The sequence below is a fragment of the Flavobacterium endoglycinae genome (assembly GCF_017352115.1).
Classification (GTDB): domain Bacteria; phylum Bacteroidota; class Bacteroidia; order Flavobacteriales; family Flavobacteriaceae; genus Flavobacterium; species Flavobacterium endoglycinae.
Genome location: NZ_CP071448.1, coordinates 1,153,428 through 1,211,098 on the forward strand (window position 1 = coordinate 1,153,428; position 57,671 = coordinate 1,211,098).

At 34.7% G+C, this 57,671-nt stretch carries 32 protein-coding genes (2 of these 32 cut by a window edge); 8 read left to right on the forward strand and 24 right to left on the reverse strand.

What is annotated here, in order from left to right; all coding sequences use genetic code 11:
• The 12 genes from J0383_RS05020 to J0383_RS05075 all read right to left on the reverse strand — a co-directional run.
• Positions 1–312, reverse strand: the 5' end (the start) of a protein-coding gene (locus tag J0383_RS05020; protein ID WP_207297348.1) for a glycoside hydrolase family 43 protein. Its footprint begins 1,047 nt before the window's first position; only the first 312 of its 1,359 coding nucleotides appear in the window; its start codon is at positions 310–312; its stop codon lies off the left edge, out of view.
• 73 nt (positions 313–385) lie between these two features.
• Positions 386–2,980: a xylan 1,4-beta-xylosidase gene (gene xyl3A, locus J0383_RS05025; protein WP_207297349.1), complete on the reverse strand. Its 2,595-nt coding sequence runs from the start codon at positions 2,978–2,980 to the stop codon at positions 386–388.
• 42 nt (positions 2,981–3,022) lie between these two features.
• Positions 3,023–4,600: a glycoside hydrolase family 43 protein gene (locus tag J0383_RS05030; protein ID WP_207297350.1), complete on the reverse strand. Its 1,578-nt coding sequence runs from the start codon at positions 4,598–4,600 to the stop codon at positions 3,023–3,025.
• 236 nt (positions 4,601–4,836) lie between these two features.
• On the reverse strand, positions 4,837–7,119 hold the full coding sequence (locus J0383_RS05035) for a glycoside hydrolase family 127 protein (protein ID WP_207297351.1): 2,283 nt from the start codon (positions 7,117–7,119) through the stop codon (positions 4,837–4,839).
• 69 nt (positions 7,120–7,188) lie between these two features.
• A complete protein-coding gene (locus tag J0383_RS05040; RefSeq protein WP_207297352.1) occupies positions 7,189–9,714 on the reverse strand; it encodes a glycosyl hydrolase 115 family protein in 2,526 nt (841 codons plus the stop codon).
• A 48-nt stretch (positions 9,715–9,762) separates the two neighbouring features.
• On the reverse strand, positions 9,763–12,480 hold the full coding sequence (locus tag J0383_RS05045) for an alpha/beta hydrolase-fold protein (RefSeq protein WP_207297353.1): 2,718 nt from the start codon (positions 12,478–12,480) through the stop codon (positions 9,763–9,765).
• A gap of 238 nt (positions 12,481–12,718) precedes the next feature.
• Positions 12,719–13,951, reverse strand: a complete 1,233-nt coding sequence (locus tag J0383_RS05050) for an SGNH/GDSL hydrolase family protein (RefSeq protein ID WP_207297354.1) — start codon at positions 13,949–13,951, stop codon at positions 12,719–12,721.
• A 74-nt stretch (positions 13,952–14,025) separates the two neighbouring features.
• Positions 14,026–15,753 carry a glycoside hydrolase family 43 protein gene (locus J0383_RS05055; RefSeq protein ID WP_207297355.1) on the reverse strand — a complete coding sequence of 576 codons (1,728 nt, stop codon included), beginning with the start codon at positions 15,751–15,753 and terminating at the stop codon, positions 14,026–14,028.
• Between the two features lie 141 nt (positions 15,754–15,894).
• On the reverse strand, positions 15,895–17,835 hold the full coding sequence (locus tag J0383_RS05060) for a RagB/SusD family nutrient uptake outer membrane protein (RefSeq protein ID WP_207297356.1): 1,941 nt from the start codon (positions 17,833–17,835) through the stop codon (positions 15,895–15,897).
• A gap of 12 nt (positions 17,836–17,847) precedes the next feature.
• Positions 17,848–20,937, reverse strand: a complete 3,090-nt coding sequence (locus J0383_RS05065) for a SusC/RagA family TonB-linked outer membrane protein (RefSeq protein WP_207297357.1) — start codon at positions 20,935–20,937, stop codon at positions 17,848–17,850.
• Positions 20,938–21,564: 627 nt separating this feature from the next.
• Positions 21,565–22,269, reverse strand: coding sequence for an NUDIX hydrolase (locus J0383_RS05070; RefSeq protein ID WP_207297358.1), 705 nt, complete (start codon positions 22,267–22,269; stop codon positions 21,565–21,567).
• Positions 22,270–22,534: 265 nt separating this feature from the next.
• Complete coding sequence (locus tag J0383_RS05075; protein ID WP_207297359.1) at positions 22,535–23,569, reverse strand: LacI family DNA-binding transcriptional regulator; 1,035 nt, start codon at positions 23,567–23,569, stop codon at positions 22,535–22,537.
• Positions 23,570–23,840: 271 nt separating this feature from the next.
• Here J0383_RS05075 and J0383_RS05080 point away from each other — a divergent pair, with 271 nt between their 5' ends.
• Entirely contained in the window at positions 23,841–26,465 is a 2,625-nt protein-coding gene (locus J0383_RS05080; protein WP_207297360.1) for a glycoside hydrolase family 3 protein, read from the forward strand.
• Between the two features lie 97 nt (positions 26,466–26,562).
• On the opposite strand, the gene J0383_RS05085 is transcribed toward J0383_RS05080, so the two are convergent.
• Complete coding sequence (locus tag J0383_RS05085; RefSeq protein WP_207297361.1) at positions 26,563–27,318, reverse strand: SDR family NAD(P)-dependent oxidoreductase; 756 nt, start codon at positions 27,316–27,318, stop codon at positions 26,563–26,565.
• Between the two features lie 107 nt (positions 27,319–27,425).
• Between J0383_RS05085 and J0383_RS05090 the strand changes: the two genes are divergently transcribed.
• Positions 27,426–27,782 (forward strand): winged helix-turn-helix transcriptional regulator, encoded by a 357-nt coding sequence (locus J0383_RS05090; protein WP_239023244.1) that lies wholly within the window; start codon positions 27,426–27,428, stop codon positions 27,780–27,782.
• On the opposite strand, the gene J0383_RS05095 is transcribed toward J0383_RS05090, so the two are convergent.
• Together J0383_RS05095 and J0383_RS05100 are read right to left on the reverse strand one after the other, a co-directional pair.
• Positions 27,783–28,412 (reverse strand): MgtC/SapB family protein, encoded by a 630-nt coding sequence (locus tag J0383_RS05095; protein ID WP_207297362.1) that lies wholly within the window; start codon positions 28,410–28,412, stop codon positions 27,783–27,785.
• Between the two features lie 98 nt (positions 28,413–28,510).
• Positions 28,511–28,885, reverse strand: coding sequence for a winged helix-turn-helix transcriptional regulator (locus J0383_RS05100; protein ID WP_207297363.1), 375 nt, complete (start codon positions 28,883–28,885; stop codon positions 28,511–28,513).
• 95 nt (positions 28,886–28,980) lie between these two features.
• On the opposite strand from J0383_RS05100, the gene J0383_RS05105 reads away from it, so the two are divergent.
• Both J0383_RS05105 and J0383_RS05110 read left to right on the forward strand, forming a co-directional pair.
• Positions 28,981–29,901 (forward strand): alpha/beta hydrolase, encoded by a 921-nt coding sequence (locus tag J0383_RS05105; protein ID WP_207297364.1) that lies wholly within the window; start codon positions 28,981–28,983, stop codon positions 29,899–29,901.
• Positions 29,898–31,064: an MFS transporter gene (locus J0383_RS05110; RefSeq protein ID WP_207297365.1), complete on the forward strand. Its 1,167-nt coding sequence runs from the start codon at positions 29,898–29,900 to the stop codon at positions 31,062–31,064. The genes J0383_RS05105 and J0383_RS05110 overlap by 4 nt, the downstream gene beginning before the upstream one ends.
• A gap of 82 nt (positions 31,065–31,146) precedes the next feature.
• On the opposite strand, the gene J0383_RS05115 is transcribed toward J0383_RS05110, so the two are convergent.
• The 9 genes from J0383_RS05115 to J0383_RS05155 all read right to left on the reverse strand — a co-directional run bounded on the left by J0383_RS05115 (position 31,147) and on the right by J0383_RS05155 (position 51,563).
• Positions 31,147–32,949 carry a glycoside hydrolase family 2 protein gene (locus J0383_RS05115; RefSeq protein ID WP_207297366.1) on the reverse strand — a complete coding sequence of 601 codons (1,803 nt, stop codon included), beginning with the start codon at positions 32,947–32,949 and terminating at the stop codon, positions 31,147–31,149.
• Positions 32,950–33,145: 196 nt separating this feature from the next.
• Positions 33,146–34,558 (reverse strand): hypothetical protein, encoded by a 1,413-nt coding sequence (locus tag J0383_RS05120; protein ID WP_207297367.1) that lies wholly within the window; start codon positions 34,556–34,558, stop codon positions 33,146–33,148.
• Between the two features lie 194 nt (positions 34,559–34,752).
• The gene (locus J0383_RS05125; RefSeq protein WP_207297368.1) at positions 34,753–35,652 is read right to left on the reverse strand and encodes a PKD domain-containing protein; all 900 of its coding nucleotides are present in this window, start codon (positions 35,650–35,652) and stop codon (positions 34,753–34,755) included.
• Between the two features lie 175 nt (positions 35,653–35,827).
• Positions 35,828–36,916, reverse strand: a complete 1,089-nt coding sequence (locus J0383_RS05130; protein WP_239023245.1) for an endo-1,4-beta-xylanase — start codon at positions 36,914–36,916, stop codon at positions 35,828–35,830.
• A 237-nt stretch (positions 36,917–37,153) separates the two neighbouring features.
• Complete coding sequence (locus J0383_RS05135) at positions 37,154–38,746, reverse strand: RagB/SusD family nutrient uptake outer membrane protein (protein ID WP_207297370.1); 1,593 nt, start codon at positions 38,744–38,746, stop codon at positions 37,154–37,156.
• Between the two features lie 43 nt (positions 38,747–38,789).
• Positions 38,790–41,816 (reverse strand): SusC/RagA family TonB-linked outer membrane protein, encoded by a 3,027-nt coding sequence (locus J0383_RS05140; RefSeq protein ID WP_207297371.1) that lies wholly within the window; start codon positions 41,814–41,816, stop codon positions 38,790–38,792.
• A 286-nt stretch (positions 41,817–42,102) separates the two neighbouring features.
• Positions 42,103–46,227: a two-component regulator propeller domain-containing protein gene (locus J0383_RS05145; RefSeq protein ID WP_207297372.1), complete on the reverse strand. Its 4,125-nt coding sequence runs from the start codon at positions 46,225–46,227 to the stop codon at positions 42,103–42,105.
• Between the two features lie 256 nt (positions 46,228–46,483).
• Positions 46,484–47,497: a hypothetical protein gene (locus J0383_RS05150; RefSeq protein ID WP_207297373.1), complete on the reverse strand. Its 1,014-nt coding sequence runs from the start codon at positions 47,495–47,497 to the stop codon at positions 46,484–46,486.
• Positions 47,478–51,563 (reverse strand): hypothetical protein, encoded by a 4,086-nt coding sequence (locus tag J0383_RS05155; RefSeq protein ID WP_207297374.1) that lies wholly within the window; start codon positions 51,561–51,563, stop codon positions 47,478–47,480. Before J0383_RS05155 ends, J0383_RS05150 begins: the two co-directional genes overlap by 20 nt.
• Before the next feature lie 65 nt (positions 51,564–51,628).
• Between J0383_RS05155 and J0383_RS05160 the strand changes: the two genes are divergently transcribed.
• From J0383_RS05160 to J0383_RS05175, 4 genes are all read left to right on the forward strand, one after another.
• The gene (locus tag J0383_RS05160) at positions 51,629–51,985 is read left to right on the forward strand and encodes a hypothetical protein (protein WP_207297375.1); all 357 of its coding nucleotides are present in this window, start codon (positions 51,629–51,631) and stop codon (positions 51,983–51,985) included.
• On the forward strand, positions 51,967–53,799 hold the full coding sequence (locus J0383_RS05165; protein WP_207297376.1) for a hypothetical protein: 1,833 nt from the start codon (positions 51,967–51,969) through the stop codon (positions 53,797–53,799). The genes J0383_RS05160 and J0383_RS05165 overlap by 19 nt, the downstream gene beginning before the upstream one ends.
• A 217-nt stretch (positions 53,800–54,016) precedes the next feature.
• Positions 54,017–55,768 (forward strand): hypothetical protein, encoded by a 1,752-nt coding sequence (locus tag J0383_RS05170; RefSeq protein WP_207297377.1) that lies wholly within the window; start codon positions 54,017–54,019, stop codon positions 55,766–55,768.
• A gap of 505 nt (positions 55,769–56,273) precedes the next feature.
• On the forward strand, positions 56,274–57,671 hold the start of the coding sequence (locus J0383_RS05175) for a hypothetical protein (protein WP_207297378.1). The gene runs 1,794 nt beyond the window's last position; the window shows 1,398 of its 3,192 coding nt (coding positions 1–1,398); it begins with the start codon at positions 56,274–56,276; the stop codon falls past the right edge of the window.

The following is a 57,671-nucleotide window of genomic DNA, read 5'->3' on the forward strand; positions in this document are numbered from 1 at the left end:
ATAAAACTTGCCTTTTCTTTCGATGCATTGGATTGCCCAAGCATTCATTTTAGCCCAGCTAAAATCTTTATAGGATAATATGGCACCGTGATCGGTCCAGTTGACCATATCTTCTGTGGTATACAATTTCCAATCGTTCATGGTAAACCATGTAGAGTTTTCTTCGTCGTGCGATGTATATAAATACAGTTTGTTATGGTACACCATTGGAGCTGGATCTGCAGTATAACTGGTCTGTACAATAGGGTTTTGAGCAAAACCAAATATAGGAATTATCAATACTGCTAAAAATCTTTTTTTTATGAAATACATTATCTGATTGTTATTTAATTTAGGTTAAAAAACAGTAACCAACCTGATTCAAAACCTCTTTGATTTACACTTTTTACTGCACGACAACTTTAAGCATTTTAAGGTCTTTTGATGCCGAACTAGTACCATAATACACTTCATATTCTCCAGAAGTTACTTTCAGTCCCATCGTTGCTGCATCATAAAATTCAAATGAAGAAGCAGGCAAGTCTATAACCACATTTTCCTTATTTCCTGCTTTTACAGCAACACGCTGAAAAGCTTTTAATGTTTTTAAAGGTCCATCGGTATCATTTGCTTTTTTAACATATACCTGAATAATCTCGGTTCCGTCGCGTTTACTCGCATTTTGCAACGGAATATGCAATTGAATGTTTTCATCTGCTTTTATTTTGCTTTTACTCAATTTTCCTGTACCCACGATAAATTTAGAATAGCTTAATCCGAAACCAAAAGGAAATAATACATCGGTAGTATATCTGTAAGTGCGTCCTTTCATCGAATAGTTTTCAAAATCGCCTAATATTTCCGAATTTTTATAAAAGGAAACCGGTAATTTTCCAGATGGGTTATAATCTCCAAAAAGTACATCGGCTACGGCTTGTCCTCCAGATTGTCCCGGATACCATGCTTGTAAAATAGCATCGCAGCTTGATGTTTCTGGCGTTAAAGCAATTGCAGAACCCGAACAGTTTACAAAAACTACTTTTTTTCCTGCTTCTTTTAATGCATTTAAACATTTTCTCTGTACGGCTGGCAATTCTATATTGGTTCTGTCTCCTCCTTTAAAACCAGGATAAGAAACCGGCATTTCTTCTCCTTCAAGCAAAGTAGAAAGTCCTCCAACAAACACCACAGTATCAATGCCTTTTAACTTTTGGATTAAAGAAGCAAAGTTGATGTCAAATTCTTTCCCAAAATCAAACTCCAGATTCGCTTGCCAGTTGTTTGACTGTGCAAAATCAATTTCAATTTTATAGGTTTTTCCAGCTTCTACCGAAAACGGAATATTGGCAGGAACTGTTCTCCAGTTTGTATATTTTGCAATAGATTTTCCATTAACCCACAATTCAAAAAATCCTGTTGCACCCGTTTTAAAAACAAGCGTATCTGTTGTTTTTGCGGTAAACTCCGTTTCGTATTTTGCAGAAAAGCCTTCCAATTTAACTCCAGAAGCAAATTCATGCTGTCCGGCTGTTGTCATTTTTATCGGATTGGTAATTTGAGTTGAAATAACGCTGTTTCCTTCTCTATTAGGATTGTTCCAATACGTGGCTTTCATTCCTTTTTTGCCTTCAAAAAAAATCTGATCAAAATAGCTTTGGTTGACTTTATCTTCTACCAGATCGCAGGCTTTATCATAAAAGATTTTATTCTGTCCTGTTTTGGATTCTATTCCTTCTTTGATTGTAATTGTTTTAACTGGCGTTCCATTATAATTTCCCCATAACATCGGTTCGTTGGCAGCATTTGGTCCGATTACTGCGATTTTTTTTGATGTTTTGGACAATGGAAGAATATTGTTTTTGTTTTGCAGCAATGTCATTGATTTCTGAGCCATTTCTAAAGCTAGCTGCTGATGCTCTTTACTATTAAGCACTGAGGCTGGAATCTGAGCCCATGGCACTATGGCATCGTCATCCATTTCTCCCAATTCAAAACGGCCTTCTAAGACGCGCTGCAAACTTTTGTTGATGTCTGCTTCTTTAATCAAATCTTTTTCAACAGCTTCGGGAAGATTTTTAAAAGGATAATTTTCCCAAACACATTCTACATCTGTTCCTGCTAAAACGGCTTTAGAAGCGGCATGCACCGCATCTGACGAAACTTTGTGCGTGGTATAAAAATCGGTTACGGCGCCACAGTCTGAAACGACCATATATTTATATCCCCACTCCTCTCTAAGAATGCGCTGCAATAATCGGGTATTGCTGCAGCAAGGCTCATCGTCCAGACGCTGATAGGCACACATTACTTCGCGCACGTCGGCTTCCTGTACCAATGCTTTGAACGCAGGCAGATAGGTTTCGTACAATTCACGCGGATTTACATTATTCAAATTCAATTCGTGTCTGCTCCATTCAGGACCAGAGTGCACGGCAAAATGTTTCGCACAAGCCAAAAGTTTGCGGTATTTGGCATCTGCAGGACCTTGCAATCCTTTTACAACCGACACTCCCATTCTGGAGGTCAGATAAGGATCTTCACCATAGGTTTCCTGTCCGCGTCCCCATCTTGGATCTCTAAAAATATTGACATTTGGCGTCCATACCGATAGACTTAAAAAACGTTTGTTTTCGTTTCCATCTTTAATCCATTGGTTGTATTTGGCTCTTGCTTCGTCAGAAACCGCATCAAAAATGCGATAGAGCAATTGGTCATCAAATGAGGCTGCCATTCCTATAGGTTCAGGAAAAACAGTCACATTATCATTGTTTGCATAACCGTGTAAGGCTTCGCTCCACCAATTAAATTTTTTAATGCCAAGTCTGGGAACAGCATCAGACTGATCGCACATTAGCGCTGCTTTTTCTTCGAGCGTTAATCTTGAAATTAAATCTTTTGCGCGATCAGAAGAACTTAGCGACGGATTCTTATACGGCAGCAGCTGCGCATTGACGCTACCTGCCGAAAACAAACTTATGACAAACCAATATCTTATTTTCATCGTTTTATACTTTTAAATGGTTTTGAAGCTTTTCTATCAAGATTAATTCGCTTCTGAAATTTTATCCTCCAAACGGAAATAATCAAAATCAGCAAAACCTCCTGCCGTTTTGGTAGCGTAATTAAACAAGCCAAATCGGTAACCCATAAAATGCGGAATGGTATAGGGCATCTTAATTGGTTTTCCTATAGCAATCCATTTTTTTCCGTCTAAACTGTAGTAGAATCTTCCTTGATCGGCTTGGTTTTTAAAATTGCATTCGGCTTTAAAATATATTTTGTTCTGATTTAATAAAACACTTTCTATTTCTTTCGGATTTCCTTTTTCGGCCTCTACCATGATTATTTTTTTTGCCCCTTGCTCCATTCTTACTCCAACCAAACCAAAATCTTTTTGCAGCAGCGAAAGACCGGCAAAATCTCCTTCTTTCAGATTAGAAAGCTCCAGCATAGTAGTTCCAAAACATACTGGACCAAAAGTTCTCTGAGTCAAAATGTTTTTTATCTGCGTAAAACTGCTGTCAATTCTAGATGTTTTTAGTCTCAAATAGCCTTTTCTTTCTTTAACCGACCAAGAGACATTATCTGGATTATGATTCCATTGCCAAACCAACGGCAGATCATTTTCTCCATTTTTACGTGTAAATTCATCAGAATTTACAATTCCTAGAATTAGGCTTTTATTGGCCGGAAGGTCTAGATATTGCGGCACTTTACCATTTTCTCCCAAGATTGGCCAGCCGTTTTCCCATTTTACAGGAACTAGATACGGAATACGCCCTACGCCTCCAGCATCTCTAAACAAATACGAAAACCATCTGCCATCTGGAGTATCGATAAGTCCGCCCTGCGCAACGCCCAAATCCTGCAGTCCGATCTTCCCTTCCCAAGGCCCTTCAATAGCATCTGCTCTGTGTATAATTACGGTACGCATGCCATTTTTGGGCCAGCAGATATTAAACAGATAATATTTTCCCTTAATTTTAAAAAGCTGCGATCCTTCTGCCGGAAGCATAATCTCGCTTTGCGCAGGCGCATTGGCATTTTCTATTAAAACTTTCTTGGTTTCTTCTTTTACTGCTGACAAATCCTCTTTTAATTCGACTATTTGAAGTTTTCCGCCTCCCCAAACCAGATAGACTTTGCTATTATCATCAAAAAAGAGAGAGTGATCGTGATAAGAATTGTTTAAAACAATCTTTTTCCAAGGACCTTTTTCAATATCTTTTGTAGAAAAAATATAGGTTTTGCCTGTTGTTCCCGAAAAAGTGCTCACATAATACATTCCGTTATGATAGCGCAGACTGCTCGCCCAAGAACCTCTTCCGTAATCATTTTTTCCGTTATCTAAATTCAGCCGGTCATCTTTGTCTTCTAAAGTTTGGTACGCATAATTAACCAGACGCCAATTGACTAAGTCGCTAGATTTCATAATCGGAACTCCGGGATTCATGTGCATGGTTGTACTGCTCATATAATATGCGTCCTCCACTCTGATTATCGATAAATCAGGAACATCTGCAAAAATAATAGGATTCTGAGCTTTATCTTTTTGAGCCTGACTTGTCAAGATAGTTAAGCCAATCGCCAGAACCGTATATATAAAATCTTTTGTTTTCATAGTTGTTTTTCGTTTTTCTAAAAAGTATCAGACGGAGATATTAAAATTTGATCTAATGCATAATTGTTTTTAACACATAGAAACATAGATTTTGTAAACTTTAAAAAAGGCGTTTCACTAATTTCAATTCACATAGCTATGTGTTAAAGCTTGCTTTTTTCTATAATCTCAAACAAAAGCAATAAAAAATCTATGTTTCTGTGTGTTAAATTTTATTCTTAATTACCACAGATATATTAATCCGTTACAATTCTAAGTTGAGCAAACTTTGGACTGGTTTTCCCTTCTTTTGCTACAATTTTAATGTTCAGCACTTCGCTATTTTCTATTTTTATTTTGATTGTTTTTTTATCAGAAGCGATTATTAGTGCTGGTTTTTCATTAATCAAAATCGTACTATTATTGCTGTTGAATTCATCCAAAACAATGATCTGCAAAAACTGGCCTTTTTTGTTTTTATTCAGCATTTGATACGAAATATAAGAACGGGTATTGCGCCAAAACTTTCCGTCCTCGTAACCCGAATTGCTTTTTTCTCCTTTATACAAATGATCTACTTCTGGCTGCTGCTCCCCACAATTTATTTTATCTATTGTTTTGGCTTCTAAAGCCATAGCTTCTTTTTCCTGCTGCTTCAGCAATTCCTGCTTTTCCTTATATTCTTCTTTAGAGTAGGTTTGAAAATACATTTGATAACGGGCATCGTGCACTTCAAAAAAAGGTTCTAATTCTAATGAATCCAAGCTATATCTTAAATTTCCTGTTTCTTTGAGTTTCGAGATATAATCTGCTTTTTCTCCAACCAATGCATAAGCTTCATCAAGCGGCATAAATTTTCCTTTCGCCACATGTCCCATTCGGCTGTCATCTGCATACAGACCATCTAATCCTTCTGTTGAAGTTTTGGCTGCCAGTACAATTGGCCCTTTTACAAATGCACTCCAATTAGATCCGTCTGGCAGATTTTCTAAATGCAGCGTTGTTTGAAATTTCATTGCTATTTTATCTCCCGATTTCCATTTTCTTAAAATCGCAACATATTCAGACGATTTAGAGGTTATTTTTTGTTCTTTTCCGTTAATGAATATTTCAAAACTTTCGGCCCATTTTGGGTAACGGATATTCAAAGCAAAGGTTTTTGCTTTTTTAAGTTTTAAAACTAATTCGGTCTGATTTTCATACGGAAATTTTGTATTTTGTTCTAGTTCTATCCCATTTTCTTCCCATTTTAAAACCGACGGAATAAAAAGATTTACAAAAAGATCATTTTTTGAATGGCTGTAAATCAATTCGCCATATTTGGTATGATTTTCAAGTCCAATTCCTACACAGCACCACATGCTGGTTTGAGGCTGCGAATACACGCGATAATGATTGGGACGAATAGGCGTAAAATAAACAAAACCTCCTTTTTCGGGATGTTGGCTCGAAAGGATATGATTGTAAAGTGTGCGCTCGTAAAAATCCAGATAATGCACATCGTTTTTATCGAGAAACAAAGCTTTGGCAAGGCGTTCCATATTGTACGAATTGCAGGTTTCTGGACCTTCATTTGATTTCACCATTCCGCTGAAATCGTTTGTCGGATTAAAATGTTCCGAAACGCTATTTCCGCCAAATGCAACGGTTCTTTTTTGGGTCACATTATCCCAAAAATATTCTACGGCATCCGACCATTGTTTATTATCCGAAAGAACCGCAATTTTCTCAAAGCCAACCACTTTAGGAATCTGCGTATTGGCATGCAAACCCGTCAGTTTATCTTCTTTTTGCAACAACGGATTTAAAAATGCTTTATGCGATAATTTCTCCGCCGTTCCAAGGTATTTTTTGTTTTTGGTAATGATATACAAATCGGCAAAAGATTCATTGATGCCACCATGTTCTGTTGCTAAAACTTTCTGGATTTGCTCATCTGAAAGCGGACGGATTAATTCTATAAACCAATCTCCTAGTTTGATTACGATCTCTTTGGCTTTCTCGCTTCCCGTATAGTGGTACGCATCAATAAGCCCTGCAAAAAGTTTGTGAATGTTATAGATTGGCACCCAAGTATTGTTCAATCCGAAACTGCTTCCGTCGATATCTCCTTTATGGATTCGATCCCAAAAAACTTTGCCTTGCGGAATGCCTCCAACGTAACCATTGCCATTTTTATCCTGACAGCGCGCCAGTTCTGAAAGCATATAATCTAACCTATTTTTAAGTTCTGCATTTCCTGTCGAGGCATACATCATGGATAAGGCCGAAAGATAATGGCCGCCAATATGGCCGTCCAATCCTATGCTTTCCCAATTTCCGTAACGATCTGCTTTCGGCGGAAGCCCTGATTCTAATAAATAGGACGCTAAAAGTTTATCTGGATCTAATGCTAAAATGTACTTAAGATCTACATCTTGTGCATTTTTAAATGGCCCCTCTTTTAGTCTTACTTCGGTTAAATCAAATAACTGCATTTGGGCTGATATTTTAGTTCCGATGAATAAGGCGAATAGGCAAAACAAAATTTTGTTTTTCATTACAGATTTAGTTTAAAGTTATAGAAGATACAAGATAAGATTTTCTCTTTTTCGTCAAATATGCAAAATTTATTGAGACACTCGTTCACTTTCTGGGGCTCCTAAATACGAAGGTTTTAAAGCTCCTGTATCGATTAGTATTTTTTGAAGCACAATTCCCGGATCTAAAACTCTGAAACGAAGCGTATGTTTTCCGGATTTCAGAATCGTATGTTTTGTTGTGGAATGAATCATGTGCTCTGCCTGCCATTTACCTAATTCTCCTTTATAATGTCCGTTAAAATTGACTAGCTGCGGTTTTTCGCCATCAAAAGATATTTCATATCGAAGTCCTTTGTTGCTGTTAAAATTAAGGGTTGGAGCTAGTAAAAGTTCAACATTGCATTCTCCCGATGAAGCAAAATTAATCTCGTATTCTACAAATATATTATCTTCTGCCGTAGGATAACCACTTTGCGGAAAGGTTGTAATGCCGCTCTGTGTTTTTCCAAAATCTGGAATTACTTCCCAATGTATTCTTTTAGAATTATTCATTTTAGAAAAATGTTCGGCATAAATAGAAACGTAACCGTCTTTTTCTACAAAAACTTTCGGAGATACTATTTCGCTATCCGATAAGTATTTTACCTCTGGAAGAATATTTTTAGGACCATCATGCCAAGCTTTGTATCCTATGCGCATTTGATCCATCATGTGAGGCCATTTGCCTCCTGAAATCTCATTATTGTATTTGTTTTGAAGAATCGAATCGCGTTCAAATTTAATTTTAACCTCATCTGCATAATAATTGGCAAGACTATTTTTTTGCTCTGCCAGTTTCTTATTTTTTGCTTGCGCGAAATACATTTCATAAAGATTGCAGCAGGCATCTATTGGATATAAAACCAGCTGAAAATAAGCGTCTTTATATTCGTCAGGAAGTTCGCTGTAAATTCTATAAGCATCCAATGCCAAGTTTTTATAATCGTTTACAACAGTTTCAAACTCATTGTAGTTTTCTAATGAGTAGGTTTTGCTGTCCAGCATTTCTGGAGTCACACGGCGATTGAATTTTGGATAGGTATTTAATAATCTGGCGATTTCTTTAGAATATTTGCTTCCAAACTGTTCTGCTGTCCAGTTTTCTGTGTATTGGAAAAGATTTTGAGAGTTGAATTTTTTAGGATTCCAAGCCATATCTAAAAAGAAGCTGATTGGAAATTCCATTGGTTTTAAATCGCCCACATTCACAATCCATACTTTGTCTACTCCGTTTTCATAGCTCAGGTTCATCTGTTCCCAAACTCTTTGTATTGGACTTATGTTAATCCATTTTGAATTTCTTGGCGCGCCAACATAATCAAAATGATAATACATTCCGTATCCGCCTTTGTGCAAAGGTTTAGAAAGATCTGGAAGTTTGCGGACATTTCCCCAGTTATCATCACAAAACAAAAGAATTACATCATCAGGAACGCGCATTCCCTGATCGTAATAATCTTGAACTTCTTTGTATAAAGCCCAAACTTGAGGTGTTTTACTGGCACTTTTACCCGTTTCTTTCTCAATAATTTTGCGCTGTTCTTTTACAATATTTTCCAACAGACTTATATTAGTACCTTCACTCATGGCTTCATCTCCATCGCCACGCATTGCAATGGTTACGAGTTTTTCCCAGTTTTTGCTTCGCTGAATACCTGTTTTCCAGAATTCGTCTAAAACCCTTTTGTTTTTGGAATAATCCCAAATATTTGGCAAATTATTTTTCTTGATGTAACGGCGCCAATCGGTTTGTGCCAAAGCCATTGGTTCATGATGAGAAGTTCCCATTACGATTCCCATTTCATTTGCAAGAGGTCCGCTGGCTGCATCATCATCATAAAACGCATTTCCCCACATGGCTGGCCAGATGTAATTGCCTTTCAGTCTCAGGATTAATTCAAAAACTTTTTCGTAAAATTTGCTGTTGAAACCGCCAAAAGTAGCTTTTGCCCAACCGCTTAAGGCTGGCGCTTCGTCATTAAGAAAAATGCCTCTGTACTTTACGGCAGGTTCTCCTTCTGTGTACGTTCCTTTAATGAAGTAAATGTTTTCTTTGTGTTTTACAGGCACATCAGCCCAATAATACCAAGGCGAAACGCCAATTTGTTTAGACAATTCATACACTCCGTAAATGGTTCCGCGTTTGTCGCTTCCTGCAATTACAAGCGCTTCGGCTACTCCTTTCAAAGGATTTTTAACCTCTTGTATGATGAATTTTTCATTCTTGCCTTTGAGTTCTTTTCCATCAATTTTTTTTTGTTTAATTAAATCATCAATAACCGAGTTAGATCCCATCATTCCAATAATAATGAGCGGTGACGAAACATTAGGATTTTGATTCAAAATATTGGGGCGCTGACCTGTAACTTTTTCAAAATCCAACTGAAGATTATTTACAGCACGCAAAACTCCCGCATCTAAATTTGAATTTACAAAAAAAGAAAGTGAAAGCGATTTTTCTTTCAGCACCATAACATTCTGGCTTTTATCTTCTGTTATAAAAGATTGAGCTTTAGACATCGTACTTACTAAAACAATAATAACTGTGCTTATAAATTTACGGTAGGTTTTCATGAATTGCTTTTTATCAATTTGTATATCAAATTTTTAAATCTGCTTTTTTTATTTGAAAAGTAACTGTGAGTACAGGAATAAATCATGTCTCCATACTGGCCAAGTGTGTCCGCCAGGATATTCACTGTAACTGTATTTAATGCCAAATTGATCGAATTTCTTCGTCATAATTTTACAGTTCTCGTAGGCTATATCTTCTTTTCCTCCCATCGAAATCCAGAAATTCTTTAGATTAGCATTAATAGTCTGTGCATTGTTTTTCATAAAATCATATTGAGGATCTGATAATTTTGGGTTGTTTGCCCACCAGCCAGAACTGAATACTCCTAAACTTGAAAACATAGCCGAATTTTGAATTCCGGCATAAAGCGTTTGCAGCCCGCCCATTGATAAACCGGCTAAAGCTCTATTTTTACTGTCTGCAGCCACTTTAAAATTGCTTTCTACAAAAGGTATTGCTCCGTTTTTGAGCTCGTTTTCAAATGCTTTTAATGTTTCTGCACCAAAACCTGCAATACCGCCAGTATTGCCCATATTTCCATCAAGCATTACAATAAGCATTTTCTTTGCTTTATTTTCTGCAATCAAATTATCCAAAATCAAATTTGCTTTTCCTTGAGTGCTCCATCCTCTTTGATCTTCGCCACCTCCATGCAAAAGGTATAACACAGGAAATTTTTCCGATGAAGTTTCATATCCTGGCGGCGTATAGACATACATTTCACGCCATGAATTGGTTCCTTTTGAAAAATATTTCATTATTCGTACCTCGCCATGCGGAACAGCTTTCAATTCATAAAAATCACCATCTCTTTTCGGAATTTCAATTCCGCTTGCCATACGGCTCATGCCATAAAAAGTCTCGCTTGACGGATCTGCTACTGCCACGCCGTCAATTAAAAGCGAATAGTAATTAAACCCTCCATTTATTACATCGGTTGTAACATTCCACACGCCTTGTCCATCTTTCTGCATATCGTATTTTCGTCCCAAATCGATCTGCACTTTTGAGGCTTCTGGCGCATTGACCTTAAAAATCACTCTGTTATCTGGAAATATTTGAGGATATTTGGCATTGCGAATATTAGTTTGCGCTACAGTCCCTAAAACAGTATATTTTGCAAAACTTGATTCGTCAACAGGTTTGAACAATAACTGCGAAAACATGTATAAACCGTTTTTCCAAACTTTAAAATCATGAACGCCCGGCTCGAGATAATAAATGTGAGGCACATTATTTTTAAATAGATAATCGTGTGTGCGCTTGCTGTTTTCAAGAAGCCAGTCGTTATCTCCGCAAGAAATCCAAAGCAGTTTCAGTTTCTTTTTTGTTTCTTCAGGATTCGGCACTAACTCTTCTGTTTTCTTAGTGTTTGGAGCCGAAGAGAATCCACCTATCCAAGCAAATTTATCTAGGTTTGTTAAACCGAAATTCAAAGACTGTCCTCCTCCCATAGAAAGTCCTGCAATGGCACGATGCTCTCTATCTTTTAAAACACTGTATTTTTTTTCGATAAAAGGAATTAAATCCTTCAATAAATCATTTTCAAAATCTGAAAATGCCTGCACTTTGTCTGGCGCCATTATATTTCCTGTGGCGCTGTCATCTTTCATGGCTCTTCCGTTTGGCATAACCACAATCATGGGTTCTAATTTTCCTTCTGCATACAGATTGTCCAATATAATCTGCGGGTTTCCTCCGTTTAGCCATTCTTTTTCATCTCCACCAATTCCGTGCAAAAGGTATAAAACCGAATATTTTTTGTTTTTAGCATATCCAGGCGGCGTATAAACCGTTGCTTTTCTGACCGTTCCAACTGTCTTTGACTCATAGCTTACCGTTTCTACTTTTCCTGCTGGAACTGCTGGATTTAGCTGGTCAAATCCAATTGGCGCCTGAACTATAAAAGGATCATTTGGGTTATTGGATTTATACCCTAAAAGCGAAAGCATTTTTTCGGCATAACGTCTTCCTAATTCTCTATAGCCTGCCGGGTTAAAGTGCAGAAAATCTGGAGCAACCGCACAGCCTTTTGAAGAAATCACATACGACGTTGGAATAGTTTGAGGCAGAGTTGCAATGATTTTATTCATGCTAGCGCATTTTCCATTTTGGTCTTCGTTTACCGTTTCTCCAGAAAGCAGAGGCACTTTTTTAGGATCTAAGTTCAGATCTTTCATCAGATTGTCGTACACGATTTTGACCTTTTTTGTCCATAATGTATCACCTGTGTTAGATTCTCCCTGATGCAGTAAAATTCCTTTTATGACTCCTTTTTTTTGTGCAATTTTTGCCATTTCCACAAGTCTTGCATACGGACTGCCATTATATTCTTTAATCATACCCAGCATCCAATCTGGCGCTGTTTTCATATAATTATCAAAATTGTCTTTATCAAAAAGTTCTATTTTGCATCCTCCTACAGCAACATTTACCACTCCCACTTTTATGTTTTTAGGAAGATTGGCAACCATAGTTCGTCCAAAATTGTCTGTTAGCGTCAATCCTGTTTTACATCGGCATAATGGCGGTATTGCGGTGTACCATTTTCCCATTTCGCGATTCAAATCTGGGCAGTTTACTGCTTCCAGAACCTGAAAACGAGGATCTACATTTAGTTTGTCTTCAGCTTCTATTGGAGCCGCACCTTCCATATTGGACTGTCCAAAACTTAAATAAACATGAAAATTTGGATCTTGAGAATATCCCTTCTGCCCCATAAATAAAAGAACAGCAACTGCGAAAAATCTAATTATTGATTTCATGATATCTTGTTAAATTATTGTACTGCCAGAACAACTGGCTGATATATCTTTTTACTAATGGTTAACTCGTTGCGTGAAATTACTTTTAACCCATAGAATCATAGTCCCAAAGTATCATTAAAAAAGGCGTTTCACTAATTTCAATTCATTTAGCTATGTGTTAAAGCTTGCTTTTTCGATAATCTTAAACAAAAGCAATAAAAATCTATGTTTCTATGTCTTAAAAATTAAATCTGTTTTATTTAAATAAATTTAAATCTATTACTTCACCCATTCTCTGATATCCTAACTCATTGGGATGCAAAAAATCGCCATCATGCATATTGCCTAAAATGGTTTTAGCATCTTCTTTTGAAGCCATTTCTTTGTCGAAATCGATTACCGCATCAAAGTTGTTATTTCGAATCCATGCATTTACAATATCTCTCGCCTCTTGTTTAAAAGGCGCGTCGTAAAATGATTTTTGAAAAGGCAGAATCGTGCATCCGTATACTTTTAAGCCTTTGGCATGCGCCTTTTGTATCATAATTTTATAAGCGTCTATAATTTCCTGTGCTTTTGCAGGAGCATCTTCAGCTCGTTTAATTCCACCTATATCATTTATTCCTTCCAAAATTACAAGCCATTTCGCCCCTGCTTGCGAGAGCACATCGCGATCAAAACGTTCTAGAGCCGTTGGTCCAAGTCCACCTTTTACAACACAATTTCCTCCTATTCCTAAATTTAAGACTCCGATATTTTTAGTCGTTTTATTTGCCGCAAGTCGAGCTGCCAAAATATCGGTCCAGCGGTTTTGCTTGTTTGTTCCAGATCCACGTCCGTCTGTAATGGAGTTTCCTAAACAAATGATATTCGATGTGTTTTTTGATGCCATAACATCGAGTCCCATAATAGAATACCAATGATCTGTTTTTACTGCACCCGAAAAAATGTCATCGCTAAGATGATCGCCTGGCAAAATATACGAAGTTGTTCTCGAGCCAGGATGCCCGGATGTTTTTTCTGATGAAACTCCATAATAAATAGTGATGGCAAGAAGCTGACCTTCTTTTAACTGAAAATTCAAGTCATCTGAAAATACCTCAGCTCCCGGCTGTACTATTATTTCTTGATTTCCATTAAAGCTGAGAATCTTTTGCGTGTTTTTATCAATTGCTGGAGCTTCAAGCGCATTGGCTATGCTGACTTTTTTTAAAACGGTAGGCTGATCGCTAAATAAATTGGAGAAGCGCAGTCGAATATGTTCTCCTCCAATCGAAACTTTTATAATTTGGCGCAATGTATTTTCGGCCAAACCTGGAGCTGGAGGCATATTGTGCGGTTCTACAAGCATTTGTGCACACGCCCATGATCCTACCCAATTTACTGAAGCCGACTTTCGAGAAGAATCTACTAATGTCTGATTGGTTTTACATGCTGTTATGAAAACAAAAAGCGGTAAAAACAATATATATTTTAAATATCTTTTCATATTTACTTTTAAAGTTTAAAAGATTCTATTCTATCTAAAAGTACATTAATAAAGCACTTCTTTGCTGGCTATTACTATTTTACATTAGAAGTATTAGAAGCAGTAGCATATAGTCCTATCAAAGCTCCTGTGAACCCGCCCGCAACATTTGTCGAAAGAATGTCTCCTGAAACTGGGGTTCCAAGGTTTTGAAAATCAACTCCGTTTAAAGCATAGCTAAACTGGTAATTGTCTCCTTCGGCTTTTACTTGCAGACGTAAAGTTCCTTTGATTTCTATTTTTGCGCTTGAAATAATTTCTGACTGTCCATTTTCAGTTCTTTCTAAAAGTACATAAGTATCTTTTCCTTTTTTTGTTACACCAAAAACATAGTTGTAGTGTTCATTTTGCAGACATACGATTCCTGCCAGATCATTTTCAGATTCTGGTTTATACTCTAATCCTGTTGAAAAAGTAAAAGTATTGTGCTGCTGTCTGTAAAATAAGGTAGAAGTTGGTTTTAATTCTTTGATGTTTACCGGAAACGGATTAATCTGCAATCCTTTTTTAACCACAGAAATAAATTTTTCTCTTGGTCCTCTTAACCCGATCCATCTGTAATCTAATTTTTCTGAAGTAAAATTTTCTGTAAATGTAAAGTTGCCATTAGGGAAAAATCCTTCTTTGCCTGTTTTATTTACCACACCGGTTGGCATTTTTAATTTTGGCCCCATTGGAACTAATCCATTTTCAAAAACAGGAAAAGTGCCAGACCAGTCTACTGGCAGCATAAAGGTTTCGCGTCCTGCATTTACTCTATCTTTTTCATTTGGACGAATTCCTAAAAATACGCCATAATATTTGTTATCGGGCCCAAGTACCAAATCGGCATGTCCTGCCCAATCTACTTTGTTAGGCCTGTTTTGAGGAAAATATCTTTGGGTTAAAATTGGGTTATTAGAAGATGGTTTAAAAGGTCCTTTTGGACTATCGCTGATAAAAACAACTTCGCTATGGTTTCCTCCTGTACCGCCTTCGGCACACATCAAATAATAATGATTGTCTTTTTTATACAAATGAGGCGCTTCGATCCAAATTGGTTTTTTAGAAAGATCGACTCCGCCATCTACTATAATTTTATCTGTACCCGGAATTACCTGATCTTTTTCCAAATCATATTCCCAAACTTTAATTACACGATGCCCAACGTACAATTCTTTTCCTTTATCAGGAGCATCATTATGCACCACATACCCTTTTCCGTTATCATCGAAGAAAATAGACGGATCAATTCCGTTAAAAGCTAATTTAATTGGGCTTCCCCATCCTTTTTTGGGATCTTTAGTTTTTACAATGATATTGCCTAAACCGCCTGTAAAAGCAGTAACAATCATATAGAAGGTGTCATTGTGAGGATTATAAGTAATTCCAGGTGCGTAAACACCTGCACTGATTCCTGTATCGTGAGGGTTAAATTCTGAAACGTTATTCAGTACGCCTCCTAAATCAGTCCAGTTTACTAAATCTTTAGAATGAAAAATCGGCACTCCCGGAAACATCGCAAATGAAGAGCATACCATATAAAAATCGTCTCCTTTTCTAGTAATGGCAGGATCAGGATAACATCCTTGAAGAATTGGAGAATAAAACTCATCTTCTTTTAATGGATTGTTTTTATAAATCTGGTCATCTCCTTTGTATACAACATTTGAAAAAATGGGTGATTTTCCATTTTTTATTTTTTTTGTATTATTCTGCGCCTGCATAAGCAGTGAACACAGCAGTATAACTGCAGGTAAAAAAAAGGCTCTTTTATTGTTCATGTTCATTATTATTAATAAATATCTTGAAAAATAGTAAAAAGCCGAGAGCATGACTCTCGGCCCCAACCAAACTAACTTAGATCTTAATAGAAGTTACTTGTAAGATTAACACTATTATGAATGCTAGTTTAATAAATGAAATTAATATCCTGGATTTTGATAAGCTGTTTTTTCTGCTGCAGACATTTCCATTCCGTCCAGCTGTCCTTGTGGAATAGGTCTTAGATAATGATGCACATCAATAGTTCTGGTTACAACTTCAGGTGTATGCTGTCCGTAATTAGATCCTCCGATAGAATACTTACCTGCAATTTCATTCCATTTTTGTGTTCTCACTAAATCATACCAGCGGTAACCTTCTCCAAAAAATTCACGTGAACGTTCAGCAAGAATATAGTTTATATCGATTACAGCAGGAGTGGCACTTGTCATGGCAGCACTATTATCTTGTATTTTAGCTGTATTTTCGTTATTGTCCCATTTCCATTTTCCTGCTCTGGCTCTTAATACGTTTACAAGTGATCTTGCCGTTAGAGATCCTGTTGCGCCTTTAACCGCTGCTTCGGCAGCTACAAGATATAATTCAGAGAATTTTGCTACTGGAAATGGTCTTGTGCTTCCTGCATTAGGTTGTCCAAGTCCGCCCGCATTATCTGTTCTGTATGGTCCAAGTTTCCAGAAACCTGGGTATACAATTCTGCTGATACCTTTTGGAGAAATTACATAATCTGCTCTTCCTGGCAGTACTCCGGCTCCAATTCCGCTGTCTCCTTGTCCAGAAGGATACGTTATAGCCGTTGCAGGCTCGTCATTAAGGAACGTTAAAACTGCATCTCCAGGTTTAATTGTCAAACCATTAGCATTCGTTAAAGTAGCAACGCCTGTAAGACCTGTTCCCTGAAGATTCCAATTGCCTCTGTAAACAGTTGCGAATGTTCCATCGTATCTAGAATCATTGGTTTTATCAGCAAAAGTGTTGGTGAAAACTTCGATTGGCGGTGCCATTCTCGTCCACGGACGTCCTAGAAATTGGTTTGCTTCTCTTTGAACGGAAGATACTGCAGCAGTTCCATTTTTACTTCTAATAGCAGTATAATTCCAAGTCACCATCCAGCCTGAAAAGTTATCTGGGGCACCACCGCTACCATACGTAAGACTGGCTCCATTATAATATTCGCTTTCCTGCGTATGATCTGCAAAAAGCATTACTTCTTTGTTTCTGTCATTTGCACCCGCATTAACATCATAATAAGAGTCAAGCAATCCATAAGAACCTGGATTATTTATTCCTTCAACAGCTACATCGTAGGCTTTTTGAAAGTACCATTGTGCGTTATGCCCATCAGGATCTGTTCTTGGAGCATCTGGATAGGTTGGTATATTGTTAGGATTTTGCAACCACCAAGCATACGTTAGGTACGCTTTAGCTAAAAATAAACGTGCTACCGTTTTGGTTACTGTACCGGTCAATCTTGGTGCATCAGGAAGATCATTAACTGCTGTTAATAAGTCTGGGAAAATGGCTTTTGTATATACTTCAGGAACAGTATTACGTTTAGAATATCGAGATGGCTTACTATTAAATTTTAATTCACCAGCTCCTAAATCCAATGGTACACCGCCAAAAGTCTGAACAAGCAGAAAATAATCAAATCCTCTAAAGAATTTAGATTCTGCAATTAAACTGCTGGCAACTCCTACTGCTGCTCCATTCTCAATAATACCACTGGCGGTATTGATATCATAATAAGAGTTATTCCACAAAACATCTGAACGGCTTGAAGTTGGATTAATAATCCCTACTCCAGATAAATCGTGATCTTTAAAATTACCGTCTGCACTCTGCGCGTAGGTTGCTTCATCTGTTCCTGTCTGGCAGGCATTATAAAAATAAGCTTGTCCGTAAATCCAGCGTAAATGTGCGTAATGAGAAGTTAATCCTTGTTTAACTCCCTGTTCTGTTTTAAAGTAACCTGGTTCATAAAAATCATGAGGTTTTTCTTCTAATATATCTGAACAGCCAGCTAAGGAGAATAAAACCGCTGACCCTATAATTAAATTTTTAAAAATATATCGTTTCATGTCTGCGTCTGATTAAAATGTTAAATTAAGCCCAAGTAAATAATTTCTGGTTGTAGGTGTATTGGTACCGATAACCGAAAATCTTCTTTGATAAGATGCAACAGCCTGATTTTCATCTCCAAATGAATTTGTTTCAGGATCCATTCCCGATTTATCATGATAAGGAGAGAATAAAACAAACGGGTTCTGTGCTGTGAAGTATAATCTTAATTTGTCGATTCCTAAGTTTCTTGTAAAATTCTGGTCGATAGTGTAGCCTAAAGTAAGCGCTCTAATTTTTACATACGAGGCGTCAAAGTAGCCCATAGTTGACATGTACTTCGGATTATCACCACTTCTAATTCCTCTTGGGTTCGGGAATTCTGCATCTCTATTATCAGGAGTCCAATAATCTACATCGACATTGCTTCTTCGTCCGTTTAATAAGTTCATATAACTTGCTCCTCCATAAAGTGTACTAATTAATACACCACCGCTTTTAAAGGCTCCTACTGCATTAAAATCAAACCCTTTGTACGTTACATTCGTGTTAAAACCGCCCTGAAAATCTGGATCTGTTTCAATAATCTGGCGGTCGCTTGCATTTATAGCGCGTGTTGGCGAACCATCTGGATTATATTCTCCTGTATATTTCACTTTAATAGATCCTACAACGGTTCCCTGCTGGTTAATACCCGTAGGTCCTGGCTCATAAATTGACATATAAGGATCGCCTTCCTGCCAGATTCCCACTTTTTGGTAATCATAAATAGAGTTGATATTATATCCTACAAACCAGTTGTTGGCTTCATCACGGCTGGCTCCAGAAGCTAGAGCCACCAGCTTGTTTTCATTTTTATAGAAGTTAACCCCTACTGTCCATGTCACACCATTAGGATTATCTAAAATAACTCCGTTTAGCGAAATTTCATATCCTTTATTTTCTGTTTCTCCAACATTTGCCACATAGCTGCTCACACCAGAAGTTGCTGGAAGTCCCACACGCTGAAGTAAATTTTTGGTATTGGTTTTATAATATTCAACTGTACCCGATAAGCGGTTGTTGAAGAATCCGAAATCTAAACCGTAGTTCCATGTCGTTGAAAACTCCCATCCTAAATTAGGATTTGGCAGCTCTGTAACATATACACCCGTTGAATTAGTACTGCCAAAATTGTAAGGTCTTGTACTTAAAGCTCCTAAAGTGGCATACGGAGATACCGCTTGATTGGATGTTTCTCCATATCCAGCTCTCAATTTCAGTAAACTAATATTTTTAACATTTTTAAGGAAAGACTCATTTGAAAGCGTCCAACCTGCTGAAACTGCTGGATAAGTCACCCATTTGTTCCCTGGAGAAAGTCTTGAAGAACCGTCAGAACGAACTGTTCCTGATATGAAATAACGATTATCATACGAATACATTAACCTTGCCATATAAGAGGTCAATCCCCACTGTGTATAATCTTGATCGGCTGGGTTGATAACCGCTTCTTCCTCACTCTGCCCTAAATTATAAAACTGGAAGGCATCAGATGTAATACCGTTTCTAGTTACTCTTGAACTTTGTCCTGTATATTGTTCATTTGAATACAAACCGACAAAATTTATAGTATGTTTCTGTGCAAAGGTTTTATCGTACGTCAGCAAGTTTTCCAAAAGCCATTGTGTAGACCATCCGTTAGTAATGGCCGCATTCGAAAGTGTTGCAGGATTTACGTCAAAAACTCCCTGTCCTTCATAATATCCTGAATTGGATGTACGGAAATTCAAACCTGTATTAAGTCTGTATTTTAAACCGTCAATACCCGGAATTTTTACTTCTGCAAAAATATTATTATATGAGCTGAAAGCACGGTTTAGGTTAACGTATGCATCTCCTAGATTTTTTATAGACTGTCTGGTATAAACCCACTGATCATCGGCTGCCATACTCACAGTTCTTCTTAAAGAACCGTCTGCATTATATGGATTTGCAAGAGGCGAAGTAGCTAAAATAGTACCTGTACCAATATTATCTCCATTTGTAATACTGTAATTACTATTGGTATTGAATCCTATACGTATTGATCTGTTAAGCTGCTGATCTAAACCTGCTCTCAGACTAAAACGCTCATAGCTTTGACCCGGAAGAACAGATTCTTCTTTATAATATCCTAATCCTGCATTATACGCTCCTGCTTCGGTTCCTCCAGAAACGCTAACATCGTGACTGATCATTTCTCCTGAACCATAAAGAAGATTCTGCCAGTCAGTATTTGTGCTGCGAGATTCATTTACACCATCTACATAAAGACCTGTGTAATCACGCAGTGCTGCAAATTTTTGTCCATCCATCATAGGATATTTAGACCATGCTTGTTTGATACCGCTGAATCCGTTGTAATTAAATGTGGCTTTCTGGTTTTTACGTCCTTTTAAAGTGGTTACGAGAATCACTCCATTTGCACCTCTTGAACCATAAATTGCAGTTGCCGAAGCATCTTTTAGAATGTCTACAGATTTAATATCGGAAGGATTTATATCTCCAATTGATCCTGCAAAAGGTACTCCATCTAATACTACCAACGGATCGTTACTTCCTGTTAATGATCTGGTTCCTCGTATTCTGATCTGCATTGCGGCTCCAGGTTTAGAAGAAGTCTGTGTCATTTCAACTCCAGGAAGTCGTCCTTGAAGTGCTTGAGTAATGTTGGCCGCAGGAACTTCATTTAATTCTTTCCCGCCAAGAGAAGCAACAGATCCTGTAACAGCTTCTTTAATTTGTGTACCGTATCCAATTACTACTACTTCTTTTAAGTTATTGGCATCTTCTTCAAGCTTTACATTTATATTTTTCTGCCCGTTTACGGGTACTTCTACACTTTTTAATCCTATGAAACTAAATATAAGTACTCCATTGGATGGTACATTTATAGAATAAGTACCATCAAAACTAGTACTTACTCCGTTTTTAGATCCTTTTAAATTAACATTAGCTCCGGGAATCGGTCCGCTATCATCAGTTACCGTTCCAGTAACTGTCGTCTGTGCTTTAGATTGAAATGAAAACGCAAACATCAGCATAAAAAAACACAAACATTTTAAATGTCTCTGTTTACTTGCAGTAAAATGGTTAGTCATAAAAATTGATTTAATTATTAATTGGTTTTGTTAGTAAGTTTTTACCTTATATAAGGAGATCAAATAAAACCACCTTTATAAGTGTATTTATTACAAATATAAAAATTTATTTATCACACACAATCGGTTGTGTAAATTATTTTTTATTGAATAAGAAAAAAAAGGCTAAAAAAAAGATGTTAATCGTATAATTAAACACAAAATATTGAAAATATATCAAATTCTACTAAAACGTTGTAGTAATATTTAGGAATAACAAAAGGATTATTCAATATTCTTAAAGAAACTATAAAATTGAAGATGTGAGTGCTTTTCCTCTACAATTTGAAAGTTTGTAATCATTGTAAGCAATTATTGTATATAATTTTACAGTTAATTATTACAATTTTAAAGACAACTTATGTTTATAAGACATATGAGAGGCAAACAATCGATTGCTCAGAAAGTTTCATTGAAATAAATGAAAAAGAAATCTTGATTGAATAGAAATATATAAGGTGAAATTTGAATGGCGATTATTCTGTCACCTCTATGTAATTTTGAAAGAAGTATTTAAATGACATATAAGTAACGTTCTTTAACTATCAGATTGAGTAATCTGAAAATTTTAATCCAGAAACTAATTCTTTAAAATATAAAATTGAACTTGACATTCCAAGTTACTTCATTTTTTGGCACATTTAAACTGTAAAATTTAGCAGCTCGATAGGACACACCTTCTTCTTTTTCATCCAAACTTTGCACCAATCTTCTTTGCAGGATCTTCCTTCTAAAATTGACCTTATTAATCTGAATGCCTAAAATCTCTTCATACAAATTAACAACCTGAAGTAAAGTAAATTTTTCTGCTAAAAGATTAAAACCTATTGCACTGCAGCAAATATTCTTTTTTAATTCTTTAAGACTAAAATCCAACATCATCCTATCGTTCGCATCTAATTGAGTTACAGTATTGGCTTCAATCCAAATTAGGTTCGAATGCAACTCCTGCTCCTCTTGAGTTTTTTCTTTCCTTACCATTGCATAATATACAATAGAAATATTTTCTTGTACTAATGAAGAATGATGACCAAATGCTTTTAATTGATCTAAAAAGAAATCATCTGAAGAAATATATCTTCTCAATATCTCTTGTGCTGTTTGAAGCATTGGCATTTCATTTAATCCAGCACTCGGTAATTTCCATTTGTGATTATCAAAATCGCTTTCATTTTTGATTAGTAAAACTTTTAGCTTTTTGTCTTCAAAACAAAATATTACACAGTTTATTTCTATCTTATTTTCACGATATGAATTGCGGCACATTCCCTCTTCTGACTCTTCTTTTTTCATAGAAAATAAAATTAAAATACCTCATTATCTTGGTTTCGGGATCAAATTGCCACATTAGAAAAACAATCGGTTGTGTAAAATTAAATAAAAAAATATTCTATCCAAATTTTATTAGACTTTATATTAAGGATTTTTATATCACAACCGATTGTACTTTGACTTAAAAGGATATTGGTTTAATATTTATATCTTGCAAAAATTTCATGCTGTAATTGAATAAAAGCCGTGTAGAATTATGAGTAAAGTCTAGGTTTGAGTTTTAATTTTAGATTTTTTTTGAGGATTCTCGAATAAGTACTTCCGTATTAAGAAAAGTTATTTCTTTGACTTCTTCTTCTTCTTTTAAAGATTCAATATTATCAATCACAATATTCGCTGCTGCTTTTCCCATTTTCTCAGCAGGATGCGTAATCGTCGAAATGTTAGGCTCGATTATCTCCGAAATAGGATCATTATTAAAACCAATTACAGCGAAATCATGAGGCACTTTAATACCTTTCTTTTTGGCGGTCTGTACGGCACTAACGGCAAGAAGATCACCTGGCGCAAAAAGTCCGTCAGGCGGCATTTTTAAACCAAATAACTTATTACAAGCTTTAACGCCGGCATCATAAGTCATGGCTTTTAAATGTATTATCAATTCTTCTTTTAATGGTATATTGTGTTCAGCTAAGGCATCCATATAACCTCTTTTTCTTTCATTGTAAAGATTGCCGAATTCTGCACCAGCTGTCATGTGTGCAATTCTTTTACATCCTTGATCTATAAGATGTTTGGTTGCTTTATATCCTGCTGTGTAATTATCAATTACAACTCTAAATGCATTAAAACCTTTAGGAACACGATCAACAAATACAAGAGGAATGTTGTTGTTTAAAAACTGCTCAAAGTGCGAAGTATCTTTTGTTTCCATTGCCAGCGAACAAATAACACCGCTTACTCTACTGCTGTAAAGCGATTTAGCCATGTTAACTTCATCTGCATACGAATCATGCGACTGCATAATAATGACTGAATAATTTGATTTTCTGGCCGCCACTTCAATTCCGCTAATTAATGATGATAAGAAGGGCTGGGTAATAGTAGGAATTAATACACCAATCGTTTTAGATTTGTTTCCTCTTAATCCCGCAGCCAAAGTATTTGGAACAAAACCCATTTCTTCAGCTGTTTTTTTCACTTTTTTAATCGTCTTATCACTAATACTAGGATGGTCTTTCAACGCTCGTGAAATTGTAGATGTAGCTAGATTAAGTCTCTCCGCAATATCATAAATAGTTACATGTCTATGTTCTTCCATTATTCTGTGAATTAGTGGTAAATATACTATAATTTTAAAATGAGCAAATGCAACAATAAGCATTATTTTTAAAACTATATGCATAAAACTTATTAATAAAAAATGTAATACATAATTTTTGCCCTAAAAAATAACAGATAAAACAATATGAAAATTATTTTTTTGATTAAAATTTTCAAGTTATACATATTTTTTCTTTTCTTTACGCAATCGGTTGTATTCTTTTGCCGCTGCTAAAAAAATGTAAACTTCAAAATAAAAAATCATTCATATGAAAACAAAAAATATAAAATACCGGATTTTGATACTTATCTCATTTTGGTGTTCGGCACAAAATAAAGCAGTACAATATCCATTTCAGAATACTGATCTTACTTTTGAAGAACGAGTAGAAAATTTAGTCAGCCAATTAACACTAGAAGAAAAAGTAGCACAAATGTTAAATGCTGCCCCCGCAATTCCTCGACTTGGAATTCCTGCTTATGACTGGTGGAATGAAACGTTGCATGGTGTAGCCAGAACTCCTTTTAAAACAACCGTTTTTCCGCAGGCTATCGCAATGGCTGCAACTTTTGATAAAAATTCACTTTATAAAATGGCTGATTATTCTGCTTTAGAAGGCAGGGCAATTTACAATAAGGCCGTCGAACTTAATAGGACGAATGAGCGTTATCTTGGATTGACGTATTGGACTCCAAATATTAATATTTTTCGAGATCCAAGATGGGGACGCGGACAAGAAACTTATGGCGAAGATCCGTATCTTACGGCCACTTTAGGCGATGCGTTCGTAAGAGGGCTTCAAGGTGATGATCCTAAATATTTAAAAGCTGCGGCTTGTGCAAAACACTACGCTATTCATAGCGGACCAGAATCTTTACGCCACACTTTTGATGTTGATGTTACACCATACGAACTGTGGGATACCTACCTGCCTGCTTTTAAAAAATTAGTAACCAGCTCTAATGTGGCTGGAGTTATGTGTGCGTACAATGCGTTCAGAACGCAGCCTTGCTGTGCCAGCGACATTTTAATGACTGATATTCTGAGAAAACAATGGAAATTTACCGGATATGTCACATCTGACTGCTGGGCGATAGACGATTTTTTCAAAAACCATAAAACACATCCTGATGCAGAATCAGCTTCAGCAGATGCTGTGTATCACGGAACGGATGTAGATTGCGGAACTGATGCCTACAAATCACTTGTGGCGGCTGTTAAAAATGGAAAAATTACCGAAGAACAAATTGATATTTCTGTAAAACGTCTTTTTATGATCCGCTTCAGACTGGGAATGTTTGACCCTGTTTCAATGGTTAAATATGCGCAGACTCCTTCTTCCGTTCTAGAATGTGATGCTCATAAAGATCATGCTTTAAAAATGGCGAGACAGTCTATTGTACTGCTTAAAAATGAGAAAAATACGCTGCCATTGAGCAAAAAACTGAAAAAGATCGTAGTACTTGGTCCAAACGCTGACAATTCAATTTCTATTCTTGGAAATTACAACGGAACTCCATCAAAATTAACCACCGTTTTAGAGGGAATCAAAGAAAAAGTAAGCCCAGAAACTGAAGTAGTTTATGAAAAAGCGGTCAATTTTACTAATGATACGTTACTGGTTTATAAAGATCTTAAGAATCACTATTTTTATGAAGGAAAACAAGGCTTTAAGGCAGAATATTTTACTAACACCAAATTATCTGGCAAGCCTGAAATGACCAGAACAGAATCTGAAATTCATAATTTCTGGCAGGAAGGTGCAGTAGTTGCCGAAAATATTAAAGCCAATCATTTTTCGGCACGCTACACTACAAATTTTAAGGCTGATGAAAATGGTTTTATAACTTTTGAAATTCTTGCAGATGACGGTTATCGATTTATAATTGATGGAAAAGAAGTTATAAATGCATGGGACAAAAACCGCTGGGGAGAAAAAACCTATAAACTGCAAACTAAAAAAGATGCAGTCTATAAAATTGTGCTGGAATACTGGCAGGGAGAAGGAAAAGCCGAAGTATCTTTACAAACAGGAAATTTTGTAAAAACCGACTTCAATGCTTTAATAGAGCTCCATAAAAATGCAGATGCCTTTATTTTTGCAGGAGGTATTTCACCTCAGCTGGAAGGAGAAGAAATGCCAGTGAATGCGCCTGGATTTAATGGCGGAGATCGTACCTCTATTTTGCTGCCAGAGGTTCAGACCAATCTTTTAAAAGCACTCAAATCTTCAGGGAAACCAGTAGTTTTTCTGATGATGACAGGCAGCGCGATAGCCATACCTTGGGAAGCCGAAAATATTCCAGCAATACTTAATACTTGGTACGGAGGACAATCTGCGGGAACAGCCTCTGCAGATGTTATTTTTGGAGATTACAATCCGGCCGGCAGACTTCCTGTTACATTCTATAAAAACGATTCTGATTTACCTTCGTTTACTGATTATAAAATGGATAATAAAACGTATCGCTACTTTAAAGGCACTCCGATTTATGGATTTGGCTATGGACTTAGTTATACCGAATTTAAATACAGCGGGCTAAAAACTCCGCTTAAAATAAAAAAAGGAAAGCCAATTACTGTATCTGTCAAAGTAACCAATACAGGAAAAAAAGAAGGAGAAGAGGTAGCACAATTGTATGTAATTAATCAAAATTCGGCAGTAAAAACACCATTAAAAGCACTTAAAGGATTTGAAAGATTTAACTTGAAACCTGGCGAAAATACTATTGTTAACTTTAATCTCTCTCCCGAAGACCTCTCTTTTGTAACAGAGGACGGAAGTTTAAAACAATATGCAGGAAAAGTTCAAATTTCAATTGGAGGCAGCCAGCCCGATGAAAAAAACGGAGTAAAAAACAGTATAACAACTCAAATAGAAATTGAAGATTAAGGTTAAGACGGTATCATTAATTGTCTTTTTATCAATTTCTAAAAACAAAATAGGCGGTAAAATAACCGCCTATTTTTATATATTTTTATTCAGAAGTTTAAAATCCATAAACTCCACCTGAAACAGTGATTTTCTCACCTGTAATCCATCCAGATTCATCTGAGGCAAGAAATACCGCAACTTTTGAAATATCATCTGGCTGTCCTGTACGTCCAAGTGGTGTTTTGGAAACAAAACCAGCTTCTGCTTCGCTTCCAATAAATCCAGCACTATGTGCCCCTTCTGTCTCTACAATGCCTGGAAGAAGCGAATTGATACGAATATTTCTTCCTGAAAATTCTTTTGATAATGCAACCGTTAGAGCATCTAACGCTGTTTTAGTAGCCGAATATACGGAACCTGTAGGAAGTGGTGAATTACTAGCTCCTGAACTAATATTAATAATATTACCTCCTTTATCACCAAAAAGTTTTAATGATTCTTGAATAGCAAAAATAGTCCCTAAAACATTTATATTAAAAGACTTGTGAAATGTTTCTGCCGATACTTGTTCGATTGGCTCATAAATATAAACGCCTGCATTGTTTACCAAAACATCCAAAGTGCCAAAAGCATTTTTTGTTTCTTCAAAAACTCTTTTTACATCGGATTCATTAGAAACATCACCTTGTACGGCAATTGCAATTCCTCCCTTATCTGTTATTTCTTTAACAACTTTCTCTGCTCCTTCTTTACTTGAAGCATAATTTACCACAACTTTTGCCCCCTCTGCTGCAAAGTATTTTGCAATTGAAGCTCCTATTCCTTTTGATGCACCTGTAACTATTGCTGTTTTATTTTTTAATCTGCTCATTCTATATGTGATTTAAATGTGAAATGCAAAGCTATAGACATTTGATTTATTTTAGTAACTTTGTTACCAAAAGTAATAGTAACCACGAAGTAACAAAGTAACATTGTATGGAATGTAGTATGCTCATAAAACAACAGCACAAAAAAGAAATGATGGCTGTTCAAGACTCAATGGATGTTTTAAATGGGAAATGGAAAATCTCTATTTTATCCTCTATATGCTATTATAACAAAAGACGTTTTTCTGATATACTTACAGATGTAGAAGGCATTTCGAATAAAATGCTGAGTAAGGAATTAAAAGAATTGGAAACAAACAAACTCATAATACGGACTGTTTTAAACACACAGCCTATAACCGTACAATATGAACTTACTGAACATGGCTTAACGCTTAAAACATTAATAAAGAATTTAACAGATTGGGGAATTGCACATCGTAAAAAAATTACAGAACAACAATAATTACAAAACTAATTCTTCAAAAATAGGATCTTGTAAAAGTGCTGTATAAAGTGAATCCATTGAATATTTAGAAGCATGCACCTGCCATTCTAAGGTAAGATGGTCTAAAGTACGACGCTGTCCTAAAAGCTTTGATTTTACAGAATGAACCTTAAACAATTCTTTGCATCTGTTGTAGCCATCATCTGTTCGCTTAAAAGTAATTCGAAGTGTTTTATGCTCACTAATTAAATCAATTTTATCCTGAAGAACAGTTAACAACGTAAGAATCAACAAAATCATTAATGCGGCACAAGCCGAAGCAAAATAATAACCCGCTCCTACTCCCATACTTACTGCCGCCACAGACCATATTGCAGCTGCTGTAGTAATACCGCTTACATGACTATCTGATCTAAAAATTACTCCCGCACAAAGGAATCCTAATCCAGTTACGATATTAGACGCTATTCGGTCTGGGTTTCCGGGTCCTCCTATCCATTCTGACATTAATGTAAAAAAACAGGCGCCCACAGAAATCATAATCGTAGTTCTAAGTCCTGCTGCTTTTCCTCTATATTCTCTTTCAGCTCCAATAAGAGCTCCCCAGAATGCCGCTAAAACAAGTCTGATAATAATTTCTAATTCCATTTAAAATTCTGATATTTTTTCAAATAAAATTACATAAAAAAACACAAAAAAACCTCCAAAATCAAAGTGACTTTGAAGGTTTTACTATGTCTAGGATTCTACTTAATCAATTTATCAAGAACTATTTCTCTATGTTTGGCGCCCCATTGACTTAACTGACTCCAGATTGGTACTAACTCTTTTGCAATATCGGTCAACTCATAATCTACTCTTGGAGGAACTTCGGGGTGTACAGTTCTTTTAACTAATGCTTCTTTTTCCAACTCACGAAGCTGGAGCGTGAGCATACGTTCGGTAATACCATTTATTTGATCTCTCAATTCACCAAACCTCAACTTTCCATTTTCAAGTTTGCAAAGAATAAGCAGTTTCCATCTGCCTCCAATTTTACATACCGCATAAGTTAGATTGCAGCTTTCCATAATATAACTTTCATTCAACATATTAGTTGAATTTTCTTTTCTTTTTCCCATTACTTACAAAATTGTTAGTACCACACATTTAGATGTGTACTACGCAAAATTAATGATTACACTATAAGTTTGCTGCCTATTTTAAAACAAATAACATGAATTTATCAGAACAAGTACATAAGACATTAGCTTTTATTGAAGACATTGAAGTTCCAAGAAATCTTACTGCATGGGAAACGGGAAGGATTTTTTACGAAAATTTTATTCCATTGGCAGGAGAAAAAGAAACGGTTTTCCAAATCGAAGAAAAAACTATATTACAAGATGATAATTCTATTCGACTACGAATTTATAGTCCGAATGACACAGAAAATCTTCCTGCCATTATTTATTTTCACGGAGGCTGGTTCAATGCCGGAAGTCTTGATTCTCATGATACACCATTGCGTCAATTAACCAATGCTATACAGGCCACTATCATTTCTGTAGATTATAGACTTGCTCCTGAACATCCTTTTCCTGCTGGTCTAAATGATTGTGAATTTACCGTAAAATGGATTACTGCAAATGCCGCTTCGCTTCACATAAATCCAGATAACATTTCTATTGCTGGAGATAGTGCAGGCGGTGCTTTAGCGGCTACAATTACTAGAAAATTCCGTAAAAAAATAAAAACGCAATTACTTATTTATCCGGTTACAGATAATTCTTTAGAAACAGCTTCTTGGAATGAATTTCAAAATGGTCCTTTATTAAATTTAGAGGGCGGTATTCAAGCCTGGAACTGGTATCTGCCAGCAATAGAAAACCAGAATAATCCTGATGCTATTCCTTTACTGGCAGATGATTTAGAGACATTGCCTCCAACATTTATAGCCGTTGCCGAATATGATCCTTTGAGAGATGAAGCAGTTCAATATGCTGAAAAACTGAAAGCAAATGAAGTAATTGTCAAGCTTAATTTGTATAAAGGAACCACACATGGATTTTTTCAAATGGGCGGATTTATTCCAGAGGCGAAAGTTGTAATGCAGGACATGGTTGATTTTTTTAAAACATACAATTCTACAAAATGAAAAAATACGCTTACATAGGATGTTTAGGATTTATAGCCGTTATCACTACCGAGTTTGGTGTTATTGGCATTTTACCTCAAATTGCAGAACACTACCATATTTCTATTGACAGAGCCGGAATGCTCCTTAGTGCATTTGCTTTGGTCATTGCATTGACGGGGCCATTTATGACTTTATTCGTTTTGGGTTTTGATCGCAAAAAAATAATGATAACGGCAATCTCCATTTTTCTTCTTACCGGAATTATATCATCATTTTCACCTCCTTTTTGGCTATTAATGCTAGTACGGATATTGCCTGCATTTTTACAGCCTGTTTATATTGCCACAGCTTTATCTGTAGCCGTTTCAAAAGGAGATAAAAAGAATGAAAACGAACTAATGAGTATTGTTTTCAGCGGGGTAGCAATTGCAATGGTTTCAACCGTTCCATTTGCAACTTGGCTCGCTAGTAAATTGTCTTGGGAATATTCATTTGTTATTCAATCTATTGTTAGTCTTATTGCTTTATTTGTTGTTTATTTTTTCCTTCAGAATATGCCTGTAAGAGAGAAAAAATCTTATGGCAGTCAGTTAAAAATATTGAAACAGCCCACATTTATTATTAGTACCGCTATGAATTTTTTTATGATCTCAGCATGGTTTTCAACTTACAGTTATTTTGCCGAATATCTTAACAAAGCCAAAGGTATGGATAACACAATGGTTAGTTATATGCTGCTTTTATTTGGCATTGTCGGAATTATCGCCAATCGGGTTTCGGGAAAAATGTTGAACAAAAACATCACCAATACAACCGCATTGTTTTTGTCTGGCACTATTCTCATTCCGATATTTTTGTATTTTTCAGGAACCAATACCATAGCTGTAATGTTCGTTATTGCGCTATGGGGATTTTTATATTCGCCAAGTTTTTTAAATGCTTCCACCTATATGATTTCATCAGCTCCCAATTCTTTAGAATTTGCCAATAGTCTTGCTACTTCATTCGGAAATATGGGAATTACATTAGGAACAACAATTGGAGGATGGATTATAGCTACAAAAGGTGTTCAATACACGCCTTGGCTTACTCTTGTTTTTGGCATATTGGCATTTACCATGATAATCATTAGAAGGTATTTGGAGAAAAGAAGTACACCCCTTCAAAATAAGATTGTCTAAATCTATTTGATTACTGAATAAAACAAAAAACCTCCAAAATCAAAATTTGATTCTGAAGGTTTTTTTATTGTATCTAAAACTCTTATTTATATTCTTTTTCTTTCTGGGCATACCAATCTTTCATCACATAAAAAGCTTTCTTTTTAATTCCTTGATCTGAAATTAATCCTTTACGATTAAAGAAATCCTGAATGTTTGGCAATTGTCTTCTTGGTGATCTAAAGTCGACTAAAATCCATGGAGAAACTCCGGCTAGACCTTCAATGCGGTTGAACATTTGCGTGTTCTGAATATAAAGTTCTTCTTGATATTCTTCGTTCCAGCGTTCTCTTTTATCGCCATGAAAACCTTGTAATGCTTCACCGCCAAACTCGCTGATGATAACCGGTTTATTATACGGAATTACCCATTGCATGTCTTTACAAGATTCGTTTGTTCCTCTGTACCAGCCTAAATATTGGTTAAAACTCACGATGTCTACATATTCATTCATATTGTCATGAAGTGTATTGATATTATTTGGACTTTTGGTAACTTCCATCGCCATACTGATTAAACGAGAATTATCCTGAGTGCGTGCGTATTTTGCTAATTTGCTTAGGAAAACATCTCGATCATCTCCATGTGGAGTTTCATTGGCAATTGACCAAATCACGATACCGCAGCGATTTTTATCTCTGTAAATCATATCGTGCAATTGGTGTTCTGCATTGGCATATGTATCTGGATTTGTCCACGAAATGGTCCAATACACCGGAACTTCTGACCAAATCATTAATCCCATTTTTTCGGCTTCTCTCACCATATTTTCGTTGTGCGGGTAATGCGCCAAACGAACATAATTACAGCCCAATTCTTTTGCCCAAGTTAATAACGTAATTGCATCTTGTTCAGACCATGCTCTTCCTGATCTGAAAGGTGCTTCTTCGTGAATACTGATACCGCGCAAAAAGACTTTTTTTCCGTTTAACAGAATTTCTTTCCCTTTGGTTTCAATGGTTCTAAAACCAATTTTATCGGTAATATTTTCATCTGCTTTACTGATGGTTATATCGTATAATTTTGGATTTTCAGGCGTCCACAAAACTGGATTGGCTTTGATATCGAAATACGCCATTCCTTTTTCATCAGTAGTAATGTTCTTCTTGATTTTTAATTCTGGTATTGATACTGATACCGATTGATTTCCACTTTCACTATTCAATTTTATCCAACCTGAAATTTTACCTTTTTCTTTTTTATCCAATTGAACCAAATAATCTTCGATATACGTATTTGGAATTTGCGCTAAAGTCACATCTCTGGTGATGCCGCCGTAATTCCACCAATCCATGTTTACAGTTGGCACATTGTCTTTATGACGTTTATTGTCGACTTTTACGACTACAAAGTTGTTTCCGTCGACTAATAAATCGGTTACATCAAAATTGAAAGGTGTATAACCGCCCACGTGAGTTCCTGCCATTTTTCCGTTTACATAGACTTTCGCATCATAATTAACTGCTCCGAAATGCAGAATCCCTTTGGTTTTAGCATCTTTTTTATAATTAAAGTCTTTCTGAAACCAAACTGTTCCTTCGTAAAAGAACAGTCTTTCGTCTTTAGAATTCCAATCAGACGGAATATCCATTGTGGCAGAAGTCGCGAAATTGTATTCGGTTAAATCTGTGGTGTTCCATTTTTTATTTTCGAAAAATCCGTTGTTTTTAAAAGGCATTAAACGGTAATCGTAATATCCATTTTCCAGCGGATCTACGATATAACTCCATTTTCCATTTAACGTAATGTTGTTTCTAGCTGAAATATTAGCCACTAATGGAATTTCCTGTGCTATTGTTTTCCCCATCAGCAGAAAAGTACAATACAGCATTACAATTTTTTTCATATTCGTTTTATTTTTAATTATCTGTAATTAAATTTTAACACATAGAGACATAGGGTTTTCTTTGTGTATAAAGGCGTTTCACTTTCTTAAATGAACATAGCTAAATTTTATCTGCTGATCTGGTAAATTTGCTAGAAAAATTATTCGCAGTCAGATTTAACATATCAACAGATTTTTAATTTTTAATTTCTAATTTTTAATTCTTTTTATCAAAATAACGTGTTAGCTCGTAGGCATTGTCGTTAATCACTTTCATCTCTTTTAATAAAGGCTGATATGGTTCGAAATTGCTGTTTACAATTCCTTTGTTCGAATCTCTGTTCGAATAATCGGTGCTTAAATCCTGCGGATCGTTATCCATATATTTGAACCAATGCCAGCCTACGCTATTTTTATTTTTAAGCAAAGCCAAAGTAAAATTTTGGTAAAAAAGTCCTCTTTCTTTTTGTGTTCGAACCAGCCATCCTGCGCCTGTATTATTCGGCAATCCTGAATCTTCTCCTTTGGTATACCATTCTGTAATTAAAAAAGGTTTTCCCGACCATTCTCCCCAATTGTTCATCAATTCCTGATTGGGTTCCCATTTTCTGTAATGATTGATGGAAATAATATCCATATATATTCCAGCTACTTTAAAAATCTCAGGATTGGTCAATTCTTGTTCTTTATCCTGATTGAAACGGCATCCTAAATACATGTGATTGGGATCTTCTTTTTTAAGGGCTTCCGTTACTTTTTTCATGTAGGTTTCAAAATAAAAAGCTGTAAATGCCATTCGGTCTTCCTGCGTAATATCCGAAACTGAAGCATTAAATCCTTTTCGCTGATCGAACCATTCTTTTGCCGCTAAATATCCCTGCTCGTCTTTGGCCAATAAAGTTAAATGTTTATCTAATGCGTCGTTGTACCACGGAAGCTCATTATCTGTAAAATAACCCATCAAATACTTATCATTTTTGTATTGCGAAACTTCTTTTACTGCTTTTTGAATATAAGAATCGAATTCTTTATCAAAAACCATAACCAAATCAAAACGATAATTCTGCCAGCTGGCTTCTTTGTATTTTCCGCCGTATTTTTTAATATGATCAGAATGATACATTGCCATTGGCGAAATAATCACGGTATAAACCAGTGGATTTTCGGCATTACGGATCAAGTTCACATTCGACCACGCTCCTACACCGTTGAATCCGTTATCGCGAAGTAATTTTGATTCTTGCTTTACCCAATTTTCATTGCTTCCGTATTTTTTATCAAATGCTTTCTGCTGATTTACAGAACGTCCCGCATTGAAAACTGCAATCCCTTTGTAAATAAACGGATATCCTTCTGGATCAATAATCCACCATCTATTGTCTACTTTTTCAGTTCTAAAAAATCCTGTTGCTTCTTTTTTCCAAACTTTAAAACCTCCATAAATCGAAGTTAGTTCTGGTTTTTTCGTTTTAAATCCAGGCAGTTTGTCAATGGTTTTGGCATCGTAAGCTACCCATTTTGGATCTAATGCATTTTGTCTGGCTTCGACTTTTTGATACGTAATTTTATTCTGTGCATGTAATGAAATCAGGCTTATAAAACAGAACAATACATAAATGGAATGTTTCATTAAATTCGTTTTTTTAATTATTTTTTGAGGAAATCTTTGTGTTCAGTTTTAACACATAGAAACATAGATTTTGTTAGTGATGAAAAGGCGTTTCACTTACATGAATACACATAAGTTCTATCCATGAGAAATGAGTTTCTCTTAAATCTCTTTTTTACAGATTATTAATCTATGATTCTATGTGTTAGAAAATTTTATTTAGATAAATAGATATGATCGATATCGAAAGTGTAATTGTTTAAAGATCTTACGTCTTCTGGATCAACACTTCTTAATACTAAAATGTCTTTGATTTTGGTTAAATCTAAAAGCGGATTTTGTTTTTTATAATCTGCAATTGGAATTTGAACCATATTCCAAGCTCCGTCTCTTTTTAATCCATACAAATTGCTTGTGGAGTTAAATTCAACATAACCTGTATTAGAGGCATCTTTCATTCTGAATCTGATTTTTCCTGTGCTGGTTGTTCTTACCGCCATATTGATATAGGTGTAAGATGAAATATCGGTAAAGTTTACAAACTGCAGAATTGCCATTGCCCATTTTGCTTCTGCTGCTGGCGGTGTCGCGGGAAGAGAGAAGTTTCTGTAAGCGCCTTCATAACCATCAGCCGCCACTTCTTTTATAACAAACTGATTGCTCGAAACCCAGTTTAAAACAGGAGCTGTTTTGGTAAAATCAGGATTTTCAGAATAGATTTTTAGAGCATCCGCTGGAACAACAATTGGCGGCGTTGGCGGCGCTTCAACCTCAACGGTAAAAGTTTTCTTTTGGATGGTATTATCAGTATGTGTTATCTCTAAAGTTGTGGTAAATGTTCCTGCTTTGGTATATTTTACTTCAACAGTCGGCTCGATAGAAGCTCCCGGAGAACCTCCTTGAAAGGTCCATTTTATAGCTCGTACTTTTGTTGATGCATCAGTATAGGTTACGGTTTCCCCTCCTTTAATGGAAGTATTTGTTGAAGTGGCATTTAATTCTCCTTTTTTATAAAGATAGACTTCGCGCACGTCATCTTCACAGGAAAACAAAACAGCAAAAAGTACGAAAAACAAATATTTTAATCTAGCGATATGATTTAGTTTTATGGTCATGATTTTGGTTTTTTTGGTTAATTATTTTTAGAAAATAGAGGAAAGAATATAGAAAATAGACTTCTTACTGTTCTAGAAGATAACTGAAGAACAAAGACTAGAGATTTTCCAAGTAATACTTAATCGATCCTCTATGTTTTATGTTCTATTCTCTATATTCTATTCTCTATATTCTTTACTTCAATCCATCTAAAAATCCTTGATAAGCAGGTTTTTTATTATAATCAGCGTCTAGCAGTAGCGGATATTCTTTGGAGTGCCAGAAGCTGGTCAGCCACGTGTATTTGTCGGTTACTCCCCATGTTGAAATCGCGAATTTTTGAGTTTGGGGCAAGTCTTCGTACATCGATACAATGTATTTGTAGGTTTCGGCTTGTTTTTGATTTTCTACATCATTAAAGACATACGAATCTGATTTACCAGTGTTGACTTTGATATCCAATTCTGAAATATGAATCAGCAATCCCGTTGAAGCCAAATCGGTAAATCCGGTTTTCATGGTTTGTCTATTGGTATCTGTAGCGTAGTGAAACTGATCTCCTAAACCGTCAATAGGTACTCCGTTTGCTTTGAATCTGGTTACCATTTTTTTGATTGCTGTTCTTTTTCCAGCATCCAGAACTACACTGTAATCATTGTAGAATAATTTTGCATCAGGATCTGCTGCTTTTGCGTAGCGGAAACATCTTCCATAAAATCCGATTGGGTCTTTAAACAGGGAATTGATTACGGTTTCATTTCGCATAGCGCCGCCATCGGCAAAAATTTCATTTACGACGTCCCAGCTTTTTACTTTTCCTTTGTAACGCCCCACAACATCAGTAATATAAACTTTGACTTTGGCTTCAAAAGCAATCGAATCGTATTGGGCTTTTTTAAACCATTCTGGAAACGAATCGTACCAAACCAAAGTATGTCCGTGAACTTCCATATTATTGTCTTTTGCAAAACCTACTAAATAATCTGCCGCAGTGTAATTGTATGTTGTCGATGAAGACCAAATACTGGCCATCTTCATTTCAAATTCGGCTGTAATCTGATTATAATGTTTTAAAACGGCATTTTTATAGTTGGCTTCGTTTTGCAAATCTTTCATTTTAACCGCAGCTCCAATTTTAAATTTGGATTTTTCTTTTAAAGTCTGCGTAATTGGATTTGGATTTCCAGAATCGCCTTCATCTGCGTATTTTAAAACTACTTTTTCGTCGTTGCTGCAAGAAGCAAACATTAAAGCGGTGAGTGCTCCTAAAATATATTGTTTCATCATGTTATCTTTTTAAATCCGGAAGTCAGATCAGGATTCCAACTTCCGGATGGGTTATTACTAACTTTAACCTTAACTTTTTGTCTCTTTTAAACACATAGGAACATAGATTTTGAAAACTTTATAAAGGCGTTTTACTTTCATTAATTCACATAGCAAAAACTATGTTGAAGAAATTTGTTTCTCTTTAGATATCTTTTAATTAGAAAAAATCTATGTTTCTATGTGTTAGAAAATTTAATTGTAACCAACATTAAATCCAGCTGGTTTTCCCATCAAATCAATTTGTGATTGTGGAATTGGCATGTTTACCATTGCTGGAGTCATTCTTAAAGGTACTTCACCCGAAATAGTTCCAGATGGACTTGAACGGAAATATAAATTTTGTCTTTCAACCAAAAGTCCTAATCTTTTCAGCAGGAACCATCTGTTGTTTTCAAAAGCCAATTCTCTTGCTGATTCGTCTAAATAATTGTTTAAAGTCCACGATGTTAAATCAAAAGTGGTTACAGTACTTTCTGGGTTTCCTGTATAACCTCTTCTTCTTACTTTATTTAAATAGGCCAGTGCTTTGGTATCATTTCCTAAATTATGATGTGCTTCTGATGCCAGTAAATACGTTTCTGCCAATCTGTAATACATATAATCTTTGTAACTGTTGGAAGTCATTGGCAGTTTTTCAGTATCATGGTATTTTTTCAAACTCCAGTGCCAAGCTCTGTAATTTCCGTTTGGTGCTGCAATTGCCGGATTGGTAATAGGCTGTCCGAATCTTGGATTACTTGGAACATTGATTTTATAATCCTGATAATTATCTGAATAATAATAGGTTTTAAATCGTAAATCATTGGTTTGGTCGTAAAGTGATTTCAGGTAATTGTTGGGATAAAACCATCCCAAAGCCTGACCACCGTAAGCTACATCTTGAACCAATTCATTGGCATTTAATTCATAAGTTCTGTGTGTAAAAACACTGCTTAACCAAGAGCCGCCGCCTCCGGCTAAATCATCACTTGGCCCTAATAAAAAGTCTTTTTGATAGGTAAAAAGAGATTCTTTATGATTTCCATTTTGTCCCCAAACATCAGCAAGTGCTACTAAACCGTGTGTTCCGTCGTTAATAATGGCATCAAATTGAGCGGCAGCTTCTGCCCAGTCTTCCTGCCATAAAGCGCTTTTGCCGCGAATGTGTCTCGCAACACCCTGGCCATAACGTCCCGGATCTACTTTAAAAGGAAGATTGGCAATAGCGTAATCTAAATCGGCATCGATTAATCGATATACATCTGCATCGCTGGCTACTTTGTATTCAACCGGATCGTTAATATTTTCAGGAGTTGTCGGAATAGTATCGATAAGGATTCCGCCATACATTTGTTTTAGGTCCAGATATAATTCACCTCTTATCACTCTTGCCTGTGCTACTAATCTTTTTTTGGCATTTTCATCCATTTTGATATTCCTAGCCGATGTAATAATAGCCGAACATCTGTCGATGATTTTATAACCTTGAATCCATTTTGAACCTGTAAATGACTGCGGATTATGTCCGGTTCCGTAAGGTGTATTCCATGTTCTGTGCAGTCCTAAATCGGTGGCAACCATAAAGAACACATTGGCCCACAAATCGCTGTTATCGCCTGAAGGCAGGTTGTAATAACGCATTTGGTTGTAAAGTGCATTTACTCCTACTTCTAATCCTGCAGGAGAATTGTAGATATAGTCTACAGAAACCTGATCTTTTACGTTTTCTTCCAGAAAATCTTCGCATGAAGTAAGTCCTAAAGAAAGTCCGAATATCAAAACAAATAGAAAATTTATATTTTTCATGATCTTGTTATTTTTATTTTATTGAATGTCTTAAACTTTGTTATTAGAAACCTACTTGTAACCCTATAACACAAGTAACTGGTTCTGGATAATCGCCTATTTCTTTTTCTGGGCTGTACGATTGGTAATCCGTCAAAGTGACTAAGTTGCTTCCGGTTACATACAACCTCATATTACTCAATCCTAATGATTTAAGCGTGTTTTCAGGAAATTTGAATCCAACAGAAACGTTTTGCAAACGAATGTATGAGGCGTCTTGTAATCCTAACGTATTGATGTATGGCGGATCGTTTCCGTCTCTTGGTCTCGGCCAGTTTCCACCCGGATTTTCAGGTGTCCAATAGTCTTGTTTAATACCATTTTTTACTCCTCTTAATGAACCTCCGTGAACATAATCGTACAAGAACAAGTTATCTCTGGTAACGCCTTGAACAGTATAAATATCTGCCGAGAAATCAAATTGTTTGTATTCTAAAGCCAATGAAAAGGTTCCGAACCAATCAGGCATTTTTGAAGTGATAATTCTGTCCTGATCTGGATTTGGATTAGCTCCATTTGACGGATCGGCATCGTATAATTTGATATCTCCTGGATATAAAGTAGTTCCTGTAACAATTGGAATTGTTTCTCCTTCTTGATAAATTCCGACTGCTTTGTAGCGGTAATACACATCGATTGGTTTTCCTATAAACCAGAGGTTTCCAACGGCATCATCTTCTCTTCCATCTCCGTTTGCATCTTTACCATAAATGCTTACAATGCTGTTTTTGTTTTTAGTGAAAGTGGCTCCTACATTTAATCTGAAATCTTTCTTTTTGATCAAATCACTATTTAAGGTAATTTCCAAACCTTTATTGTTTACTTTACCAATATTGGACAATTTCGTGGTATAGCCAGTGTTGGCATTTAAGGTTTCGTAAATCAATAAATCTGAAGTGTCGGTATTATAAACCTCAACTGTTCCTGTTAATCTGTTTTTGAAAAGACCAAAATCAGCAGCAAGGTTTAATTGTGTTGAAGTTTCCCAGCGTAAATCTGGATTTGATAATTGTGATCCCGGAACGTATCCAGAAACTTTTACTCCGTTTATAATGTAATCTCTCTGTACTGCTGTTGCCATACTTTGATACGGATCTTTCGGCTGGTTTCCTACTTTACCATAACTGGCTCTTAGTTTGAAATTGCTGATAACTGGAAGATGTTCTTTTATGAATTCTTCATTAGAAACATTCCAAGCCGCATTTACAGCAGGAAAGAATCCCCATTTATTATTTTTTCCAAATACTGAAGATCCATCGGCTCTTCCTGAAACCGTGAAATAATATTTGCTGTCAAAATCATATTCTAATTTTCCTGCGAAAGAAATAAGTGATCTTTCATTTCCTCCAATTAATGGTGTATTTAAGAAGGCACTTTCTAGGCCGTAAATTCCTAATATATCGCTTGGGATTCTGCTTGCTGAGTTTTCAAATTCATTGTATTCTGATGATGTAATTTCGTAAACTCCTGTAGCGTTAAAATGATTTTTGTCTGCCAGCTTAAAGTTGTAATTCAAAATATTACTCAATTGATATTCTACATTGTCTTTAAAAGTAATACGTCCGCTTCCTTGTCCAGAATTGGCAATTCCTGCAAGTGATTTTGAAGAATTGAAAGACATTGCTTTGTAATTCCACGATCTGCGGCTGGCATTTAATTTATAGGTAAAACCTTTTAATAAATTAATATCTAGAAAAACATTCATGATATCATTTCGGTTTAACTCATTGGTATTGGTTTCATAAATATCGATCAGTGGATTTGGTGTTTCCTGAATACCTCCTGGCAAATGACGAAACGTACCATCATCGTTGTAGATTTTTCCAAGCGGCGATGTGTTGATGGCATTGTTTAAGATGTTCCCAACATTTGGTCTGTCTGATTCTGAATACTGAAGCGAAACATTCATACCTACTTTCAGCCAATCAGTAATTCGCTGATCAACATTTACTCTCATGGCTACTTTTTCGAAATCAGAATTTGGAATTACTCCTTGCGTATTAATGTAGTTGATACTTGAAAAAATACTTGTTTTTTCGGTACCAGATGAAATACTTACACTATGATTATTGGTTACTCCTGTTCTTAAAACATATTTTTCCCAGTCAATGTATTTTCCTGATTTAACCGATTCAAGTTCAAGCGGTGAAAAAACCTGTTCGTCTGGTCTGTAAACTCCACCGTTACTGGTTCTGTAGGCTTCTCTTTTTAATTGTGCAAATTCTTCTCCGCTGTAAATGTCAAAATTTCTATTGATGGTCTGTACACCAGAGAAACCGTTGTAAGCGATTTTTGCTTTTCCCGTTTTTCCTCTTTTTGTGGTAATTAAAATCACTCCGTTTGAAGCTCTTGCTCCATAAATAGATTGTGCAGCGGCATCTTTTAGAATTTCTAAAGAAGCAATATCGTTGGCATTGATGTCATTGATATTTCCAATTACCACACCATCTGCAATTACGATTGGTTCGTTGCTTCCGTTAATCGATTTTTTCCCTCTAATCTGGATTGAAGATGAACTTCCCGGGCCTCCATCGGCTAATGAAACTTGAACTCCGGCAGCTTTTCCTCTAAGCATTTCTCCAACATCTGAAGTCGCCACTTTTGTCATGTCGCCTGGTTTAACCGAAGCTACAGAACTAATTACGTCGCTTTTCTTTTTGGTTCCGTAGCCTACAACGATGATTTCGTCTAATGCCTGAGAACTGGCTTTTAGTACGACTTTTAGGTTTTTCTTGTTTTCTGTGTCAACAGCAACTTCATCCATCCCGATGAAGGAAAAAACAAGTGTACTTTTTGGCGCAGTGCTAATGCTGAAATTCCCGTCGAAATCAGTCTGGGTTCCTTTTGTACTTCCTTTTACATGCACGTTTACTCCTGGTAATGGGAGACCTGCATTGTCAACTACTTTTCCGGAAATGGTACTTTCCTGTGCATTCACATTTGAAGCGAGAATAAACAGAAAAGACATTAAAATTAATCGTAGATAATTTCCACCAAGAAAAAGAATCTTTTCGGGTTTGTTGTTTTTCATTGTTAATTTTTTTGGTTAGTTAATTTATAAAGTCATGTGATTATTGGTTGCAAAAATGACTAATAAATGAGGTTACCAAGGGAGGTGAATATTCGTTTTTAGGGGTGTCGATGTGTTTCTTTCAATATTTCAGCCCTTTAAAAACGGTATTCGTAATAAAAAACCTAAAAAATTACGATGTAGTTATTTTGGAATTTAACCGCAAAGTCCACAAAGTTTTTATTAAAATTTGCGGACTTTGCGTAAATCTCAGCTCCCGTTAACTATCGGGATTGCGTTTAGAAATTTAATTATGTGAAGCTTTATATTCTGTTGGTGAAAGATTGTAAAACTTTTTAAATTCTTTACTGAAATGCTTTCTGTCATTAAACCCAACCATATAGGTTACTTCTGAAATTGAATAACTAGTATTGGCTATTAAATGAGCGGCTTTTTTCAATCGCATGTTTTTTATAAAACCAGCAACCGAATGATCAGTTAAGGTTTGGACTTTTTTGTAGAGAACGGTTCGGCTCATTCCTATTTCATTTACCAAATCGTTTACATCAAAATCGGGATTATCAATATTCGATTCGATTATCTGCGTCAGCTTTTTCAAAAAGATTCCTTCTGGTGTGTTTAGGTTTTCTTCTTCGACAGCGGCTATAAAACCTTCGCCGTATTTTTGACGCATTATTTCTTTGGCAGATAAAAGATTGGCAATTGTCAATTTTAATTCTTCAATGCTGAAAGGTTTCGAAATATAAGCATCGGCTCCTGTCGAAAGTCCTTCGATTCTATTTAAGGTAGACGATTTTGCGGTAAGCATAATTACCGGAATATGATTGGTATTTAAGTTGGTTTTTAAAATATGACACAATTCGAAACCATCCATTTCTGGCATCATAACATCGGTTACAATAAGATCCGGGATTTCTTTTTCCATGAACTCTAAAGCCAATGCACCGCTTGTAAACTTCAATATTCTGTAATCTGTATACAAAATATCGTAGATAAACGACAATACTTCTTCATTATCATCGATAACAAGAACGGTTTTCTTAGCGCTGTTTTCTTCTTCTAAATATTCTCTTTCGTAAAGATCAATTTCTGTTTTTACATCCGAAATTGGATTGGCATTTTCGTTTATCGAAATCGCATTTTCTACAATTTGTGATTTCTTGAAATGGTCTTTTCCTTTCTTTAATTTGATGGTAAAAATGGTATTGAAGTTGGGATCTTCTTCTGTCTGGACTTTAATTTCTCCGTGATGCAGTTCAACAATACTTTTACTCAAAGCCAAGCCGATTCCGCTTCCTAAATTAGCGCTGCCACGATCGTCTAATTGGAAGAAGTTCTTGAAAATTTTCTTTTTTCTATTGTCTGGAATCCCAATTCCGTTGTCTTTTACCTTAATTTCTATAAAATCAGAATCTTCTTTTTGTTCGACAGCCAAAGTTATTTTTCCGCCTTTGCTTGTGAATTTAAAAGCATTCGAAAGCAGATTATAAATCACTTTCTCCATCTGGTTTTTATCAAAATAAAGCTGCGCTGTGTTGATATTTAGAACAAATTTATAATCGATTTTTTTCTCGACTGCAATTCCTCGGAACGATTCGTAAATATCAAAACAAAACGAAACAATATCCTGCTGTTCGCAATAGATTTTCATGCTTCCTTTTTCGGCTTTCCTAAAATCCATTAATTCGTTAACCAGTTTTAATAATCGGTCAGAATTACTTTTTATGGTTTTTAGTTTGTGTTCGAGATTTGAATTCTTTTCGGCACTGCTTAAAAGTTCTTCAACAGGTCCGCTGATTAAAGTGAGCGGTGTTCTGATTTCATGCGAAACATTGGTAAAGAAATCCAGTTTCATTTTGTATAATTCTTCCTGTCTTTCTTTTTCTACCTGCTCCAGATAATACGCTTGTTTTAATAATTCTCGATTTCTAAAAAAGCGGAATGATAAAACCGAAGCTCCAGCTAGTAAAGCAATGTAAAATAAATACGCCCACCATGTTTTCCACCACGGCGGCAGCATAATGATTTTTAAGGTTTTAATGTTTGGATTCCATTCTCCTCCTCCGTTTGAAGTTTTAATTTTCAGCATATAAGTTCCCGAATTCAAATTGGTTAAATTGATATAATGCTGCGAACCTATAATGTGCCATTCGTCTTTATTAAAGGAACTTTCGAGTTTATAAGCGTATTCATTTTTTTCTGGCGAAATGAAATTCATCACACTAAATTCCAACCCAATATAACCCTGATCGTGTTTTAAAGTAATTTCAGATGTCTCACTGATGCGTTTTTCCATTGAAACCTCTTTATTTCCAGGCCTGATTTCTTCGTTATTTACAATAAGTTTTGTGAGGACAATTGGTGATTGGTCTTTCGTTTTAATCAATTTAGATGGGTTGAAAACAATTAAACCATTCGAAGAGCCAAAAACTAGTTCTTTTGCATTGAGTTTTACACTGCAATTATTGGAGAACTGTTTTACTTTTAAACCGTCTTTAGAAGAAAAAGAAGTGATTTCAAAATCTTTAATATTTAAAACCGGTTTTACATTTTTGGTTTTGATTTTATACAACAAATTATTGTCGCTGATCCAGATATTTCCTTCTGCATCTTCAGAAATACTTTTGATGGTTTCATCAGTAAATCCCATTGAGCGGTTGATTTCGAAGAAACGCCCTTTCTTTTCGTCAAAAATATTCACGCCTCCGCTTTCGGCACCAACCCAAAAACGACCTTTAGAATCGGTAAACATGACGGTAAGACTATTATTTGAAAGTCCGCTTTTGGGTCCGGCTTTAAAAACTTTTGTAACGTGTTTTAGTTTTTTATCGAAATAGTTTAGACCGTATTGTGTCGCAATCCAAAGACCGTCTTTTCTGTTGGCCAGATCAGTTATAAAATTGTCGCTGAGCGAATTAGGAGAACCATCAGCCATATAAATTTCAACTGTTCCGTCTGTCATTACTTTCTTTAATCCGTTTCCGTTTGTTCCCACCCACAAATCGCCGTTATCCAGTATTAAAGACGTAATAGGACGTTCTCTTTCTTTAGAATCTTTTCGCGAAAGTGAAATAATTTGAAACGATTTACTGCTTTTATTGAATTTGAATAATCCGTTGAAAGTCCCACAAAATAAATACTGCTCGTTTTGATTGGCCAAAGCCGTTATCATATTAACACTTTTATCAAAATCGTAACCCTCAATTTGATACGTGGTGTTTTTGTTATTTCTAAAATCGAGATAATTCAAGCCTCCGCCATTTGTTCCTACCCAAACTGAACCGTCATTTTCTCTGGCAACTGCATTTACAAAAGCAGTATTAAGTCCGAAATTAGGCTTTATGACTTCTCTAATATTAATAAAATTGGTATTGGTTTTCTGAAAAAAGTTGACACCTCCTCCATTTGTTCCAATCCAGATATCGTTATGACGGTCTTTTAAAAAACATTTTACATCATCATCTGAAAGGCTGTAACTTTCCAGCGGATTATGTCCGTATTTCGTAAACTCGTTTTTGTCTTTTTTGTAAACACACAAACCATTTTTTGTCGCAAACCAAATGGTGTTATCATCAACAGAAACAATATCGTTAACCCAGTTTGAAGACAGACTTTTTCTGTTACTGGTATTGAGCAGAAAATTGGTTACTGAATTCTTTTTGATATTAAAATGAAAGACGCCGTTGGCTTCTGTAGCAAACCATAAATCGCCGTTTTTTTCTTTAATAATTTTCCAGATTTTCGATTTGATTAAAGCTTCGTTATCTGCCAGCACTTTAGGAACTGCTTTTTTGGAGCCGTTTTTAGGATCAAAGCATTCCAAACCTTTTGAAGTTCCAACCAAAACTCCGTAATCACGATCGTAAAATAAGGACAAAACCCTGCTTTTTCTAAATGGCGAATTGTGGTCGTTCGAGATTTCTTCCAACAAATATTTCTGCCGATTAAGTCGTTTGATTCCGCCAAAAGTCCCAACCCAGATTCGGTTTTGATCGTCTTGAATTATAGAGGAAATATAGTTTCGTCCGCCTTTTATTTTTTGGACATCAACTCTTAAAAAGGTTCTTTCGTTTTTGTTGTAAAAATTCAGTCCGTTATTCGTTCCAATCCATAGCTGTCTTTCGCTGTCTTCTAAAATCACATTTACATGATTGTTACTGATGCTGTTGAGAATGTCTTTGTTGTAAACGTATCTCAAGAAATCATAACCATCGTAACTAATTAAACCGTTTGCAGTCCCAATCCAGATAAATCCTTTTTGGGTTTGATGAATGCTGGAAATCATACTCTGCGAAAAACTCACATCATAATCGATATGATCAAAATACAAATCAGATCCCTGCGCCGAAATTTTAAAGGAAACAGCAATAAATACGATACAGCTTAAAATGTAAGTTTTAATGTTTTTCATAAACAGAAATTATAAACGCTCTGGAAATTATCTGCAAAAACGATTTGTCTTTTCAAAGTCAATAAACCTATGAAAAAAATCGATTGAACAGACCGCAAAATAAATCTATTGCAAAAAATAGAGGGAGTTATTTTTTCTTTTTAAGGGGTGGGTTTGTGTTTTTTTTGATGAAGGCTTATCTGTTTCAACAAAAAAGCGCAAAAGTCAAAAGACTTTTGCGCTTTTATTAATCGTTTTGCCTATGTTAAATAACACTTTATCCTTTCACGAAGTCTAATATGCTCTCATCAGTCATAGGATCACCTATATTAATAAATTTCGAATCTATAACTTCGTGATTTTTATTTAATATAAGTATCAAACCAAATTGGTCTGCTCTATTGAGATTGCAAACTAACAGTAAGTTGTTTTGATCTGAAACTTTTCCTAAAACATTTAGACTTTTTTCTTCATTAGTATATTGCTCAATTGAGTCATAAAGTAAGTTATATACATTAGTAGAATGACTTTTAGAAAATAAAATCTTTTTCACATCCTTTTCATCAATAAATGTAGTGTTTGACGCAGTAAATTCATCTGATTCTAAATAGGACTTTACATTAGTATCACCACTTATTGAAGCTGTTTTTTTAATAATATATTCAAGTCTTTCTTTAGGTGGCATTTTTTCCTCATTAGGTGGAATAAATTGATCAATAATTTCAAATTTTCCTTTATCATTAACCTTATAATCAACATAAGGATAAAAAGGTTTACCTGATTCTATTTGACAATGAATTACACCATTTTTATTAATGTAAACATGAGATGTACATTGACAAATTTGCTGATTGAATTTTGATAAATCTAAAAAATCTATTAACTCATCTTTTGAATTGTAGTTTAATAATGTATAAACTGATTCAAGACTTGAAAGTATTACGGTATTGTAATTTGCATTTAGCTTAATTCGCTTCTTTATTTTTATCCCTTCAGGTTCCAAGTTCTGATCGTGTTTAAGTTTTTCAAATTGCAATAAAGATTCACTATCTAAGGCTATATTTTTAAACAACAACATTTTATATTGATTCTCCTTTTTACCAAAATCAATTTCTTTACCAAAATCATCTCCATTATAATCAAGCCTTAATGTATCTTTAGACTTAATCAATTCCAAATCATTAATATTTACTACACTCTTCTTAGATTCCTTTTTTATAGATTCTTTTTTACATCCAAAAATTGAAAATAACAAACAAACAATTGTTATTCTATAAATAATACCATTCATAATAATTAAATTTTATTCTATCATTCTCTAATTGCTTCCAAGTCCAAAGATTTGACTCTCCTTTTAATATTGAATTATCTAAATAATTTTTACCACCCTCATAACCTCCTTTATCTCCCTTTTCTTTTCGTATCTTGAAACTTTGAATTCTTCCATATGGGTCGTCAACAATTATTCCCATGTCAGTAACATCAACAACTCTCACTATATGTCCTAATGTTGACAAACAAACACCAAATCCTTTATTTAATTTATCTTCTAGTAACTTTTTATGTTTTCTTTTGTCAAAAATTTCACCAACACCAACAAATCCTCCTTTAATTCCTAACTCATTTGCAATTTTTACTCTTGTGCTCGCATTAAATCTACTGTCATCTCCTTGTTTTAAAATATCTCTAATCATTATCATCATAAAATCCTCCATTTTCGTATTTGGATCTGGAGCAGGATTCATTTGTCCTAAATATTGTAAAGCAATAGATTCACTTGTTACATTACACATTGTATCAGCTAATTTTTTGTATTTAGCATCTCTCTGACTATTGTATTCCACAAAATACTGTAAAATTCGATAAGCTTTTATTTTTTCTTCATTTGTTGTAAACTTATCAATAGCTTTTCTAATCTCCTTTATTTGTTGAGCACTAAAGTAGCAAAAAGTCAGTGACGTATCCAAATTAAAAATTTCATTTGGATTATTCATTATGAGATTATACGATTTATTCATCAGAATAATATTTTTACTATATTGCCCTTCATTTTCACTTTCTTCCAATGCTTCTCTAACCTCCCACACATAAGTTTTACCGCCATCTTTACCAATTTTTTCTCCCTTTCTATTAATTTCATCGGCTTCCCTTAAGAACGGTTTATTAGCTCGATAAGCTGCATTTGGATCACCATAAACAACTTCATGATCTAAATGTCCTTTTCCTGCTTTTACAGGATAATTTACAGACAAATAAATATCTGTTGCACTTTTTAATTCATTTTTAGTTTTTAACAAAAACCATTTTTCAACATAATCTAACTGTTTTTCAGCAGTCATATTATATAATTCAGAACGTTTTATTTTTAGATGATCAGAAGCATCTTTCCCAAATTGTATTAATCCAACAAATCCCGCTTCTCTACTGTCATCCATAATCTTTTTAAAACTACCAGCTTGTGGAGAAAAACTATTTGCTGTTTCAAAAGCCATAATATTCATTAATACATTAGGAGAAAACACCACGTCTTTTTTCTCTTCTATATTTTTACATATTTTTACAACCTTAATTCTAAATTCCTTACTTACTCTAGATCCCCAAATTAATTGTGGGTCATTTTCATCAATAATTTCCTTTCTATTTATTTTCCCCTCCCCAACAATCATAACCAAAACCTTATTATCCAAATGTTTTGTAGAATAACCTTCAACACCTGCATAATACTTTATTGTTGTTCCAATTTTGAGTTTTTTATCTAGGTTTTTTAAAATAAAACTTGTTGTTGCAATTCCTTCTAAGTTTACTTTTGCTTTACCTATAAAAGATGGTTTTTCGCTTATTTTATGAGCTTTTAGCTCAATCTCTTCTCCAATCATATTTTGGGTTTTGGCTACCAGTGTAACAATTGCGCCTTTTTTGCCAAACGGAACCTCATTTTCTGGTGTTACTCTCTTACCATCGTATGTAAAATATACATCTAATACTTTCTTCTCTGTTGTAACAGAAATTACGGTATTAGTATCATAATTAGCTGGCGATTTAAATTGGTATGGTTTTCCATTCTGAATTCCTAATAGTTTAAATCCGATTTTGGTGTTTTTTTGACTTTGGAATCCGATGAGTTTTTGAAAATTTGAATCAAAATTTATCTTTTCGAAAAGCTCTCCTCTTTCATTGGTTTTTACATCAATAAAATGGTTTGTTTTTCTGCTATTTAGATAAAAATAAATTCTAACCTTTTGATTATTATAATAAGGAATGCTGGCATTAATGTAATTATCTTCTGAAAGACCTGAGATTGTTTTTTTAGTTCCTCCGCTCAATGACCAATACGCTTCTGCAATTTGTGGTTCTTTTACCTCAAACTTATAAGTACATGGAGATTTAGCCCCTTTTTGACGATGACTGAATGCTTCTACAACATAATTTCCAGCTTTTTGAGGAATAGATGTGGTAAAAGAATTCCATTTATGCATATAGGATTTTTGAGGATCGTTTTTATTTGCAAATAACTTAAATTCAGAAACTAGATAAGGTTTATTATTAGAATCGTAAATTATCCATCTTACATCTTCTTTTTCATCAGCTGTTGGTGGATTTATTTTGAACGTTTTGGCTTCCAAAGTCAACTGACTGTTTGCAATTCCTAACAAGAATATATTGCTTTCTGAACTTTTTCCTTCAACACCAATACTTGCAACCTCATTTTTAATTACAGAAGTTTTAAACTCTGTAACCAATCCATATTGATCTTTACTGGCAATTTTAATTTTATAATCGCCCAAATCTGGCATAGCAAGTTTGATAATTCCTGTTGAATCTATTTCTTTTTCTTCTGAAATTAGAGCTGATTTACCTGGAATTACAGTTTCAATTTGATAATAAAGTTTTATCGGATTTAATGATTTTACTGTAGCATTTTTTAAAGATGCTTTAAAAGCTTTTTCTTCTGCAAAAGGCCTGCTAAATTCTCCTTTAATCGCCGCAGGAGGTGTGATTACAATATCCTGAGCTACGATTTTAAGTTCGATAAAAGTAGCTGTTTTTGCACCTTTTTTTTGTTTTACTGTATGGTTATGTCCATAAGCATCAATTCTATAGGTTCCTGGTGTATCGAAATTATAACCAAATGAAGTTCCTTCATTTCTAAAGATATTTTCTTTGCTGTTTTTAGTATTGTAAACAATCCAATTAATGTTTTCTTTTTGATGCACCTTCTGATTGATAAAAGCTTCATCAACAAAAAACTCTAGACTCTCGCCAACAATAAATGAAGATGCGTCGGCATTTTTAATTCTTACAGCGCCTTTATTTACTGCGCTTCCAATAAACTTAGTTTCGTTAATTTGTTTAAGGAAAACATACACATCTTCTTTTCCAATAGCAGCATAAAGTTTGTCTGCATTTAGATTAGGATATATTTTTGTTTTGGTCGTTATGGTTAAAGTATTGGGCAAAGCATCTAGACCTTCGACCTCTTTAAGCAATAAAAACAATTCGTCGTATTGCTCAAAAAGATTGGCAATATTCGTTTTATCATTTTTAAGCTGTTTTTTGATTGTTTCCCAACGAATTTTATTTTCTTTAGAAATAGCTCCTTTTAATATATTAGCATCAATTGCTTTAATCATTTTTTCGCGAACGATTTCCCAATTGAAGTTCTGAATTTCAATCGATGATAATCTCGACTGTTTCAAAGCTTTATACATTTCTGTAAATAGCATTTCATTAGGTTTTCCATCAAATTCAATCGCTTTCATTCCTTCTTCAAAAGCTTTACTAATACGAGTCCAATATTGAATAGCCTCGTCATTATTTGCTCCTTTTGCTTGATCTAATTTCTTTTTGATTTCAGCTTTTACAAGATCAACCGAAGGCTCATTTTCTTTATTTTGAAGCATTTGTGGCACAGACAACATTTGCTTTGTATCAAGATTCTCATAAACCTGACTTAAAGAACTGCTCAGAATATCGTTGTCTGCTTTCGAAACCGGAAGAGTATTTTTAAATGAAGCGAAAGAATTATTTATTATACTTCCACTTGTATCAGCAGCACCTTGCTTAATTGAAGTTGACGAATAAGACTCTGGAACCGAAGAAGTAGTGTTAAACGATGGTGCTGTTTTATTTACAGCATTGGTATCGGAAACGCCTTCTTCGATCGAGCTTACAATATTGTTTACAGTACTTGCAGAGTTTTGCTCTTGCCAAATTTGTGTAATATCTTTCTGCTGGCTCATTTCTTTCGAAACCTCAGCTAATTCTTTTATAAAGGCTTTTGTTAAGTCTTCAGGACTTTGTGAAGAAGTATTGTTTTTTATCGAAAGATTAAAATTGTGAATTGTATTTTTATTCATAATGAAGCTATTTTTCTGGGTGTAAAAATAGTTTCATATCGTATGAATTTAAAATTTCAAGTGGCTTGTATTCAGTAGTTTCAGCAGGTTTCTTTTCTACTGAAACTACAGAAATGCTATCACTTTTCACTGCTATTCCATATACAACTATTCCTACTTTTGCTTTTCTAAAAAACAGGTACAGTCTTACAACATACTCCCCCAGTATAACTAAAAATACCACATACGACTTTATTATTAATCAATTAAAAATAGCCGTCATGGATTTTTTATTTTCAATAGGTATTAGAAAAATGCCTAAAATTCCCGACAAGTATAATTCTTGTCTTTTAACTTCATTTGAGCTTACAGATATTCAATCTAAAAAAGGGCTTCTTTTAAAACTTCACTTAAACAAAAAAACATGGCAATTCAGACATTAAATACCATAAAAAACTGGTTTAAAACCAGCTTAAAACCAACACAGCAACAATTTTGGGATACTTGGGATTCCTTCAGACATAAAAATGAAAAACTACCTATTCAAGATATTGAAAATCTTGAAATGACATTAAATTCAAAAGCTGAAAAATCAGAACTTGATGCTCACAAGATCAACGTCAGTGCCCATAGCGAATTATTTAACACTAAAGAAAATATAGCGAATAAAGGAATCGCAAACGGATATGCGCCATTAAACGGTTTTACAAAATTAGCTGCTCAATATCTTGATATTATAAATGATTTAGTTTCTGGAGGCTCAAATTCACTTTTAAGTGCGGAACAGGGGAAAATTTTGCAAAATCAGATAAATCAAATTAAAACTTTATTATCATCTGATAATGTAAACTTAAATAGCCTTCAAAAAATAGTAGATACTGTTGAACAAATTCAACTTTCATTAGATACTATTTTAGTAAATGATCTTATCTCTGGAGGAACTACAAAAGCTTTATCAGCTGAGATGGGTAAAAAACTTAATGAAATTAAGTTAACAGCAACAATTGCAACTGATACTGAAACTCAAATCTTATCTGCAGTTGCAGAGGACAATAAAGTTATTAGTCGTTCTAAATTATATAATTGGTGGCAATGGGTTAAATATTCTCCTTTAAAATGGAACAATACTATATCAGCAAATCCTGCAACACAACCTAATGAGGTAGTTATTCTAAGTCAACTAAATAAATCTAAACCAACTTTAGATGACGTTTTAGGTGCAGGGATGGTCGCAAATAACAAATCTATTTATCTTGATGAAGGAGATCTTGAATATAGAGGTTTTATGTCTTCAAGAGGTTTTTCTGCATCACATGGTTTTTCTGGCATAGGAATGACTTCAACAGATGGAATACAATTTTTCATAAATGAAAATAATAATGGTTGTACTTTTTTAAAAGAAGAAAAAGCAACTCAATATAACAATTTATTATTACCGAATAAATCAGGGAAATTGGCTATTATCAAAGATTCTGTAGAAACAGCTCCAGGAACAAAAGAGATTGCTCCCTTAATTATTCCAAATGGAGAATTAACAACTGTTCCACAAAGTGGAGCAATAGAAAGAGATGCATTTGGAAATTTATATCAAACTATTTCAAATATACGTTACAGGTTACTTGATACAAGGGAATATGATAATATTTTAATGACTACATGGAAATCTAAAATACCTGCTTATTTATTAATTAACACTAATAAAAGTAATATCGTTTCCAAAATAGTCAATATACCAGCAACAACTTTTGGGGCTACTGATTTTGGAAGTTATACAATAAAGACAGTTGATCATTATGAAATAGAATCATATAGAGAAGATGGATTATACGAACCTGAAAATTTTCTCTTTGAGGTTTACTTGAAAGGTAAAAATTGTAAATTTTCTGGAAATGATTCAATAAGGCTGTATTTTTCGTTGATAAATGATTGTGAAGCATTAACTAGAAAAATTCGTAACTATGAAATAAACTTGCAAACATCATTATTTGAAAGCCGTAAAATTTGTTCTTCCTTAATTTTCTCCGACACAGGTTATGATCCTTTGTTAAATATAATTTCAGAAGAATTTAATCAATATTTTATTCAATCTTTAACTTATTCAGGGACATATGGGGATATGAAACTATCTGAAGCAGATATCTCTTTTGAATATAGAATATCAATAGAATATCAAGACCAAAAAAATTCAAAGGAACAAAACGTAACAAAGGTTATAAAATTTAACAATCTTTCAACAATGGTTTTAAAATTACAGTAACACGATATTAATAAAAAATTAGAATAAATTACTGGTCTTATTTTTAAATAAAAACTACGGAAAACCGCGATTCTTTTTTTCTATTTTTTCTTTCCTTCTAAATTACTTTTACAACCTCGAATTTAAATAGCAACATTTTTGTGGAATGAAAATCTACTCTGCTATTCTTAACCATTTCCAAAAGTAACATATTATTAATTCAATTAGATAATAAATCATGGCTATACAAACATTAAATACTATAAAAAATTGGTTTAAAACCAGCTTAAAACCAACACAGCAACAATTTTGGGATACTTGGGATTCCTTCAGACATAAAAATGAAAAACTACCACTTCAAGATATTGAAAATCTTGAAATGACATTAAATTCAAAAGCTGAAAAATCAGAACTTGATGCTCACAAAACCAACGTCAGTGCCCATAGCGAATTATTTAACACTAAAGAAAATATCGCGAATAAAGGAATCGCAAACGGATATGCACCATTAAACGGTTTTACAAAATTAGCTGCTCAATATCTTGATATTATAAATGACTTAGTTTCTGGAGGCTCAAATTCACTTTTAAGTGCGGAACAGGGGAAAATTTTGCAAAATCAGATAAACATAATTAATACTTTGCTTCAATCAAATAATGTAAATCCTGATAAATTTGACGAAATTGCTCGAATGGTAGAAAATATACAGACGTGGCTAAACTATATTGTAATAAATGATTTAACCTCTGGAGGAATGGGATATGCTTTATCTGCTGAAATGGGTAAAAAACTCAATGAGATCAAACTTACTGCAACAATTGCAACTGATGCAGAAACACAAATTTCTAATACCATTGAAGAAGATAATAAAGTGATTAGTCGTTCAAATCTTTTAAACTGGTGGAATTGGCTAGCAATGACAAGAAAAACTATTACAGGAGATTGGAATTTTGAGAATGGTTTGAGATTTCCAAATTCGCAAAATGGATTGACAATTAATTCTGAAATTAATTCTGGAAAAATTACTGTTAGTGAAAAAAGTCAATCTAATATAATATCTGAAACACAAATAGAACCTTCGGCACTTACATTGAAAAACAGAGCATCTGGAGGTCAAGTTCTCGGAACCAGTATTAAAGATGGTGAATTTATGCTTTTTAAAGATGCTACAGGTTATGGAGATTATCAAAATTTAGCAAGTGTCGGATTAAGTGTGGGGCAAGATAACAAATTATCAGGACAATTATCTTTGACTAATGAAAATGGTATATCTTCGTTTTTGAAAGAAAATCCAGAAAGTATGATAAATGGCACTTATTTCTACCTTCCTAAAGATATCACTGGTGAACCTAAAACACTAGCAACGACAGACGATACAACCCCAACGACTTTACAACAGATGTTAGATAATTCTGGAAACATTGCTTCAGTAGATGGAGGTTCAAGTAGTATAGGAATTTTATATGGGAATGAATATGATAGAGGTATTTATTTTAGATCTTACAACCCAGATTCTGGAAGTATCTTAGATTTTAGAAATAAAAAAGCTACATTAAGTAATTACAACAGAGACACCGACAAGACAGGAAATATAAGTGTTGTTTCTGGTGGTATACAATTAGATGAAGTAATAAATTCAGGAGCACAAACTATTTTTGTTTTTGAAACCCCTATAGCCATAGGAAGTCCATCAATAATAAAAGTACCAGCTAAAACATCTGGAGAATATACTTTACTTCTAAAAGAAGACTTAAAAAGTTACAGTAATGGTGGAGTATTTACGATTACAGGTGATGATGTTACATACCAATTTAATATACCACATGGATTAATGGGCACTGTTAAGATGCATTTTGTAACAACAAATTACAATATCGAAAAAATAGTGTTTGACTCCTATATATCAGGATCAAATATTGTAGTTTCTTTCACTCAAGATATTCCTTCAAATGGACAAACGATTAAAGTAAACTGGGGAGCATTTCAATAAAATGAATATATTCACAACTAATAGAACCTCTGATTTTTAAACAATTATATAAAATGAAAAATATATAATTAACATAAAAATATTTATAATGCATTAAATCTTATTGCTTGATAAATACAATGAGCCGTTAGTAATCAAAAGATTTACTAACGGCTCTTTTTGTTTAAGTCACCATATTGTTATTGGAATAATTAACTGAAACTACGGAAAACTGTGATTCTTTTTTTCTATTTTTTCTTTCCTTCTAAATTACTTTTACACCCTCGAATTTAAATAGCAACATTTTTGTGCAATGAAAATCTCTACTCTTGCTATTCTTAACCATTTCCAAAAGTAACATATTATTAATTCAATTATAACTAATACCACTATGAGTTATTCAACATCAAGAGGCATAAATAGAATGCCTAAAATCCCCGACAAAAGCCATTTGAAAAGTCTATTTAGTTTACATCAAAATGTAAAAACGAATTCTAAAAACAATAATTCAATTAGATAATAAATCATGGCTATACAAACATTAAATACAATAAAAAATTGGTTTAAAACCAGCTTAAAACCAACACAGCAACAATTTTGGGATACTTGGGATTCTTTTAGACATAAATATGAAAAAATCCCAGTTAATGATATTGAAGGAATCCAAGAATTACTGGATTCTAAAACAGAAGAATCTGATTTTAAAACCATTAATGGAGAATCTATTATAGGTTCTGGAAATATTATTATTAAAGAAGGTGAATTACAGAATTTAGACCAGGTTCTTACTGAAGGAAATGCATCTCCACAAAGTGTTCAATTTTATGCAGGAGGAGAAAACATTGAATCAGCAAGTGTAATACATACCGTAAATCCATACTTCAATATTATTGAAAACAAAACCGTAAAGGTTAAAAATACTCTTTATGCAAATGCAATGAAAATCGAAAACACTAGCGGAGGTATTGGAAATAAAACTATGGTAACTTATCAAGATGATGCCATCGGATTCTCAACAGATAACGGCGGGGTACGTATAAACTTTCCTAGGTTAGGCCGAAGTTTGCCAACTTATCTACCATTATCAGTAAATGGGCAGTTTGCAGATTTAGCAGGAAATATTGAAGTTTCTGGGGGTTCAGTTTCTGGAACACCAAATTTTGTTCCAGTGTTTAATGATTCTGGTGACAATGTAGAAATTAGTATTATGAGTCGCGTTGATGGAATTTTAAACATTGATACAGGATTAGCCGATACTTCAGGATTGAGGCTTCAACAACTTAGAAATGAATCCGTTGAATATATAACAACAGAGTATTCAATAGGATCACAATATTTGCAAGGAATGGTTTATTTTCCTTTAACCAAAAGTATGTATACCGGCCAGCAATATGACAACGGAAACGTCATTGAAATTAATCAATATGGAAAGGTTACCTTATTGAATATTGAGGGAAATCTTGTATTTATTAATCCTATGATTCCAGATAAATTAATATCAGCAAAAACTTATTATACTGACAATGTTAGGGAAACAAGGATCTATAAGTGGTCTCCAGAATCGGGACAAGAACAAATTGCATCTTATGATGGTCAATTATACAAAGATATAACGGTCGATACACAAGGAAACATGTATTTTATCACAGGCGAATTGGGCGCCAAAGTTGTAAAAGTTACAATTGACGGATTAGTTACAATAATTAGTGATACTGTTAATTATCCTGATAAAGGTGTTTATAGAGGTGTTTGCGATAGCGAGGATAATCTTATATTAGCAACAAGTGACTTAAATTCATCACTTCTAAAAATTACAGCTGGTACAGAAGAAATTACCAGAACAGATGGAAATGTTGGTTTAGGTGTTGCAAAAATGATTCTTAGATCTGATGGTAAAATTGCTATTATTGGAGGGACCGACAGA

Excerpts from the sequence above, each read along its gene's own strand:
- J0383_RS05150 (WP_207297373.1), bottom strand. The coding sequence starts at position 47,497 with ATGAATGGTATTATTTATAGAATAACAATTGTTTGTTTGTTATTTTCA.
- J0383_RS05170 (WP_207297377.1), top strand. The coding sequence starts at position 54,017 with ATGGCTATACAAACATTAAATACTATAAAAAATTGGTTTAAAACCAGC.
- J0383_RS05045 (WP_207297353.1), bottom strand. The coding sequence starts at position 12,480 with ATGAAATCAATAATTAGATTTTTCGCAGTTGCTGTTCTTTTATTTATG.
- J0383_RS05065 (WP_207297357.1), bottom strand. The coding sequence starts at position 20,937 with ATGACTAACCATTTTACTGCAAGTAAACAGAGACATTTAAAATGTTTG.
- J0383_RS05105 (WP_207297364.1), top strand. The coding sequence starts at position 28,981 with ATGAATTTATCAGAACAAGTACATAAGACATTAGCTTTTATTGAAGAC.
- J0383_RS05055 (WP_207297355.1), bottom strand. The coding sequence starts at position 15,753 with ATGAACAATAAAAGAGCCTTTTTTTTACCTGCAGTTATACTGCTGTGT.
- J0383_RS05050 (WP_207297354.1), bottom strand. The coding sequence starts at position 13,951 with ATGAAAAGATATTTAAAATATATATTGTTTTTACCGCTTTTTGTTTTC.
- J0383_RS05155 (WP_207297374.1), bottom strand. The coding sequence starts at position 51,563 with ATGAATAAAAATACAATTCACAATTTTAATCTTTCGATAAAAAACAAT.
- J0383_RS05110 (WP_207297365.1), top strand. The coding sequence starts at position 29,898 with ATGAAAAAATACGCTTACATAGGATGTTTAGGATTTATAGCCGTTATC.
- J0383_RS05090 (WP_239023244.1), top strand. The coding sequence starts at position 27,426 with ATGGAATGTAGTATGCTCATAAAACAACAGCACAAAAAAGAAATGATG.
- J0383_RS05075 (WP_207297359.1), bottom strand. The coding sequence starts at position 23,569 with ATGGAAGAACATAGACATGTAACTATTTATGATATTGCGGAGAGACTT.
- J0383_RS05040 (WP_207297352.1), bottom strand. The coding sequence starts at position 9,714 with ATGAAAACCTACCGTAAATTTATAAGCACAGTTATTATTGTTTTAGTA.
- J0383_RS05165 (WP_207297376.1), top strand. The coding sequence starts at position 51,967 with ATGGCAATTCAGACATTAAATACCATAAAAAACTGGTTTAAAACCAGC.
- J0383_RS05030 (WP_207297350.1), bottom strand. The coding sequence starts at position 4,600 with ATGAAAACAAAAGATTTTATATATACGGTTCTGGCGATTGGCTTAACT.
- J0383_RS05135 (WP_207297370.1), bottom strand. The coding sequence starts at position 38,746 with ATGAAAAATATAAATTTTCTATTTGTTTTGATATTCGGACTTTCTTTA.
- J0383_RS05125 (WP_207297368.1), bottom strand. The coding sequence starts at position 35,652 with ATGACCATAAAACTAAATCATATCGCTAGATTAAAATATTTGTTTTTC.
- J0383_RS05100 (WP_207297363.1), bottom strand. The coding sequence starts at position 28,885 with ATGGGAAAAAGAAAAGAAAATTCAACTAATATGTTGAATGAAAGTTAT.
- J0383_RS05085 (WP_207297361.1), bottom strand. The coding sequence starts at position 27,318 with ATGAGCAGATTAAAAAATAAAACAGCAATAGTTACAGGTGCATCAAAA.
- J0383_RS05095 (WP_207297362.1), bottom strand. The coding sequence starts at position 28,412 with ATGGAATTAGAAATTATTATCAGACTTGTTTTAGCGGCATTCTGGGGA.
- xyl3A (WP_207297349.1), bottom strand. The coding sequence starts at position 2,980 with ATGAAAATAAGATATTGGTTTGTCATAAGTTTGTTTTCGGCAGGTAGC.
- J0383_RS05080 (WP_207297360.1), top strand. The coding sequence starts at position 23,841 with ATGAAAACAAAAAATATAAAATACCGGATTTTGATACTTATCTCATTT.
- J0383_RS05115 (WP_207297366.1), bottom strand. The coding sequence starts at position 32,949 with ATGAAAAAAATTGTAATGCTGTATTGTACTTTTCTGCTGATGGGGAAA.
- J0383_RS05120 (WP_207297367.1), bottom strand. The coding sequence starts at position 34,558 with ATGAAACATTCCATTTATGTATTGTTCTGTTTTATAAGCCTGATTTCA.
- J0383_RS05130 (WP_239023245.1), bottom strand. The coding sequence starts at position 36,916 with ATGAAACAATATATTTTAGGAGCACTCACCGCTTTAATGTTTGCTTCT.
- J0383_RS05035 (WP_207297351.1), bottom strand. The coding sequence starts at position 7,119 with ATGAAAAACAAAATTTTGTTTTGCCTATTCGCCTTATTCATCGGAACT.
- J0383_RS05145 (WP_207297372.1), bottom strand. The coding sequence starts at position 46,227 with ATGAAAAACATTAAAACTTACATTTTAAGCTGTATCGTATTTATTGCT.
- J0383_RS05070 (WP_207297358.1), bottom strand. The coding sequence starts at position 22,269 with ATGAAAAAAGAAGAGTCAGAAGAGGGAATGTGCCGCAATTCATATCGT.
- J0383_RS05140 (WP_207297371.1), bottom strand. The coding sequence starts at position 41,816 with ATGAAAAACAACAAACCCGAAAAGATTCTTTTTCTTGGTGGAAATTAT.
- J0383_RS05060 (WP_207297356.1), bottom strand. The coding sequence starts at position 17,835 with ATGAAACGATATATTTTTAAAAATTTAATTATAGGGTCAGCGGTTTTA.